The 56,014-nt window shown below is 66.1% G+C and carries 50 protein-coding genes (2 of these 50 only partly in view); 29 read left to right on the top strand and 21 right to left on the bottom strand.

Going from position 1 to position 56,014, the window contains the following annotated elements; genetic code table 11:
- Together H7F35_RS00510 and H7F35_RS00505 are read right to left on the bottom strand one after the other, a co-directional pair.
- A protein-coding gene (locus H7F35_RS00510; RefSeq protein WP_187111051.1) for a cytochrome-c peroxidase crosses the window boundary here: on the bottom strand, positions 1 to 921 show its 5' portion. Its footprint begins 507 nt before the window's first position; only the first 921 of its 1,428 coding nucleotides appear in the window; the start codon lies at positions 919 to 921; its stop codon lies off the left edge, out of view.
- Complete coding sequence (locus H7F35_RS00505; RefSeq protein WP_187111050.1) at positions 918 to 3,224, bottom strand: alkaline phosphatase family protein; 2,307 nt, start codon at positions 3,222 to 3,224, stop codon at positions 918 to 920. The genes H7F35_RS00510 and H7F35_RS00505 overlap by 4 nt, the downstream gene beginning before the upstream one ends.
- Before the next feature lie 268 nt (positions 3,225 to 3,492).
- Here H7F35_RS00505 and H7F35_RS00500 point away from each other — a divergent pair, with 268 nt between their 5' ends.
- Both H7F35_RS00500 and H7F35_RS00495 read left to right on the top strand, forming a co-directional pair.
- Complete coding sequence (locus H7F35_RS00500; protein WP_261803477.1) at positions 3,493 to 4,761, top strand: GDSL-type esterase/lipase family protein; 1,269 nt, start codon at positions 3,493 to 3,495, stop codon at positions 4,759 to 4,761.
- 77 nt (positions 4,762 to 4,838) lie between these two features.
- Positions 4,839 to 5,279: a YybH family protein gene (locus tag H7F35_RS00495; protein ID WP_261803476.1), complete on the top strand. Its 441-nt coding sequence runs from the start codon at positions 4,839 to 4,841 to the stop codon at positions 5,277 to 5,279.
- Here the strand turns inward: H7F35_RS00495 and H7F35_RS00490 are convergent.
- The 4 genes from H7F35_RS00490 to H7F35_RS00475 form a co-directional block, all read right to left on the bottom strand.
- Positions 5,254 to 6,279 carry an SLAC1 anion channel family protein gene (locus H7F35_RS00490; RefSeq protein ID WP_410010751.1) on the bottom strand — a complete coding sequence of 342 codons (1,026 nt, stop codon included), beginning with the start codon at positions 6,277 to 6,279 and terminating at the stop codon, positions 5,254 to 5,256. The genes H7F35_RS00495 and H7F35_RS00490 overlap by 26 nt on opposite strands.
- Positions 6,280 to 6,372: 93 nt before the next feature.
- Entirely contained in the window at positions 6,373 to 7,689 is a 1,317-nt protein-coding gene (locus tag H7F35_RS00485) for a sulfatase (RefSeq protein WP_187111048.1), read from the bottom strand.
- 17 nt (positions 7,690 to 7,706) lie between these two features.
- On the bottom strand, positions 7,707 to 8,690 hold the full coding sequence (locus H7F35_RS00480; RefSeq protein ID WP_187111047.1) for a Bug family tripartite tricarboxylate transporter substrate binding protein: 984 nt from the start codon (positions 8,688 to 8,690) through the stop codon (positions 7,707 to 7,709).
- Between the two features lie 18 nt (positions 8,691 to 8,708).
- Positions 8,709 to 9,707 (bottom strand): Bug family tripartite tricarboxylate transporter substrate binding protein, encoded by a 999-nt coding sequence (locus H7F35_RS00475; protein WP_187111046.1) that lies wholly within the window; start codon positions 9,705 to 9,707, stop codon positions 8,709 to 8,711.
- Positions 9,708 to 9,845: 138 nt separating this feature from the next.
- On the opposite strand from H7F35_RS00475, the gene H7F35_RS00470 reads away from it, so the two are divergent.
- The 6 genes from H7F35_RS00470 (at position 9,846) to H7F35_RS00445 (ending at position 14,960) form a co-directional block, all read left to right on the top strand.
- Positions 9,846 to 10,385 (top strand): MarR family winged helix-turn-helix transcriptional regulator, encoded by a 540-nt coding sequence (locus H7F35_RS00470; RefSeq protein WP_187111045.1) that lies wholly within the window; start codon positions 9,846 to 9,848, stop codon positions 10,383 to 10,385.
- Between the two features lie 193 nt (positions 10,386 to 10,578).
- Positions 10,579 to 10,950, top strand: a complete 372-nt coding sequence (locus H7F35_RS00465; protein ID WP_261803475.1) for a hypothetical protein — start codon at positions 10,579 to 10,581, stop codon at positions 10,948 to 10,950.
- A complete protein-coding gene (locus H7F35_RS00460) occupies positions 10,947 to 12,143 on the top strand; it encodes a PrsW family intramembrane metalloprotease (RefSeq protein WP_187111044.1) in 1,197 nt (398 codons plus the stop codon). Before H7F35_RS00465 ends, H7F35_RS00460 begins: the two co-directional genes overlap by 4 nt.
- Positions 12,144 to 12,249: 106 nt before the next feature.
- Positions 12,250 to 12,855 carry a TetR/AcrR family transcriptional regulator gene (locus H7F35_RS00455; protein ID WP_187111043.1) on the top strand — a complete coding sequence of 202 codons (606 nt, stop codon included), beginning with the start codon at positions 12,250 to 12,252 and terminating at the stop codon, positions 12,853 to 12,855.
- Entirely contained in the window at positions 12,852 to 13,712 is an 861-nt protein-coding gene (locus H7F35_RS00450; RefSeq protein WP_187111042.1) for an SDR family oxidoreductase, read from the top strand. The genes H7F35_RS00455 and H7F35_RS00450 overlap by 4 nt, the downstream gene beginning before the upstream one ends.
- A gap of 18 nt (positions 13,713 to 13,730) precedes the next feature.
- The gene (locus tag H7F35_RS00445; protein ID WP_187111041.1) at positions 13,731 to 14,960 is read left to right on the top strand and encodes a DUF418 domain-containing protein; all 1,230 of its coding nucleotides are present in this window, start codon (positions 13,731 to 13,733) and stop codon (positions 14,958 to 14,960) included.
- Positions 14,961 to 15,035: 75 nt separating this feature from the next.
- Here H7F35_RS00445 and H7F35_RS00440 read toward each other — a convergent pair whose 3' ends face one another.
- Entirely contained in the window at positions 15,036 to 16,130 is a 1,095-nt protein-coding gene (locus tag H7F35_RS00440) for a branched-chain amino acid ABC transporter permease (protein ID WP_187111040.1), read from the bottom strand.
- Positions 16,131 to 16,258: 128 nt separating this feature from the next.
- Between H7F35_RS00440 and H7F35_RS00435 the strand changes: the two genes are divergently transcribed.
- On the top strand, positions 16,259 to 17,173 hold the full coding sequence (locus H7F35_RS00435; RefSeq protein WP_187111039.1) for a LysR family transcriptional regulator: 915 nt from the start codon (positions 16,259 to 16,261) through the stop codon (positions 17,171 to 17,173).
- On the opposite strand, the gene H7F35_RS00430 is transcribed toward H7F35_RS00435, so the two are convergent.
- A complete protein-coding gene (locus H7F35_RS00430; protein WP_187111038.1) occupies positions 17,159 to 17,779 on the bottom strand; it encodes a LysE/ArgO family amino acid transporter in 621 nt (206 codons plus the stop codon). The genes H7F35_RS00435 and H7F35_RS00430 overlap by 15 nt on opposite strands.
- 136 nt (positions 17,780 to 17,915) lie before the next feature.
- Here H7F35_RS00430 and H7F35_RS00425 point away from each other — a divergent pair, with 136 nt between their 5' ends.
- Positions 17,916 to 18,407 (top strand): Lrp/AsnC family transcriptional regulator, encoded by a 492-nt coding sequence (locus H7F35_RS00425; protein ID WP_187111037.1) that lies wholly within the window; start codon positions 17,916 to 17,918, stop codon positions 18,405 to 18,407.
- Positions 18,408 to 18,420: 13 nt separating this feature from the next.
- Here the strand turns inward: H7F35_RS00425 and H7F35_RS00420 are convergent, their stop codons facing one another.
- Both H7F35_RS00420 and H7F35_RS00415 read right to left on the bottom strand, forming a co-directional pair.
- Positions 18,421 to 20,103 carry an amidohydrolase gene (locus H7F35_RS00420; protein WP_187111036.1) on the bottom strand — a complete coding sequence of 561 codons (1,683 nt, stop codon included), beginning with the start codon at positions 20,101 to 20,103 and terminating at the stop codon, positions 18,421 to 18,423.
- 39 nt (positions 20,104 to 20,142) lie between these two features.
- The gene (locus H7F35_RS00415) at positions 20,143 to 20,901 is read right to left on the bottom strand and encodes a helix-turn-helix transcriptional regulator (protein ID WP_187111035.1); all 759 of its coding nucleotides are present in this window, start codon (positions 20,899 to 20,901) and stop codon (positions 20,143 to 20,145) included.
- A 211-nt stretch (positions 20,902 to 21,112) separates the two neighbouring features.
- Between H7F35_RS00415 and H7F35_RS00410 the strand changes: the two genes are divergently transcribed.
- Positions 21,113 to 22,477 carry an amidohydrolase gene (locus tag H7F35_RS00410; protein WP_187111034.1) on the top strand — a complete coding sequence of 455 codons (1,365 nt, stop codon included), beginning with the start codon at positions 21,113 to 21,115 and terminating at the stop codon, positions 22,475 to 22,477.
- A gap of 317 nt (positions 22,478 to 22,794) precedes the next feature.
- Here H7F35_RS00410 and H7F35_RS00405 read toward each other — a convergent pair whose 3' ends face one another.
- Genes H7F35_RS00405 through H7F35_RS00395 form a run of 3 tightly spaced genes read right to left on the bottom strand, consistent with a single transcriptional unit; the run spans position 22,795 to position 27,184 of the window.
- Positions 22,795 to 23,880, bottom strand: a complete 1,086-nt coding sequence (locus H7F35_RS00405) for a mechanosensitive ion channel family protein (protein WP_187111033.1) — start codon at positions 23,878 to 23,880, stop codon at positions 22,795 to 22,797.
- Complete coding sequence (locus tag H7F35_RS00400) at positions 23,880 to 26,120, bottom strand: FUSC family membrane protein (RefSeq protein ID WP_410010750.1); 2,241 nt, start codon at positions 26,118 to 26,120, stop codon at positions 23,880 to 23,882. Before H7F35_RS00400 ends, H7F35_RS00405 begins: the two co-directional genes overlap by 1 nt.
- A complete protein-coding gene (locus H7F35_RS00395; RefSeq protein WP_187111032.1) occupies positions 26,120 to 27,184 on the bottom strand; it encodes an inositol monophosphatase family protein in 1,065 nt (354 codons plus the stop codon). Before H7F35_RS00395 ends, H7F35_RS00400 begins: the two co-directional genes overlap by 1 nt.
- A 110-nt stretch (positions 27,185 to 27,294) precedes the next feature.
- On the opposite strand from H7F35_RS00395, the gene H7F35_RS00390 reads away from it, so the two are divergent.
- Complete coding sequence (locus H7F35_RS00390; RefSeq protein WP_187111031.1) at positions 27,295 to 28,035, top strand: RNA methyltransferase; 741 nt, start codon at positions 27,295 to 27,297, stop codon at positions 28,033 to 28,035.
- A gap of 78 nt (positions 28,036 to 28,113) precedes the next feature.
- The gene (gene cysE, locus H7F35_RS00385) at positions 28,114 to 28,884 is read left to right on the top strand and encodes a serine O-acetyltransferase (protein WP_187111030.1); all 771 of its coding nucleotides are present in this window, start codon (positions 28,114 to 28,116) and stop codon (positions 28,882 to 28,884) included.
- Between the two features lie 359 nt (positions 28,885 to 29,243).
- Here the strand turns inward: cysE and cadR are convergent, their stop codons facing one another.
- Positions 29,244 to 29,717 (bottom strand): Cd(II)/Pb(II)-responsive transcriptional regulator, encoded by a 474-nt coding sequence (cadR, locus tag H7F35_RS00380; RefSeq protein WP_187111029.1) that lies wholly within the window; start codon positions 29,715 to 29,717, stop codon positions 29,244 to 29,246.
- Positions 29,718 to 29,788: 71 nt separating this feature from the next.
- Here cadR and H7F35_RS00375 point away from each other — a divergent pair, with 71 nt between their 5' ends.
- On the top strand, positions 29,789 to 32,146 hold the full coding sequence (locus H7F35_RS00375; protein WP_187111028.1) for a heavy metal translocating P-type ATPase: 2,358 nt from the start codon (positions 29,789 to 29,791) through the stop codon (positions 32,144 to 32,146).
- 83 nt (positions 32,147 to 32,229) lie between these two features.
- Here H7F35_RS00375 and H7F35_RS00370 read toward each other — a convergent pair whose 3' ends face one another.
- From H7F35_RS00370 to H7F35_RS00360, 3 genes are all read right to left on the bottom strand, one after another.
- Complete coding sequence (locus H7F35_RS00370) at positions 32,230 to 32,613, bottom strand: hypothetical protein (RefSeq protein ID WP_187111027.1); 384 nt, start codon at positions 32,611 to 32,613, stop codon at positions 32,230 to 32,232.
- 68 nt (positions 32,614 to 32,681) lie between these two features.
- Positions 32,682 to 34,055 (bottom strand): cysteine--tRNA ligase, encoded by a 1,374-nt coding sequence (cysS, locus tag H7F35_RS00365; RefSeq protein WP_187111026.1) that lies wholly within the window; start codon positions 34,053 to 34,055, stop codon positions 32,682 to 32,684.
- 310 nt (positions 34,056 to 34,365) lie between these two features.
- Positions 34,366 to 34,869 carry a carboxymuconolactone decarboxylase family protein gene (locus H7F35_RS00360; RefSeq protein ID WP_261803474.1) on the bottom strand — a complete coding sequence of 168 codons (504 nt, stop codon included), beginning with the start codon at positions 34,867 to 34,869 and terminating at the stop codon, positions 34,366 to 34,368.
- A 121-nt stretch (positions 34,870 to 34,990) separates the two neighbouring features.
- Here H7F35_RS00360 and H7F35_RS00355 point away from each other — a divergent pair, with 121 nt between their 5' ends.
- Entirely contained in the window at positions 34,991 to 35,329 is a 339-nt protein-coding gene (locus H7F35_RS00355) for a winged helix-turn-helix transcriptional regulator (protein WP_187111025.1), read from the top strand.
- Positions 35,330 to 35,365: 36 nt separating this feature from the next.
- Entirely contained in the window at positions 35,366 to 36,652 is a 1,287-nt protein-coding gene (locus H7F35_RS00350; protein WP_187111024.1) for a cation:proton antiporter, read from the top strand.
- Between the two features lie 23 nt (positions 36,653 to 36,675).
- Here the strand turns inward: H7F35_RS00350 and H7F35_RS00345 are convergent, their stop codons facing one another.
- Positions 36,676 to 37,998, bottom strand: coding sequence for a heavy metal sensor histidine kinase (locus H7F35_RS00345; protein ID WP_187111023.1), 1,323 nt, complete (start codon positions 37,996 to 37,998; stop codon positions 36,676 to 36,678).
- Positions 37,995 to 38,672 carry a heavy metal response regulator transcription factor gene (locus tag H7F35_RS00340; RefSeq protein ID WP_093239218.1) on the bottom strand — a complete coding sequence of 226 codons (678 nt, stop codon included), beginning with the start codon at positions 38,670 to 38,672 and terminating at the stop codon, positions 37,995 to 37,997. The genes H7F35_RS00345 and H7F35_RS00340 overlap by 4 nt, the downstream gene beginning before the upstream one ends.
- 160 nt (positions 38,673 to 38,832) lie before the next feature.
- On the opposite strand from H7F35_RS00340, the gene H7F35_RS00335 reads away from it, so the two are divergent.
- The 6 genes from H7F35_RS00335 (at position 38,833) to H7F35_RS00310 (ending at position 46,835) form a co-directional block, all read left to right on the top strand.
- Positions 38,833 to 39,207 (top strand): hypothetical protein, encoded by a 375-nt coding sequence (locus tag H7F35_RS00335; protein ID WP_187111022.1) that lies wholly within the window; start codon positions 38,833 to 38,835, stop codon positions 39,205 to 39,207.
- 218 nt (positions 39,208 to 39,425) lie between these two features.
- Complete coding sequence (locus tag H7F35_RS00330) at positions 39,426 to 40,781, top strand: TolC family protein (protein WP_187111021.1); 1,356 nt, start codon at positions 39,426 to 39,428, stop codon at positions 40,779 to 40,781.
- Positions 40,782 to 40,802: 21 nt separating this feature from the next.
- The gene (locus tag H7F35_RS00325) at positions 40,803 to 42,188 is read left to right on the top strand and encodes an efflux RND transporter periplasmic adaptor subunit (protein ID WP_187111020.1); all 1,386 of its coding nucleotides are present in this window, start codon (positions 40,803 to 40,805) and stop codon (positions 42,186 to 42,188) included.
- A 10-nt stretch (positions 42,189 to 42,198) separates the two neighbouring features.
- A complete protein-coding gene (locus H7F35_RS00320; RefSeq protein ID WP_187111019.1) occupies positions 42,199 to 45,411 on the top strand; it encodes a CusA/CzcA family heavy metal efflux RND transporter in 3,213 nt (1,070 codons plus the stop codon).
- Positions 45,401 to 46,312, top strand: coding sequence for a cation diffusion facilitator family transporter (locus tag H7F35_RS00315; RefSeq protein ID WP_187111018.1), 912 nt, complete (start codon positions 45,401 to 45,403; stop codon positions 46,310 to 46,312). The genes H7F35_RS00320 and H7F35_RS00315 overlap by 11 nt, the downstream gene beginning before the upstream one ends.
- A 145-nt stretch (positions 46,313 to 46,457) precedes the next feature.
- Positions 46,458 to 46,835 carry a hypothetical protein gene (locus H7F35_RS00310; RefSeq protein WP_187111017.1) on the top strand — a complete coding sequence of 126 codons (378 nt, stop codon included), beginning with the start codon at positions 46,458 to 46,460 and terminating at the stop codon, positions 46,833 to 46,835.
- Positions 46,836 to 46,883: 48 nt separating this feature from the next.
- Here H7F35_RS00310 and mog read toward each other — a convergent pair whose 3' ends face one another.
- Positions 46,884 to 47,471: a molybdopterin adenylyltransferase gene (mog, locus tag H7F35_RS00305; RefSeq protein WP_187111016.1), complete on the bottom strand. Its 588-nt coding sequence runs from the start codon at positions 47,469 to 47,471 to the stop codon at positions 46,884 to 46,886.
- 133 nt (positions 47,472 to 47,604) lie between these two features.
- Positions 47,605 to 48,261 (bottom strand): ribosome biogenesis factor YjgA, encoded by a 657-nt coding sequence (gene yjgA, locus H7F35_RS00300; protein WP_187111015.1) that lies wholly within the window; start codon positions 48,259 to 48,261, stop codon positions 47,605 to 47,607.
- A 96-nt stretch (positions 48,262 to 48,357) separates the two neighbouring features.
- Between yjgA and pmbA the strand changes: the two genes are divergently transcribed.
- The 7 genes from pmbA to H7F35_RS00265 form a co-directional block, all read left to right on the top strand.
- The gene (gene pmbA, locus H7F35_RS00295; RefSeq protein WP_187111014.1) at positions 48,358 to 49,728 is read left to right on the top strand and encodes a metalloprotease PmbA; all 1,371 of its coding nucleotides are present in this window, start codon (positions 48,358 to 48,360) and stop codon (positions 49,726 to 49,728) included.
- Positions 49,729 to 49,796: 68 nt separating this feature from the next.
- Positions 49,797 to 50,744 (top strand): helix-turn-helix domain-containing protein, encoded by a 948-nt coding sequence (locus tag H7F35_RS00290; RefSeq protein WP_187111013.1) that lies wholly within the window; start codon positions 49,797 to 49,799, stop codon positions 50,742 to 50,744.
- A gap of 175 nt (positions 50,745 to 50,919) precedes the next feature.
- Entirely contained in the window at positions 50,920 to 52,218 is a 1,299-nt protein-coding gene (locus H7F35_RS00285) for an ABC transporter substrate-binding protein (RefSeq protein WP_261803473.1), read from the top strand.
- Positions 52,218 to 53,093: a carbohydrate ABC transporter permease gene (locus H7F35_RS00280; protein WP_187111012.1), complete on the top strand. Its 876-nt coding sequence runs from the start codon at positions 52,218 to 52,220 to the stop codon at positions 53,091 to 53,093. Before H7F35_RS00285 ends, H7F35_RS00280 begins: the two co-directional genes overlap by 1 nt.
- 396 nt (positions 53,094 to 53,489) lie before the next feature.
- Positions 53,490 to 54,302 carry a carbohydrate ABC transporter permease gene (locus tag H7F35_RS00275; protein WP_187114075.1) on the top strand — a complete coding sequence of 271 codons (813 nt, stop codon included), beginning with the start codon at positions 53,490 to 53,492 and terminating at the stop codon, positions 54,300 to 54,302.
- A gap of 32 nt (positions 54,303 to 54,334) precedes the next feature.
- Entirely contained in the window at positions 54,335 to 55,438 is a 1,104-nt protein-coding gene (locus H7F35_RS00270) for an ABC transporter ATP-binding protein (protein WP_187111011.1), read from the top strand.
- A 31-nt stretch (positions 55,439 to 55,469) separates the two neighbouring features.
- Positions 55,470 to 56,014: the 5' portion of an NAD(P)-dependent alcohol dehydrogenase gene (locus tag H7F35_RS00265; RefSeq protein ID WP_187111010.1), read on the top strand. The gene runs 505 nt beyond the window's last position; the window shows 545 of its 1,050 coding nt (coding positions 1–545); it begins with the start codon at positions 55,470 to 55,472; its stop codon lies beyond the right edge, outside the window.

Here is a 56,014-nt window from a genome sequence, read left to right as displayed (position 1 = left end):
GTTGGCGGTGATGCCCGCGTTGCGCGGCACGCTGATCGCCTCGTACGAAAAGTCGGTGAACAGCGCCGAGCTGCCATTGAGGCCCGCGCCCTGGTAGTGGCACGAGGCGCAGTTGCCCGTGTTCGGATTGGTGAACACCTTCAGGCCGCGTGTTTCCGCCGGCGTGAGCGTGCCGCCGATCTTGTTGGCTGCGTAGAGGTCGTACTTGCTGCTGTACGGATGAAAGCTCTTGTCTTCGAGCTGATAGGCCTGCAGGGCTTGCAGCGCACTGGCGAAGGCTGCGTCGCTGTCGTCGAACACCTTCGCACCGAAGGCCTTGACGATGAGTGGCGCGTAGTCGGCGGCCTGCAGCTTCTTCACCACGTCTGCGCTGCTGGCGTTGGCCATCTCGATCGGATCGAGCAGCGGAATGCGCGCCTGTGCGGCCAGCGTGTCGGCGCGGCCGTCCGCAGTGAAGCCGCCGCCCGGGCCCGGCACACTGATGCCGTCCGGGTTGTCCAGCAGGTCGGCGTAGGGCGGCGTGATGTCCTTGTAGCGCAGCGAGGGCGCCGCGCGAAGGCCGGCTTGGTCCATGTGCACGCCGCCGAGCTGCACGGACAGGTCGTTGGCCGGCGCGTGCGCATGCGCAGGGTCGTGGCAACTGGCGCAGGACATGGCGCCGGAGCCCGAGAGATTCTTGTCGAAGAACATCTTCTGGCCCACCTGCGCCGAAAGACTCAGGGTGCTGGCCGACGCAGGCGCGGCCGCCGGCGGGGCCGGCGCAGCGCTCGGCAGCACTGCGGCCGATCCGTTGCCACCGCCGCCACCTCCGCACGCAACAAGCACCGCGCCTGCGATGCCCGCCACGCCCAGTGCGGCCAGCGCAAGCCAGCCCCAGCGCGTCACCGCCGGCCCCCTCGGGCCTGAACGGTGCTCTCTCATTGCTTCAGCGACCAGACATTGAGCTGGTTTGCATCCGGCCCGACCTGTGCCGTGGTCGACACGTCAGCCGACTGCTTCTGCGCGTAGCTCGCCGGAATCACGAAGGCGTGGTTGATCGGGCGCACGCTGTCGAAGTGCGTGTCGGCACTGCCCGTGTACTCCGGCAGATTCATGATGTTCGCGGCGACGAAGGCCTCGGTGTACTTCGAGCGGTTCATGTACGAAGCATCGCTGGCCGGGTCGGCCAGCTGGAACATGTCCTGCAGCGTGCGCACGAACGAGAAGTGGCTGTAGGCATCGCTGTCCGACACACCCTTGGGCGCATTGGCCTGGTTGGTCAGGATGCCGAAGATGCTCTCGCCGTGGCCGTGGTTGCCACCGTTGCCTTTACCTACGCCGCCGTAGTTGGTGATGCTGTTATCGACCGACCAGGTCCCATCGGCGTTCTGCTTGAGCGGGTTGGCGGTACCGACGTTCGTCGGCACCCAGCCGCAGCAGGAATTCATGCCGCTTTGGGCATTGCCTTCGTCGAACATCAACACGATGGCCACGCGCTTTTGCGGGTTCTGCCACAGCGGCGAGGCCTGGATGCGCTTGACCGTGTAGTCGACGTAGTTGTCGCCGCGCGTGATGATCGGCGAGACGGCGGTGGCCGACACATTGTTCGCCACGCTGCTGCAGTCGCTCGCTTTGGTGACACCGTCGGTGCCCACCACATTGATGCCGTGCATGTCGTCGCACTGGTCGGGCACCAGGAAGTTCAGGTTGCCCACATTGCCGCTGGCCAGGTCGGTGCCGAGCTGGTCGTAGTCGTAGCTTGCGGGAATGGTGTAGGTGGCGATGCCGTTCTTCAGATTGGCATCCCACTGGCCGCCGCCCATGGTGCGGTTGCTGTACTTCCACTCGGGCGCGCTGCGCACGTTCTGGTAGGCCATGCCGGGGTGGTGCTTGGTCTTGTACAGGCCGGCGGGCAGCGGCAGCGTGAGTGCGGCACTGCCAACGGCGGTGGTGTTGCCACCCAGCGTGCCGGGCGCATACACGTTGTCTTGCGCTGTGACTGCGGTATCGGCCACGCTGTCGGTGCGGAAGTCTTGCCCGGGGTTCATCGACTCGCTGTACGTGCGCCAGGTCAGGCCGGCCTTCGTGATCGCGTTGAAGAGGTTGGGCTTGCCCACGATGTTGTGGTTCACGGCGGCCGCCTGTGTGCAGGTCGCGGAGAAAGGCGACTTGGCCAGGCCCGGCTGCAAGTTGTCGGGCGTGGGAAGGTCTTGCACCGCGTTGGCGCCGGTGGCGTCACAGTTCCATTGGCTGTCGTCGGTAATGCCCCAGTCATCCGCACCACCCAGCGCCGTGTAGTTGGGCTCGCTCGGATTGCCCGTCGCGTAGTAGCTCACGAGCTGGTTGCCGGCCTTCAAGTAACCGTTGATCTTGGGCGCGTAGGCCGAGTTCAGGATCGACATCGTGGCCTTGTTTTCCAGCATCACGATGAAGATGTTGTCGTAGCGCGGAATGCCTTCTACGTTGAAGGCGGCCTGCTGCGACTGCAGGAAGGTGATGGGCTGGCGGTTGTCCACGACGGTTGCCGTGGCCGCCGTCACGCCAGCCGTGCCGCTCAGACGTGGATCGCCGCCGGGGTTGGCCAGCGCGTCGGGGAACTTGTCGCCACGGTCGAGCTTGGTGGTGGCGTAGGCAAAGCGGTTGTTCAGCGCATTGGCCTCGTTGAGCAAGGCTGTCTGCACCTTGCCGCTGGCGGTGTTGACGTCGCCGAGCAGTGAGGCAACCGGCACGCCCAGGCGCGTGGCCAGGTTCTGCTTTTCGATCGCGTAGGTCGTGCTGTTGGCTTCCATCAGGCGTGCCACTTCGGATGACAGCGGGCTGACCACCACGGCCGTGCCCTGTTCCTTCACTTGGTCGAGCGTGACACGCAGCACTTCGCGCGAGGTCACGTTGGTGCCGGCGGCGGTGTTCTTCGCTTTGGTGCCAATGTCGGCGATGAGTGCCGAGGGGCCCGACAACGACAGGCTGAACTTGCCGTTGGCATCCGTGACAGCGGATGTTTCGTCGCTGTCGCAACGGCCATTGTTGTTGGTGTCCACGCAGACAGTGGCGCCGGCGTAGTAGCCGGCACCGATCACCGGGTCGGTGCTGCTGCCGGGCTTGAAGGCGCTGGCGGCGAGCACGCCGCTGACGGTGATGTTGGAGGCGGCGGGCGGTGGGAATGCGAACGGGCCCGAGCTGTCGCCACCGCCTCCGCATGCGGCCAGCAGCGAGGCTGCGAGCACGGTCAACGTGGGGCACAACAAGCCGGATCTGATTGTTTGAATGGCTTTCAATGTCTTCTTTCAAAGGTGGGGAGGGGCGTGTAAGCAGCGGCACAACAAATGTGTTGCGCGAGTGCTGCGGACCGCGAGCTAATCTAGGTTTGCCCTGTGTCAGTCGAAAGGCAAAAGACTTAGCTGGGAATTAGCAAGCACATCGACCAGGCGAGGGCCACGCGAGCAACACGAACAGGGCTGACTTCTGCCTGACTGCGCTCGCCATGAAGAAGCCGGCTCTGCCAAGAGGCGTCGTATGCTGAAGAGCAACGCCCCCGTATCCCCGACCGAAGAAAGCCAAATGATGAACACCCGGCACCAGTGGATTGCCACGCCGATCACCCACGAATTCCTGCGCGGGGCTCTTGAGCTGGAACACACCGAGCGAGGCGTGTTGCCGCACCGTCTGCCCGCCTGGGCCCGAGCGCAGTGCGCCGATCCTCAACTGGCCATGGCCGAATCGCAACCCTCGGGCGTGCGGCTGGTGTTTCGCACGCAGGCGACCGAAGTCGAGGTCGATGTGCTGCCGACCCGGTACGTGTATGCCGGTGCTCCACGCCGGCCAGACGGCATCTACGACCTGCTCGTCGACGGTGAGCTGCTTCAACAACGCAGTGCGGATGGCGGAGACACCGTGACGATCGACATGCGCACCGGCTCGGCTTCTCGGCAATCTGGGCAGCCGGGCACGCTTCGTTTCACCGGGCTTCTCGCGCGCGACAAGACGGTGGAGGTCTGGCTGCCGCACAACGAGACGACCCGGCTTGTCGCGCTGCGAACCAATGCGCGCATCGAACCGGTTCCAGGCGGCGAGCGAAAGACCTGGCTGCACCACGGCAGCTCGATCAGCCATGGCTCCAATGGCGAAAGCCCCACCCGGATCTGGCCCGCGCTGGCCGCTTCTCTCGGCGATGTGGAGTTGCTCAACCTTGGCTTCGGCGGCAGCGCGCTGCTCGATCAATTCACCGCGCGGGTGATGCGGGACACACCGGCCGATCTGCTCAGCGTCAAGATCGGCATCAACCTCGTGAACACGGACCTGATGCGTTTGCGCGCCTTCACATCGGCCGTGCACGGTTTCCTGGACACCCTTCGCGATGGGCATCCGACCACGCCGCTGCTGGTGGTCTCTCCGCTCTACTGCGCCATTCATGAGGACACGCCGGGCCCTGGCGCATTCGACTTCGATGCCCTGGCTGCCGGCAAAGTGCGGTTCCGCGCAACGGGTGATCCCGCCGATCGCCGCTCGGGAAAGCTGACGCTGACCTCCATCCGTGAGGAGCTGGAGCGCATCACGCGGCAGCGCAAGGCCAGCGACCCGAACCTGCATTTTCTCGACGGACTCGCGCTCTATGGCCAGAGCGATTTCGCCGAGCTGCCGCTTGCCGATCAACTCCATCCCGATGGCGCCGCGCACCGCCGGATCGCCTTGCGGTTTGCCGAGCATGTGTTCCATGATGGAGGCCCGTTCCACGCCAGCGCTCGCCGGCGCGCTGTGGTCGAAGATGCTGGCAAGGGGTCATGAGCCCCCTCTGACACTCAGTGCCCCAAGCAGACCTTGGGTGCCCCGTGCAAACACTCGAGAGAATCCACATGATCCCAATGAACCGACCCGAAGATGCGCCCCACGCGTTTCAAACCGCCTGGAACAACCATGACATGGCCTCCCTGGGAACACTGTTCCACGAGGATGCGACTTTCGTGAACCGGTTCGGACACTACGTGCGTGGCACCAAGGAAATCGTCGACCTGCACGCACCCATTCACGCAACCATCTACAGCGATTCCACGCTCTCGAACGAGTTGATCAGCGTGGTTGCGATCAGCGACGACGCGGCCATCGTGCACTTCTGGAGCCGCCTCACGGCCGGCGCGGCGCATCCAGCGGGGCCGCACGCCGTCGACACGCTGATCCTTGCCGTGCTGACGCGGGCCGCTGGCGAGTGGCGAATCAAGGCGCTCGAGAACGTCACCTTGACGAACCCCCGCACCGGAGAAACCGTGTTGAGGGACGCCGTCAACTCGCCAGCAGCCGCCCGTTGAAAAGAATGCGCAGCGTGCGAACGGTCAGCACGAACAGGGCCGCTGTAAGAGCCATCAGCAAGCCGCCGGCCAGCAGCTTCAATGGCAATGTCGGATGCACAGACGCGTACTTCAACGCCGCGTTGACCATCGCTGCCAGCGGAAAGCTGATGGCCCACCAGCCCGCGCCGAACGGCACGCTTCGCCGAAACACCTTCGGCGCGAGCACGACGAAGAGAAACAGCCCGAAATAGAACAGCAGCGCCGCGAACCGATCGACCTCGCCGGTGAGGTTCGTGTACGCAGTGAACCCGACCTCGAACGGCGCGACGAGGATCATCAATGACGGCGTCATCGCGGGCGCGAGCGGCTCGTGCTGGATCAGCCGCGTGACGATCATCGTGAACATCACCAGCGCGAGTACCGAGCCCACGGCAACCGACAGCAGCAGCACTTCACCGGCCCAGGCCATGGGCATGTGATGGCCCGTGACCACGATGTCCAGCGCAGCAACGCCCGGGATGATCCACGCAGGCACGGCGTGTGCAGGGTTGCCGCTTCCGCCCAGCAGGCGCGAGACGACGACCATGCTCAGCAGCAGCGTGACGATGGTGCCGATCACCCAGAGCGCTTGGCCCAGCGCACTGTTGTAGTCGCCCAGCACGGCCGATTGCAGCAGCAGGGCAATGGCGATGGTGCCGAAGAAGTTGCCGGCGATCGGATGATTGAACTCGGCCCTGACGGCTGCCGGGTGGCGCAACAGCTTGGCGGCATACCCGACCGCGAGCACGATGAACACAAGGGTGGCAAAGAGGCCGGTCGCATCGGAAACCATCCGGTCGACACCGAATGCGGTGTGCGCAAAGCGCCAGCCCATTGAAAGGCCCGAGAGGCCCATCACGGCAGCGAACAGATTGACGGGAAGGTTCTTGATGGAGCCTCGGGCGGTGCGAGGTTCCATCGCGCCAAGGGCGGAGGAAGTGGCAGACATCATGTTCTGCGGCGTGGCTGCATTTGTCATGCGCGCCAGTCTCGCGCCACACCGGTTTGGCTGTTAGGGCCGCAAGACGATGATTTCTGCCAAATTGCCGCGTTGTCTGCCACCCGCCCGGTTTCAGCGCTGTGGCATGTCCTTGACCGAGTAACCCAGGCTCACGGTCGCATCCTCCGGAATCGCAGGCATCGTCGCATTCCAGGCCAGCCAATCGGCCCGCATCGCCATCAACCGCTGCGGCTCTTTCTTGCCAAGGTTCGCCCGCTCGCGCTCATCCGCCGGAATGTTGAACAGGTATTCGTTGCCATCGACCTGCAGGTACTTCCAGTCGCCATCGCGCAGCGCCTGCTGTCTGCGATGGTTCATGCGCCAGTGCAGCGGGCGGCGAAAGCTGTGCGTTGCATCCTTCAGCACGGGCATCAGCGACACGCCGTCGAGAGGGTAGGCCGCATCGGCCTGCACGCCGGCCGCGTCGAGCATGGTGGCGGACCAGTCCATGGTCATGCACAGTTGCCTGCTCTCGCCACCCTTGGCAATCACCGCGGGCCAGTGCGCGATCCATGGCACGCGGATGCCGCCTTCGGTCAGGTCCATCTTGCCGCCGACCAGCGGCCAGTTGTCCGAGAAGCGCTCGCCGCCGTTGTCGCTGGTGAACACCACGAGCGTGTTGTCGGCCATGCCATGCTTTTGCAGCGCGGCCATGATCCAGCCGATGCCTTCGTCCATGTGATGGATCATGCGGCGGTACACGTGGATGTTGCCGCCGGCCAGGTCGAACAGGTTGTCCTTGATGGCCGGCGCTTTCTCGGCGTCGTCGCGCGTTTCCCACGGCCAGTGCGGCGCGGTGTAGTGCAGGCTCAGGAAGAAGGGCGCCTCTTGCGTGGCCATGCGCTCCACGTAGTCGACGGCGCGCCTGGAAAGAATGTCGGTCAGGTAGCCGTCTTCCTTCTTGTCTTCTTCGCCGAACCACAGATCGTGCTGGCCGGTGGAGTCGCAGTGGGTGAAGTAGTCGACCCCGCCGGACATGGGGCCGAAGAACTCGTCGTACCCCGAGCGCAGCGGGCCGAAGTTGGGCGGGTAGCCCAGGTGCCACTTGCCGATGAGCGCGGTCTGGTAGCCGCTGGCCTTGAGCAGCGACGGCAGCGTGGGGTGGTCGGTCGGCAGGCCCAGCGTGGTGCTGCCACGGCTGCTGCTGCGGATGGGCTCTTCGGCCGCGCCGCGCAGGCGGTACTGGTAGCGCGCGGTGATCATCGCGAAGCGCGTGGGCGAGCACACCGGCGAATTCGCGTAGCCCTGCGTGAGCTTCAGGCCGTTGGCGGCCAGCCCGTCGAGCACGGGCGACACGGGGCCGAACACGGCGTCGCGGCCGCCATAGCAGCCCAGGTCGGCATAGCCGAGGTCGTCGGCCACGATGAAGATGATGTTGGGTCGGGTCATATCTCTGGCGAGGTTGTTCAGGGCTGGTAGCCGGACTTCTGCACGACGGGGCTCCACTGCGTGCGGTAGGCCTTGAGCATGGCGATGGTCTGCGCCTGTGTGCTGACCACGGGGGTCATGCCCGAGTCCTTGAACTTGCGCTGGGTGTCCGGGTCCTGCATGACTTCGCGGATGACCGTGGCCAGGCGATCGATCTTGGCCTTGGGCATGCTGGTCGGCGCGAAGAAGGTGTTCCAGCCGGTGGCCGCCAGGTCCAGGCCCGCTTCCTTGAAGGTCGGGATGTTGGGTGCGAACGGCGAGCGCTTGGCGCCCGACAGCGCCAGGATGCGCAGCTTGCCCGCGTTGTGCTGCGGCAGCACCACGTCTTCGGTGTCGACGGCAATCGGCACCTGTCCACCGATGAGGTCGTTCAGCAGCGGTGCGGAGCCGCGGTAGCCGATCACTTGCGTCTGCACATTGGCCTTCTCGCCCACCATCAGGCCGAAGAAGTGCGGCAGGCTGCCGGTGGCCGGCACGCCCACGTTGGCCTGCGTGGGGTTGGCACGCATCCATGCGAGCAGGTGGCTCAGTTCGCGCACGGGCAGGGTGGGCGACACGGCCAGCGCGAAGTCGTAGTCGTTGACGTGAGACACGGGCACGAAGTCGCGCTCGGCGTCGTAGTTGTTGTCCTTGAAGACCAGCGGCGCGACCACCATCACGGCCGGATTGGCAAGCATCAGCACGTTCTGGTTGGCGGGCGTGATCTTCACCTGCTGCGCCGCGAGGCGGCCGCCCGCACCGGGCTTGTTGTCGACGATCACCGCCACGCCCAGCTTGGTGCCGAGCTTGTCGGCCACGACACGCGCCACGCGGTCGGTGGCGCCACCGGGTGCATAACCGACGACGATGTGCAGCGGGCTGTCGAAGGCCTGGGCATGGGCAGGCATCGCAATGGATGCCATGAGGCCGGCTGCGGCAAGCAGCGTGGCAAGTCGGCGGGTGATGGGGTGTTGGGTCAGCATGTGGTGGTTCCTCCTCGTTCAGTCGTTGGCTTGAAAATTCACGGCTTTCATGATGCCGGCCCAGCGGGCAGTGTCTTCGCGCATGGTCTTGAGCAGCGCTTCGCTGCCGTCGCCCACGGGGTACATGCCGTTCTGCAGCAACTGCTGGCGCACTTCGCGCGCGTTGACGGCGCGGGTGAATTCGGTGCGCAGCCGGTCGATGGCGGCGAGCGGTGTCTTGAGCGGTGCGTAGTACGCGAACCATGCGGTCGCCACCACGTCCTTGTAGCCGCCTTCGACGAAGGTCGGCAGGTTGGGCATCAGCGGCGAACGCTTCTCGCCGCTGGTGGCCAGCACCTTCACGCGGCCCGAAGGCAGCATCTGCTGCGCACCGCCGATGGTGTCGAAGTACACGGGCACGCTGCCGCCCATCACGTCCTGCCGCGCGGGTGTGGAGCCGCGATAGGGCACGTGGACCATCTTCAGGCCGGCCGCGCGGTTGAGCATCTCGCCAAGAAAGTGCGATGGCGTGCCCGCGCCGTACGAGGCAAAGCTCAGCTTGTCGCCCTGCGCCTTGGCCCAGGCGACGAACTCGGCCAGCGTGTTGACCGGCACGTCCTTGTTGACGACCAGCGCCAGCTCGAAGCGGGCTGCATTGAGGATCGGCACGAAGTCCCTGATCGGGTCGTACGAGAGGTTGCGGTAGGCGCTCGGAAACATGGTCATCATGCTGGCCGTGCCCAGCAGCAGCGTGTGGCCGTCGGGCGGCGCCATCTTGACGGCCTCGACCGCGATGCGGCCTGCCGCGCCCGAGCGGTTGTCGATGATGAGCGGGCCCAGCGATTCACGCACCTGCTGCGCGATGGCGCGCGTCAGCACGTCCTGCGTGCCGCCTGCGGGCACGCCGATCAGCACCTTGATCGGCAGGCCGGATGCAAAGCCCTGCTCGGTGCGAGCGAGCGACGCGACGGGAGCGAGCGCGAGGCCGCCCAGCGCGGCAAGGGCGTGGCGGCGGTTCAGGTCGGGAATCAGGGGCATGGGCGATGTCTCCGGGGGGCTCGGTTTCAGTCGTGCGGCAATGCCGGGCCTCGGGGCCGCGGCTGCGGACGATTCTGTAGACGCTACAGTCAATTGATCAAATCAACCATTGCCCGGATTAACCCGGCCTCGCCCGAAATGACCGCCGCGCCACGCCCACCGCTGGACGACCTGTTGCTGTACCGGCTGTCGCGCCTGCTGGCGGTCGCGGGCAGCATGGTGATCCGGCTGTGCGAGGGGCGCTTCGGCATCACGCGGCGCGAATGGCGGCTGATTGCCACGCTGGCCAGCCGTGGCGAACTCGGTTCGTCGCAGCTCGCCGAGCATGCCCAGCTCGACCGGGCGCGCACCTCGAAGGCGGTGGGTTCGATGGTCGCCAAGCAACTGGTCACCCGCGTGGCTCGCGCAGGCGACCGCCGGCAGGTGCAACTGGGCCTGACCGACGCGGGCAGAGCGCTGTACGACGAACTCTTTCCGCTGGTCACGAAGATCAATGCCGAGCTGTTGGGAGCGCTGGACGCTGCCGATGCAGAGCGCTTCGACGATTCGCTGCACCGCCTGCAGGCGCGCGCCGAGCGCATGGTCGAAGAAGCCGTGCTGCCCAAGGCGGACCGCGGGCGCCACGCCCAGGTCTCGCCCGGACCCCGGCAAGGCGCGCGTGATCGTGTGGCACGATGAAAGGATGCTTGAGCCGTCACGCCGAATACCGTATCGCACCTGGCCCGGCGCGCTCGCCGTCCTCCTTGCCATTGCCGCCTATGTGGGCGGCCTGACATTCTGGGACCGTCACACGCCTGGCAGTCGCCCGCTGGCTGCGGGGCAGACGGTGTCCGTCGGGCAAGCGAGGTTCGTTCCCGCCGAGGGATGGGAGATGGACGTGTCCCGCTCGAAGGCCGGCAGGTCCCTGATGCTGTTCAAGGGCGCCCACAAGTTCCTGGTGACCACGAGTCCATGGATGGGTGGGCCGGACGGGCCGTTGGTGCGGCAGCAAAGACTCATGGAGCGCGGCCAGGGCCTGCAGATCGATGGCGACGTGTCCGACTTCGTCACCTCCTGGGGATTGCAGGGAAAGACCTTCGCTTACTACGGCGCGAAGCTGGCCGGCCGGTTCTGGCAGGTGGTTGACCAGCGGCGCAAGTCGCTCGTGCAGATCGACTTCTACGGTGCCAACGACGGCCTGAGCGAAGCGATGGACGACGCCCGGGGCATGCTCGACTCCATGGACCTGGAGGCGCCGCAGTGAACCTGAGCAACTTCGAACAAGACCGCACCGCGTGGCCAGTCGGCACCGATTCGTTCTTTCAGCCGCATCGCGCGGCCTTCTGGTTGCTGGCGGCGTTGATCGTCAACGGCCTGTTCTATACCGTCAACATGTTCTCCATGGGGTTCCGCGTGGTCCCCGTCACTGCACTGCTGGGGCTGTTGGTGTGGGGCGTCTACACCCTGGCCTTTCTTCTCGTCTTCCGGACGCTGGATCTGCTCGAACAGCATTCGCCAGAGGGCTTTGTGCTGGCCTTTGCCTGGGGTGGGCTGGGGGCGGTCTATCTGGCTGCGCCGGCCAACATCGCCATCCAGAGCCTGTGCGCCAAGCTGGTATCGCCGGAATTCGTGTCCGTCTGGGGGCCGGCTGTAGCGGGGCCGATCACTGAGGAGTTTCTGAAGCTCGCCGGCGTCATCCTGCTGGTGCTGGTCGCGCGCAACCAGTTTCAGACCTACCTCTCGGTGCTGATCGTCGGTGCCATGACGGGGCTGGGTTTTCAGGTGGTCGAGAACCTGAGCTACACCGTCAACGCCTCCATGCACTTTCCGCTGGAAAACCAGGTGTACCCGGTGTTTCTCAATCTGCTGACGCGCGGGCTCCTGAGCGGACTGTGGAGCCACGCGGCCTACACGACGATCGCGTCTTTCGGCGTGGCCTGGTTCCTGCTGCACCCGGAACGAAGGATGGTGACGCGGGTGGCCTATGCCTTCCTGTGCTTCGCGCTGGCGTGGGCCATGCATTTCGTCTGGAACTCACCGCTGATGGACGACCGCTTCGACGATGGGCCCGTGGGGATGGCGCTGTTCATTCTTGTCAAAGGCATCCCCGTGGTGATCGCGGCCGGGCTCTTCTGGCGCGTTGCCGCGCTGGAGAACGGTGCTTACCTGCATGCGCTTGCGGCCTACTTCGTGCCCGAGCGCGAGCTGATCCGCGACGACGAGTGGGTGCGGCTGGGTGCGCCGCTGCAGCGGTACAAGGTGCGCAGGGAAATGGGCTGGGCCTTCGGGCTGCGGGCACGGCGGCTGAAGGCGCAGATGCAGCGCGAGCAACTGCGGTTGATCCGCAAGGCGATGACCTATGGGCGCGGGGCGCAGACGCTGCCCCATGAAGTGGCGGTGAGGCGACTGCGGGCTGAGTTGGAGCCGTTGATCTCCGTCAGCAAGCCAGCCTCCTGAAGCCATGGGGAGCAGAGGTTTTCACCTCGCCTTAAGGGGTTGTTAATAATAGATCGAGTGCTTGGTCTAACAATAGGGCCCATGACACACCAGCCCAAGCAGTCCCGTGCGAAAAGTTGACCCCGAGCGCCAGCAGGCCAAGCGCCGCCAGATCATGGAAGCCGCGGGCGAGTGCTTCTCCCGTCGCGGCTTTCACGCCACGACCACCGCCGAGATCTGCGCTGCAGCCGGCATGAGTCCCGGCAATCTCTTCCACTACTTCGACAGCAAGAGCGCGATCGTCGAGGCCATCGTCGACGAGGAGCGCAGCGACACCGCCGCCTACTTCGCCGCGCTCGAAGATGCGCCGGATCATTTCGAGGCGTTGCTCGATTTTCTCGATGTGGTCATGGCCTTCGCCGCCGACAAGGCCTATGCACGCCTGGCGCTGGAGATCGCCGCCGAGGCCATGCGCAACCCGGCCATCGGCGCCCGGACGGCGGCAGGCGATGCCGAGACGCGCGCCGCCATCGCCAAGCTGCTGCGTGGTGCGATGGCACGCGGGCAGGTCGATGCCGGGCTCGATCCCGAACAGGCCGCCTCCTGGGTCGCTGCGCTGATCGACGGCGTCTTCTCGCGCCTGGCCATGGATGCCAGCTTCGATCCGCAACGCGAAGCGCCGATGCTGCGCCTCGTCGTGAGCCGCTTCCTGAAACCCGGGAGCGCCGCATGACCGCCGTGGCTTGCGCAGTGCCCGAGCGGCCGGTCTGGGACCGCGCCGGTGGCCGTGTGTTCGGCAAGGTGGCGCTGGTGACGGGCGCGGCTTCCGGCATCGGCCGCGCGACTGTGCTGCGGCTGGCGGCCGAAGGCGCGACCGTCGTTGCCACCGACATCGACACGCAGGGCGGCGAAGAAACGGCTCGCCTTGCGCGTGACACGGGCGGTCGCGCCATGTTCATTGCGCACGACGTGGCGAGCGAGGCAGACTGGCGCGACGTGATCGATACCGTCATCGCGGCGCATGGCGCGCTGCATGTGCTGGTCAACAACGCCGGCATTGCGTTGGCCGGCGACACCTTCGCGATGAGCCACGAGAACTGGCGACGCCAGCTCGCGGTCAATCTCGACGGGGTCTTTCTGGGCGTGAAGCACGGCGTGCCGCTGATGTCGCGCTCCGGTGGCGGATCGGTTGTCAACGTGTCGTCCATTGCGGGGCTCGTCGGCGATCCGGGCCTTGCGGGCTATTCGGCCAGCAAGGGCGGCGTGCGCCTGTTCTCCAAGTCGGTGGCGCTGGAGTGTGCCCGCGCGCGCAACGGTGTGCGGGTCAACTCGCTGCATCCGGGCGTCATCGACACACCGATCTGGACCACGAATGCGCGGGCGCCATCAGGTGGCGGCACTGTCATGGCCGGTCTGATGCGCCTTTGGCGCCGCGCAGTCCTCGGCGTCGCGGGGCGGGCGGGTGTGCCGCTCGGCCATGCGGGCACGGCCGCCGACGTGGCCAACGGCATTCTTTATCTGGCCAGCGACGAGTCGCGCTACGTGACGGGCAGCGAGCTTGTCATCGACAGCGGTTTGACGGCGGCCTGACATATGACCCCGAAAACCATGTCGCTTCACAACCTCCCCGCGCAACCGAAGGGCTCGTCCGCGAACGAGCGCCAGACGCTGGTCGATGCACTGCGCGGCTTCGCGCTGATGGGCATCCTCGTCGTCAACATCGCGAACTTTGCCTCGGCCTACTACGGCGTGGGCGTGCCCGACCCCATGGCGCAGTCCGTGGTCCAGCGCGCCGCGTTGTTCGTTCGCACCTTCCTGTTCGAGACCAAGTTCTACCTGCTGTTTTCCTTCCTGTTCGGCTACAGCTTCACCTTGCAGATGCAGTCGGCCGAGCGCGACGGCAAGCCGTTCGTGCCGCGCCTGCTGCGGCGGCTGCTGGGGCTGTGGACGCTCGGCCTGCTGCATGCGGTGCTGCTGTACCACGGCGACATCCTCACCACCTATGCGGTGCTGGGCGGTGTGCTGCTGGTGCTTCGGCGCCGGGGCGATGTGTTCCTGACGCGCTGCGCCATCGGCCTCGTGCTCATGACATCGCTGCTGTGGGCGGCCCTTGGCTACCTGCTGACGTTTGCCAATGTGCCGGCGGACACCGGTGGCGCGTTCACGGAGGCCGCATCGGCCATGGCCGCGTACCGTGGAACGCCGGCCACCGTGATCGCACAGCACCTGCGCGAGCTGCCGCAGGTGTTCGTGGTGGTCGCGTTGGCGCAGGCCCCCAATGCACTGGCGATGTTCTTCATGGGTTTCATCGCCGGCAGGCGACGGCTTTTCGCGAACGTCGCGGCCCATCGCGCGTTGTTCAGGCGCCTGTTGATCTGGGGCCTGGTCGTGGGCGTGCCGGGCGCCGTGTTCTATGCATTGCCTTCGGTGCGCCTGAACGATTCGGTGCGCGAGATCTATGCCCTGTCGCTCGGCCTGCTGACGGCCCCGTTCATGACTGCCGCCTACGCGGCCGGCCTGATGCTGTTGTTCCAGACCCGACGCGGCAAGGTGCTGGCGGAACTGCTGGCGCCTGCGGGACGCATGGCGCTCTCGAACTATCTGCTGCAGTCACTGGTCTGCGCCTGGATTTTCCTGGCGTACGGCCTGCGGTTGATGGGTACGGTCGGGCCGCTGGCGACGTTCGTGTTCGCCTTCGCGATCTTCGCGGCGCAGTTGGTGTTGAGCCGCTGGTGGCTGCGCCGCTTTGCCTACGGGCCGGTGGAATGGTTGCTGCGCGCCATCACCAACCTGGAGCTTCCCGCGATGCGGCGCAGGCCGAGGCACGACACGCGATGACATCCATCCTTCATCTCGCCGGGCCGGGTGGTGTCGGCAAGACTTCGGTCGGCCCGCAGCCCGAACGACACCCCATCACCTTCCATGAAGCGACCTGCCACGCTCCGGCGCAGGCCACAGCCCGTGCGGCCGCATCAACATGGTGACGATCATCGCCAGCGAGATCAGCAGAGGGCGCAGGATGCCCGCGTCGAGTCGGCCGTCGGTCATGGACTGCAATGGACCGGCCACGTACCGAAGCGCTTCCGGCAAGGCAGTCAGCAGCAGCGCTCCGAGAATCACGCCCGGGATGTGCCCGATGCCGCCGAAGACCACCATCGCAACGATGATCACCGACTCCTGCAGGCCGAATGCTTCGGGCGAAATGAAGCCCTGAAAAGCACCGAACATCGCCCCGGAAACGCCGCCGAAGCTCGCACCGATGCCGAAGGCCAGGAGCTTCATGTTCCGGGAGTTGATGCCCATCGCCTGAGCGACAACTTCATCATCGCGAATGGCCATCCAGGCCCGGCCGATTCGCGAGTGCTGCAGGCGATGGCAGATCGTCACCGTGAGCAGCACCAGCGCCAGGAACAGGTAGTAGTACAGGGTGACCGAGGCGATCTGATAGCCACCGAGGAAAAGAGGCTTGCCCAGATCCAGGCCGAAGAAGCTGATCGAATCATTCGGGCCCACGCCCTTGGCGCCGTTGGTGATGTTGACCGGATGGCTGAGGTTCGCAATCAGGAGCCGGACGATCTCGCCAAAACCCAGCGTCACGATGGCCAGGTAGTCACCGCGCAGCTTCAGCGTGGGCGCGCCGAAGAGCGTTCCCAACAACGCGGCAAGCATGGCGCCGAGCGGGATGGTGATCCACCAGGGCGTATGCAGGCCCAGCGGAAACATCGCCTCGATCCAGGCAAAGCTCTCGACCAGGTGGGGCGAGGTCAGCAGCGCGAACATGTAGGCGCCGATGGCATAGAAAGCCACGTAGCCCAGGTCCAGCAGACCGGCATAGCCCACCACGACGTTCGCGCCCAAGGCCAGCATCACGTACAGGAGGCAGGTATCGGCAATCCGGACCCAATGCGTGCCTATCGGCTGCAGCAACAGAGGCAGCACAAGGAGTGCAACGAGCGATGCATATTTCAAAGCCTGGGCATGGCGAGTGATTCGAGCTGGGTTGTTCATCTGCGCGCGTGATTGCTTTCGGGCATTGCCTGCACAGGTCGACGTTAGACTGGCGCGAATCAGCAGGGAAGAGGTGCCATGTCCGTTTGAAACGGAATGGAACGCCGCAATAGCGCAGGTATACCCGCATGGACAAACTCAGCGGCCTTCTGGCCTTCGTGAAGGCCGCCGACCTTGGCAGCTTTGTCGCGGCAGGCCGCGCGCTGGAGCTGTCGGCCTCGGCCATCGGCAAGGGCGTCGCCCGCCTTGAACAGGAGGTGGGCGTGCGCCTCCTGCAGCGCAGCACCCGACGCATCCAGTTGACCGAAGAGGGCCGGCTTTTTCATGAGCGTTGCCGCCGCATACTGGACGACCTCGATGACGCGCAGGCCATGCTGTCGCACGTGCAGGAGGTGCCGCGCGGAAGACTGCGCGTGAGCGCGCCGATCGTCGGCTATCACTTCCTCTTGCCTGTGATCCCGGATTTCGTCGCGCTCTATCCCGAGGTTGAACTCGACATCAATTTCACCGACCGCACGGTAGACCTGATCGACGAGAGTATCGACGTCGCAATCCGCAGTGGCGACTTGCCCGACTCCCGACTCGTTTCGCGGCCGCTGAATCCCTTCCGGCTGCTGCTCTGCGCATCGCCGGGCTACCTCAGGCAGCACGGCACACCGCGCGTTGCGAGCGATCTGGAGCGGCACGCCACGGTCCGTTTTCGCCACCCGAACTCCGGCAAATTGCTGGAGTGGCCGATGCTGCAATCCACCGCCGATGCCGAGACCCGGCTTCGCACGGTGCTCGCATGCAACAACATGGAAGCGGTGCTGGGCGCCACATTGCGCGGGCTCGGGATCGCGTGCATGCCCGACTTTCTGGCGCGCGAGATGCTTGCAGATGGCCGGCTTGTGACGGTGCTTGAAAAGCAGCTCAGTGCGGGTGGCCGGTTCAGGGCGCTCTGGCCGTCGAGCCGGCATCTGTCACCCAAGGTGCGGGTTTTCGTCGACCACTTGTGCAAGCACTTGTCTGCCCCCGTGGACGCGGCTTCAGGACACGAGTAGCGTCGAGAGCTGGTACACCGCAAAGCCCACCAGAATCACGCCCGACAGTCGGTTGATGGACTGCATGGCCCGGGCGCTGAGCTTGTGCCGGACCATCGACACCATGGTCGACAGTCCGAGCCACCACAGTGCCGAGCCGAGGAAGACGCCGAGCACCATCGCCGTCGCGGCACTGGCGCCGCCCACATGGCCTGTCGCCACGGTCGCGAACACCGCGATGAAGGACAGGATCGTCATCGGGTTCGCCAGCGTGAGCAAAAACACCGACAGCATCGCCTTCAGCGGCGTGGTGGCATCTTGCGCCGACCGCGCCTGTGTGGCGACCGGCGCGCGAAGAAGCTGAACGCCCATCCACGCCAGAAAGGCCGCACCACCCAGCGCGAGCGGCACGCGCGCCGCCACCATCGACGCGATGACGGCCGATACACCCAGCGCGCCGATGGCGCCATAGCACGCATCGGCCAGCGCCGCACCCAGCCCGCTCATGAAGCCGATGGTGCGGCCGTGCGCCAGCGTGCGCTGGATGCAGAGAAGGCCGATGGGGCCCACGGGCGCGGCAATCGACAGCCCGATGACAAGGGCCTTGAGGAAGAGGGCGGATTCCATGTGTGTGTGTACGCGAGGTTGGCAAGTCAGAATCGAATTGTCCCGAGCCGCCTCGTTGAAGAGAATGGCGAAGCTCAGGCAGATCGCGCTGTTTGCCTGAGATCGGAAGCCCATATCCAACCCGTGCCTTAAATCCATGGAAATCGACAGCAAGAACTGGCAGATCCTCGACGTGCTTCAGGAAGATGCGCGCACTTCATTGACCTCGCTGTCGCGGCAGGTGGGCCTGTCGGTGCCCTCGACCTCCGAGAGGGTCAAGCGGCTAGAAGAGGCCGGCGTGATCGAGGGCTATCGCGCAGTGGTGCCACCGCGCAAGGCCGGCTACTCGGTCACGGCGTTGGTCGGCATCAACACCCTGCAGCCGGACAAGGCGCGGCTGCTCAAGCTGCTCAAGGGCAAGAGCGAAGTGCTCGAATGCTTCCACGTGACGGGGCAGGATTCGTACGTGCTCAAGGTGATCGCGCGCGACATCGAGCATCTCGAGGCCTTCGTGGGCAGCATCAACCACCTGGGCGAGACGCGCACCTCGATCGTGATGTCGGTTCCGATTCCGGCGCGTGCCGTGGCGGAGCCGGAGGGGGCCTCCGCCGCCGAGGCGCGTGGCGGCGCCAGGGGGCGTCGGTCATGAGGACTTCAACCGCTCAGCGCGCCGCCTTCTGCCGATAGACCTGCTCTCCCGCCACCCACGTCTCCAGCACCTGCGTCTTCCAGATATCCCCCGGCGCGACCGTGAACGGGTCCTGATCGACAACGATGAAGTCGGCCCACTTGCCCGCCTCCAGTGAGCCGATCGATTTTTCCTGATGCTCGGCGTAAGCCGCATCAAGCGTGAACGCGCGGAATGCCTGGGGCAGCGTCATTGCTTCTTCCGGATGCCAGCCGGCGATCGGCTTGCCCTGGTGGTCGGTGCGCGTCACGGCTGCATGCAGGCCATAGAACGGGTTGGCCGATTCCACCGGGAAGTCGGAGCCGCCTGCGATCACGGTGCCTTGCTTCAGGAAGGTCTGCCACGCATAGGCGCCCTTGATGCGTTCCTTGCCCACGCGGTCTTCGGCCATGTTCATGTCGCTGGTGGCGTGGGTCGGTTGCATCGACGCGATCAGGCCCAGGGTCTTGAAGCGGGGGATGTCCTGCAGCGACACCACCTGCGCATGCTCGATGCGGTTGCGCCTGGCCATGCCACTGGGGTCTTCCTTGTAGGCGACCTCGAAGGCATCGAGGATCTGCCGGTTGGCCGCGTCGCCGATGGCGTGCACGTTGACCTGGTAGCCGGCTTTCAGCGCAGTGCGGACCTTGCTGCGCAGCACGGTGTCGTCCATGAAGAGCAGGCCCTTGTTGTTGTGGTCGTCGCTGTAAGGCTCCAGCAGGGCGGCGCCGCGGCTGCCGAGGGCGCCGTCGGCGAAGAGCTTGACGGCGCTCAGGTTGAAGCGGTCGTCCGCATAGCCCTTGACGGGGCCCTTGGGTGACAGCAGTTTGTAGTCGTCGCCGACGTCGTTGATCATGGCGTAGACGCGCGACGTGAGCTTGCCCGCATCGGCGAACTCGCGGTAGATGCGCGCTTCGTCCGCATTGGTTCCCGCATCGCCCACGCCGGTGAGGCCGAGCGAGGCGAAGTGGCGCATGGCCGAGTCCAGCGCGATGCGGCGCTCGGCATCGGTGTACGGCGGCATCACCTTGGTCAGCAGCAGTTGTGCCTTGTCGACGAGGATGCCGGTGGGCTCGCCCTTGGCGTCGCGCTCGATGCGCCCGCCCACCGGGTCGGGCGTGTCGCGCGTGATGCCGGCCATCTGCAGCGCCTTGGTGTTGGCCCAGATGGCGTGGGCGTCGACGCGACGCAGGGTCACGGGGCGGTCGGAGATGGCAGCGTCGAGTTCGGCCGCAGTGGGAAAGCGATCGAGCTTCCAGATCACCTGGTTCCAGCCCGAGCCCATGATCCATTGGCGCGCGGGGTTGGCCTGTCCGTAGGCCTTGATCTTGGCGACGGCCTCGGCCAGCGTGCGCGTCTCGGTCACCACCACTTCGCTCTGGCGAAAGCCGATGCGAAAGACATGGCCGTGGGCATCGATCAGGCCCGGCAGCATCGTGCGGCCCTGGCCGTCGACCTTGCGTGCGTCGGGGTACTGCTTGGCAATCGATGCGGCGTCGCCCACGCCCAGCACGCGGCCCTTGTCGAAGGCGAGGGCGGAGAAGGTGACGAGCTTCTCGCCCTCGAAGGTGTAGCCCTTGACGGGTGCCACGACGGTGGGCTCGGCCTGCGCTTGTCCGAGCACGAGCGCGGCGGCCATGGGCAGGGCGCCGAGCAGTTTCAGAAGAGGTTGATTCATGGATGTCTTCGTGTAGTTATTGAAAGGAAAGCGGGGAGGTCAATGTCTGGCCAGCGTCAGGAACTCGCGCAGGTTCTGCACACCCAGCTTCGCGTAGACACGTTCCTTGTAGGTGATGACGGTGGCCGGGGACAGCGAGAGCTGCCGCGCGATTTCCTTTGCGGTGCAGCCCTCGACCAGCAGCCGCGCGGTCTCGCGTTCGCGTTGCGACAGCTCGGGCCACAGGCAGGCTTCGGGCTGCCGGTGCAGCGACACCAGTTCATCGTGGCGATGCGCGAGCGCCATGAGCGTCGAGGCATGCGAGCGCATCAGCCGCGCCGTGCGGTCGCGCTGCACCTTCGTGCGCGAGAAGTACAGGTTGAGGTAGCAGGTCTGGTCGCGCCACCGGCGCAGCAGCGACACCTTGCTGGAAAAGCCGGGTCGGTCGAACAGGAGCCGGCGATATTCCGGGTCGCCGATGCTGGCGGGCGACATCCAGAGCAACTGGAGTTCGGGCCTTCCATCGGAGGCGCCATCGTGTGCGTCACTGCGCATCAGCGGGTAGTTGGGGTCGCGCTCGTAGAAGCGCTTGACGAAGATCTCGGTGGTCGATTCGATCAGGTTCTGGTCGAGCACGCTGGCGGCCGACGCCGCCTGCACGCGACCGTGCCCGTCGTAGCAGAGGTAGCTGACGTGGTCCACGCCCAGCGCGGTGTTCAGGCCTTCGAGCAGGCGCGAATGAAAGCTGGAGCTGCCCAGATGCTGGACAGCGTCTCCCAGCCATGCGTCCTGCACGGGCAGCGTCAATTCGTTGGTCATATGTGTTGTCTCCGGCGCTTGTCTTGTCGGTGTCATGGCCGCGAGCGCTCCGGCGAAATAATGCCATGGCGCGCGCTGGCGGAGTTCCCCTGTCCTCATTCGTGCGGACATACACAGCAGGTGTCGCAACCTAGAGTCCCCGGCCTTGGCCTGGCGTGTATCGCATGGTGCAGCACTGGCTCTCAATAACTATTCAACTGGAGACAAACATATGAAAAAGACTTCCCGATCCCTGTCCCGCGCTGGCCTGCTGAGCCCCGTGCTTGCCGCCGCGCTGGTGTTGTGCGCCGCCTCGGCGAGCGCGCAGGGCAGCGACGCGGCGTCGCTGCAGGCGCAGATCGATACGCGCGCCAAGGCGGTCGAGGCCCAACTGATCGCCTGGCGCCGCGACATTCACCAGCACCCCGAACTCGGCAACTACGAAACCCGCACGGCGAAGCTGGTGGCCGACCACCTGCGCAAGCTCGGCTTCGAGGTCAAGACCGGTGTGGCAAAGACGGGTGTGGTCGGTTTGCTCAAGGGCGGCAAGCCAGGCCCGGTGGTGGCACTGCGCGCCGACATGGACGCGCTGCCGGTGAAGGAGCGTGTCGACGTGCCCTTCGCATCGAAGGCCAAGGGCCAGTACCTGGGCAAAGAGGTCGACGTGATGCACGCCTGCGGCCACGACACCCACGTCGCGATCCTGATGGCCACGGCGGAGGTGTTGGCGGGCATGAAGGTCCAACTGCCGGGCTCGGTCAAGTTCATCTTTCAGCCGGCCGAAGAGAGCCCGGCCGACTTCGAGCCCAACGGCAGCAACATGTGGGGCGCCAAGCAGATGGTGGCCGAAGGTGTGCTCGACAACCCGAAGGTCGATGCGATCTTCGGCCTGCATGTGAGCAGCGGCATCGAGTCGGGCAAGCTGGCCTGGCGCAGCGGCCCGGCGATGGCGGCGGCCGACCAGTTCTGGATCGACGTCAAGGGCCGCCAGACGCACGGCGCGCGGCCCTGGGGCGGCATCGACCCGATCGTGGTGGCCTCGCAGATCGTGATGGGCCTGCAGACCATTCAGAGCCGGCAGGTCAATGCGATGCTGGAGCCATCGGTCATCACGGTGGGCACCATCCATGGCGGCAACCGCATGAACATCGTGCCCGAGAAGGTCGAGATGATGGGCACGGTGCGTACTTACGACGAAGGCATGAAGAAGGACATCCACGCGCGCATGAAGCGCACGACGGAGTCGATTGCCGCGAGTGCAGGGGCCGAGGCAACGTTCAAGGTGGTGGAGCTGTACAACGCGACAGTCAACCAGCCGGCGCTGACTGCACAGATGGCGCCTACGTTGCAGCGCGTGGCGGGTGAGGGCAACTGGATGCTCGGGCCGAAGGCCACGGCGTCGGAAGACTTTTCGTTCTACCAGGAGCGCGTGCCGGGACTGTTCTTCAACCTGGGCGTGACGCCCAAGGGTGTGGACGTGACGAAGGCTGCGTCGAACCATTCGCCGGAGTTCTATGTGGACGAGCCCGCGTTGGTCAACGGGGTGCGTGCACTGGCGAACCTGACTGTGGACTACATGATGGCTTCGGCCAAGTAGGGCTGCGCTGCTGGTTCTTTTGCGCTGTTGCTCGGGGAGGGTTCGGAGTCATTCGGGGCGGGTGCGAATGACACCAGGTGCTCCCCTCCGCGAATGTCCCCCGCTTCGCTCCTCCTTTATTTCGCTGCGGGGAGCACCTGGCGTCATTCGCACTTGGACACGCTGCTGGTGTATCGCCGATCAACGACCGCTCTGAGCGCTCACGCCGATACGGGGCTCTTTTTTGCTAAATAAAGGAGGAGCGAAGCGGGGGACATTCGCGAAAAAGAGCACCGTGTCGGCGTGTGCGACGCCCTGAACAACGGCAGCGACAACAGCTACAGCATCGGCTGCTGCTGCGGCTCCTGCCGTTTCTCGTGCATGCTGCTTTCACTCTCGATCCGCATCTTCGGCAAGAACTGCGGGTACTCGCGCTGCATGAAGTCGATCAGCCCCTCGCGCACCGTGCAGCGAAGGTCGAAAGCCAGCCCCGAGGTGGCCGCGGTGCAGAGCACGCGAACCTGCATCGTGCGCTCGGTTGCATCGGTCACGCGCAGGTTGAAGAATCGGCCATCCCACTCGGGCGCCGCCTTCACGATGCGCTCGACCTCCTCGCGCAGCGGCGCGAGTGGCATGCCGTAGTCGGCGTAGATGAAGACCGCACCCAGCAGTTGAGCTGAATGGCGCGTCCAGTTCTGGAACGGCTTTTCGATGAAGTAGGTCAGCGGCAGGATCAGGCGCCGCTCGTCCCATATCTTGATGACCACAAAGGTGCCGGTGATCTCTTCCACCCGGCCCCATTCGCCCTCGACCACCACCACGTCGTCGATGCGGATCGGCTGCGCCAGCGCAATCTGCAGGCCGGCGATGAGGTTGCTGAACACCGGCTTGGCCGCAAGACCCGCCACGATGCCGATGACACCGGCCGAGGCCAGCAGGCTGGCGCCCACCTGGCGCGCACCGGGAAAAGTCATGAGCATCATCGCGCCGCCGGCCACCAGCACCACCGTCATGGCGGTGCGCGCCAGCACGCGGGTTTGCGTCAGCACGCGGCGCGCCTGCAGGTTGTCGGCCACGTCCGAGGGGTGCTTCGCGAGCACGCCGTCGGCGAAACCGCTGATCGCCTTCACCGCGAGCCAAGTGCTTGCGCCAATCAACAGCAGGCCGTTGAGATGCCGCACGTTGCCGATGAAGCGCAGGTCGTCGGGGGCCGCCTGCCACACCAGCAGCAGCGCGATCAAAGGAAGTACCAGCCGCGCCGCCGCGTTGCAGTTGAGCACCATCGAATGGATCGCCGGCGCCGGGCGGGTGATCCGCCTCAATACAAGGCCGCCGATGCGGTGGGCCAGAAGGGCGAGGGGAACTGCGATCAGGGCGGCAACCCATGTGCCGAACCAAGGGTGGGCAAGTATCTCTTTGATCATCAAGCGGTGGTCGCGGGCGTTGTTGTCTCGTTCGGAGGTTGAAGAATGCGCGCTGCGTCGTCGCGCAGTTGCGTAGCGAGGGCCGTGGCCAGATCGAGTCGGCGCAGCAGCCAGGGGCTGATGTCGTTGTCGAACGGGTCGGGCAGGGGGATCGGGCCGCCGACGGTGGTGGAGCCGGCGCTCTCGGGGTGAGAGGGGCCGGTGGTCGGCATAGTTCCGATGGCGGCTTCGATTCGTTGTGCGGTGCGGCTGATCGGGCCTTCGACTTCGCCCGGCGTGAGGCGGTCGCGCCGCAGCACGAGCATCGATTTCACGGCGCTGAGCTGCGCGAGCAACTGGTAGCTGTGCGCCTGCAGATGCTCCAGCGGTTCGAGCGGCGGTTGCACCGCGCGCGGCTCGGACAGCGAGCGCTGCGTGGCCTGCACCAGGGCCGAGAGGCTGTCGTAGGCCTCGCGGCGTGCGAGACGCCATTCGAGTTCAGGGCTGGTGTCGATGGCCTGCAACTGGCCCAGGCCGAGCGCCAGCCGCGCATGGCGCGCCTGCGCGGTGAGCGTGCGCGCCACCAGCGCGGGGATCTGGCTGCGCTCCCACGAGGGCAGCACGTAGCAGAAGCCCCAGGCCAGCGCGGCACCGATCAACGTGTCGGCGATGCGCTCGAACAGCGCGAAGATGGGCGCCACTCCCACGTTCAACATGTGGGCCTGCACAAGGCCGAGCACCGTGGCCGCCACGGCGGTGATCAGGTAGCGCCGCACTGCGAAGCTGTGCGCGATGGCCTGCGCCACCGTCACGATCACCAGCAGCATCAGTGCCGACGGGTGCGCCGAGAGCAGCCCCACCGCGAGCACGCAGCCCAGCAGCGTGCCGGCGACCCGGGCGTTGCGCCGCTCCAGCGTTTGCGAGAGGCTGCCGCGCAGCACGACCACGATGGTCAGCAGGATCCAGTAGTCGTGCGAGCCCCAGGGCATCGACACCGCAATGGCGTAGCCGGCCGCGATGGCCAGTGCGGCGCGAATCGCGTGGCGCAGCGGCGGCGCGTCCCAGCGCCACAGCGTGAGGAAGGGGCGCCACGACCAGTCGGTCGGGCTCACGAAGAGCTGCCAGTTGGCGCGCACCACGGCCAGGTTGGGCTCGGCGTCGCCGCGCGCCATGGCCGACAGGCGCAGCACTTCGTCGTTGATGTGGCCGATGCGACTGGCCAGCCCGCGCGCGAGCATCGCGGCGGTCGGGCCGATGTGGCCGCCGCCGTTGGCGCTGTCGTCCGCCGACACATGGATGGCGGCCAGGCGCGGGCGACGGTCGGGTACGACGGGGGGCGTGCGGCGCATCAGCAGCGCATCGGCCAGCGCGATGGTTTCTTCGGCGAGTTCTTCGAGCACGCAGCGCATCTCGATGAGCGCTTCGGCATGCGCGGGGTGGGCGCGCAGCGTGTCGAGGTCAAGCTCGCTGGCGAGCAATTGGTCGCGCATTTCGAGCACGATCACCAGCATTGCGGCGAGCCGTTGCCGGCGCGGCGTGCGCGGTGATTCGAGCACGATGTCGCGCGTGGCCTGCAACTGGTCGGCCAGCGCGGCCTGCTCGCGCAGCAACTGGCCCAGCACCGGGGCGGGGGTGTCGCGCACGTCGCGGGTTTCGTCCTGCGGCAAGAACTGGCTGGCCTCGGTGCGCATCAGCGCGGCCAGCGAATACAGCACGTCGGCAATCGACTGGGTGCGAAAACGCCCGTTGAGCGCGAGGTTGGCGAGCGTGGCCCAGATCACGTAGAGGCCCGCGCCCAGGCCGAAGTGCCAGGTGCGCTCGATGGCATCGGCCATGTCGCGCGGGGTCTGCGTGGCCATGGAGAAGATCATCGAGAACATCACCGCGATCGCGATCGGGATGCCTCGCTTGCCCCACGCCATGCCCAGGAAGGCCACGAAGGTGGCCGGCACCAGCAGCAGCCCGAGGCGGATCGGCGCGGTGTGCAGCATCTGCACGGCGAAGAAGAGCGGCAGGCCGATCAGCGGCGCCGGCAGCATCTGCAGGAACTTGCCGCGGCGCGGGCCGGGCAGGTCGGGCGGTGCGGTCACGATCACGCCGGTGGCCGCTGCCGAGGCGGCCAGCGTGCCCAGCCACAGATGCATGCCGCCGGAGATGAACAGGAGCCCGAGCGCGACGGTGAGCCCGCTCGCGACGTAATGGCTCAGCGCAATGCGCAGAGCCGCGCGAACCCTGGCGGCGGCGCGGGGCCCCAGCACCATCACTTGGCGGAAGTGTCGCCCTCGGAGGCGCTGCCGGTGCCGGGTGCGGCGGGTGCGTCGCGGCGGATGCGCGTGAGCTTGCGCGGTGCGGCGGGCGCTGCCACGGCGGGCTTGTCGCCCTCGGCGGTTTCGTCCGCGAAATCGGCCACGGTGCTGCGGGCGTAGAGGTCGACCGAGGCGTCCTCGGGGCTCGACTTGGTCGAGGCCGACACGGCGCGCGCGCGGTCGCTGGCACGCAGCTTGTCGTCGACGCTGGCGAATTTCGAGTACTTGGCGAGCAGCGGCACCAGTTGGCCGTAGATGCGCGGTGCGCCGGCCAGGCATTCGCGCTGTTCGAGGAATTCGGGCTCGCCGGTGAAGTTGCCGATCAGGCCACCGGCCTCGGTCACCAGCAGCGAGCCGGCGGCCACGTCCCAGGGGTTCAGGCCGGTTTCGAAGAAGCCGTCGGTGAAGCCGGCGGCCACGTAGGCCAGGTCGAGGGCGGCGGCGCCGGGGCGGCGCAGGCCGGCCATGCGGGGCATCATGTCCGCCATGATGGCCAGGTACTGCTTGAAGTTGTCGCCAGTGCGGAACGGGAAGCCCGTGGAAATCAGGCACTCGCTGAGCTTGGTGCGCTTGGACACGCGGATGCGGCGCTCGTTCAGGTAGGCGCCGCGGCCCTTGGTGGCGGTGAACAGGTCGTTGCGGCTCGGGTCGTAAATGACGGCCTGTTCGATCTTGCCGCGCACCGACAGCGCGATCGACACGCAGTAGACCGGAAAGCCGTGAATGAAATTGGTGGTGCCGTCGAGCGGATCGATGATCCAGACGAATTCAGAGTCTCTGGCGCCGTATTCGGTGCCCGATTCTTCGGCCAGGATGCCGTGCCCCGGGTATGCGCCAAGCAGCGTTTCGATGATGACCTTCTCGCTGGCGTGATCGACTTCGGTGACGAAGTCGTTGACCTGCTTTTGCGAGATGCGCACGGCCTCGACGTCGAGGGCGGCGCGGTTGATGATCGCGCCGGCGGCGCGTGCGGCCTTGACGGCCACGTTGAGCATGGGATGCAGGTTGGGGGACGACATTGGATTGTGAGAAGAACGGTGGGGCCTGGCCCCGGAGGCGACCCGGCGATGCGGGCGGCGAGAATCGTGGCATTTTACCGGCTCCGCCCGTTTGTGTCTCCCCAACCCCCATGCGCACCCGTTTCATCCTGATCCAGACCAGCCACGCCGGCAATGTCGGCGCCGCCGCCCGCGCCATGAAAACCATGGGTTTCGACGACCTCGTGCTGGTCACGCCCCGCTGGGCCAACGTGCTGCGGCGCGAGGAAACCATCCAGCGCGCGAGCGGCGCCCTCGACGTGCTGACCAACGCCCGCATCGTCGAAACGCTCGACGAGGCGCTCGACGGCGTGACCCATCTGTGCGCCACCGCCATGATCTCGCGCGACTTCGGGCCGCCCACCCGCACGCCCCGGGAGCACCTGGAACCCCTGGCCAAGCAGGGGGATCAGCACGTCGCCTTCCTGTTCGGCTCCGAGCGTTTCGGGATGCGGAATGAGGACGTCTACCGCTGCAACGTGGCGTTGACCATCCCGACCGACCCGAAATTCGGCTCGCTCAACCTGGGTGCAGCCATCCAGGTGGTGGCCTACGAATGGCGTCTGGCGCTGGGCGGCTACGAGGTCCGCGAGGCCATCGCACCGCTGCAGGCGGCCGACGCGCAATCGGTGGCCGGCATGCTCGACCACTGGGAGCGCTCGCTCGTGGACATCGGCTTTCTCGACCCGGCGGCGCCCAAGAAGCTGATGCCAAGACTGCAGCAGCTCTTCAATCGCGCCCAGCCCACACCGGAAGAAATCCATATCCTGCGCGGCATTGCCAAGGCCATGACCGACGCAACGCGGGCGCCCCGCACGCCCAAGGATTCGTAAGACCCCATCGTCCGTACGCGATGACATGGGGCTTTAGACTGCCCGCCCTCTATCGATATAACGACAACAAAGGCAGCGATGTTCTCTCGACTGCGCGCCGACATCCGGTGCATCCTCGAACGCGACCCGGCCGCCCGCAGTGCCTGGGAAGTGATCACGGTCTACCCCGGCTTCCATGCCGTGGTGCTGCATCGCTGGGCGCACGCCTGTTGGACCCACGGCTTCAAGTGGCCGGCCCGCTTCATCGCGCACTGGGCGCGCTGGATGACAGGCATCGAGATTCACCCGGCGGCCAAGATCGGCGAGCAGGTGTTCTTCGACCACGCGATGGGCGTGGTGGTCGGCGAAACCGCCGAGATCGGCGACGGCTGCACCATCTACCAGGGCGTGACGCTGGGCGGAACCTCGCTCTACAAGGGCGCCAAGCGGCATCCGACGCTGGGGCGCAACGTGGTCGTGAGCGCGGGGGCCAAGGTGCTGGGCGGGTTTCTCGTTGGCGATGGCGCCAAGATCGGCAGCAACGCGGTGGTCATCAAGCCGGTGCCGGCGGGGGCGACCGCGGTGGGCATTCCGGCGCGCATCATCCTGTCCAAGGCGGACGAGAGCGCCGATGTGGCCTCGCCGCAGAAGTTCTCTGCCTATGGCATCACGCAGGAAGACGACCCGCTGAGCCAGGCCATGCGCGGGCTGATCGACAACGCATCGAGCCAGGAACATCAGATCGCGCTGCTGTGGCAGGCGATCGAGAAGCTGTCGGTGCATCCGGGCACCAAGGATTGCGTGCCGGGCGATGCAGCGCGTGACGAGTCGTTCGAGGCGGACAAGCTCACGCAACTGGTGGGCAAGTAGCGGGCGTCCTCGGTCGACGGGGCGTTTGTTCGTGGCGCTCTTTGTTTTTGGCGCTGCTGTTCAGGGCGTGTGCGAATGACACCGGGAGCTCCCCTCCGCGAATGTCCCCCGCTTCGCTCCTCCTTTATTTCGCTGCGGGGAGCACCCGGTGTCATTCGCACATGGGCACGCTGCTATTGATCTTGCGATCAACAAGTGCTCTGAGCGCTCACGTCGATACGGGGCTCTTTTTAGCTAAATAAAGGAGGAGCGAAGCGGGGGACATTCGCGAAAAAGAGCACCGTGTCGGCGTGAGCGACGCCCTGAACAGCGACGCTGAATCCCTTACAACGCGAAGAATCGAAAAGTCGAACCGAGCTCTAGGCAGAACGCTTGGCAGCCGTGTTGTGCAGCGAGCCATGCACGTGCCCCGCATGCTGGCCGAAGGTCTCCGGCGCGAGCGCGGCCGTGTCCAGCTCTTGCAGGATGCCGCAGTTGTGCGCCGACTCGGGCCCGCCGCATTGCAGGCGCAGCGCCTTGAGCTGCTTCTCCAGCGTCTTGAGTTCGGAGATGCGCGTGGCCACATGGCCGATGTGATCGTCCAGCAACTGGTTGACCTCGCCGCAATCGTCTTGCGGCGCATCGCGGAATTTCAGCAGGCTGCGGATTTCGTCGAGCGTCATGTCCAGCGAACGGCAGCGCCGGATGAAGCCCAGCCGCTGGGCATGTTCGTCGTCGTAGATGCGGTAGTTGCCATCGGTGCGCGCGGGCTCGGGCAGCAACTGCTCGCGCTCGTAGTACCGGATGGTTTCGACAGGCGTGCTCGCGACCTTGGCCAGTTCACCGATTTTCATGATGCGGCAAATTAAGAAAGTGGAAATCAGCGTTTGACTCTACACCTGCTTCAGGGTTTCCAATCAAAACCATGACGAACCAGAACGCTTTGACCCGGCCCGCGCCGCACACGCATTCGCACCCCCATCCGCATGGCGATGACCACGGTCATGACCATGCGCACGAGCATCCGCCCGCAAAGGCCGATGCCCACGCGCACGCCCATGCCGAGGATGCCTGCTGCGGCGGCGCCAGCCATGGCCCGATCCCGCTGGCGTCGCCCGAGCCGGCCGATGTGCCCAAGGGCGCCTTGCTCTTTCGCATTCCCACCATGGATTGCGCCGTGGAAGAGTCGGACATCCGCCGCGCGCTGGAGCCCATCGCGGGTGTCAAGGCGCTGCGCTTTCGGCTCGGCGAACGCACGATGGCCATCACGACCGATGAAGGTGTGCTGCCCGAAGCACTCGCCGCCATCCGCAAGGCCGGCTTCAAGCCCGAGCCGCTGAACGCAGCGGGTGGCCCCGCCTCCGGTTCGCAGGCCGCGCCCGCGCCCGCGCAAATTGCCGGCATGAGCGCCGGCCTCGTGCGCCTGATCGCTGCGCTGGTTTTGGCCATTGCGGCCGAGTCGATCTCGTTCCTGGCGCTCGACGGCCTCGGCTTCAAGGCGGCCGAGGTGATCCTTGCGCTGGGCGCCATCGGCCTTGCCGGCCTCGATACCTACAAGAAGGGCTTCGCCGCACTCGTGCGCGGTCGCCTGAACATCAATGCGCTGATGGCCGTGGCCGTCACGGGCGCTTTCGTCATCGGCCAGTGGCCCGAAGCCGCAATGGTGATGGCGCTCTACGCGATTGCCGAGCTGATCGAGGCCCGCGCCGTCGACCGTGCGCGCAACGCCATCCAGAGCCTGCTGGCGCTCGCGCCCGAACAGGCCGAGGTGAAGCAGGCCGACGGCACCTGGCAGACCGTGATGGCCAACGCGGTGGAGCTGAACGCCATCGCGCGCATCCGCCCCGGCGAACGCGTGCCGCTGGACGGCATCGTCACCGCCGGCATCAGTGCCATCGACCAGGCGCCGGTCACCGGCGAGAGCATTCCGGTCGACAAGACCATCGGCGACCCGGTGTTCGCGGGCACCATCAACCAGACCGCCGCGCTGGAATTCCGCGTGACGGCCGTGGCCGCCAACACCACGCTCGCACGCATCATCCACGCCGTCGAAGAAGCCCAGGGCTCGCGCGCGCCGACCCAACGCTTCGTCGACAAGTTCGCCGCCATCTACACGCCCACCGTCTTCGTGCTGGCGCTGGCGGTGGCTGTGCTCACGCCGCTGTTCATGGACTGGACGTGGATGCAGGCCATCTACAAGGCGCTGGTGCTGCTGGTCATCGCATGCCCCTGCGCGCTGGTGATCTCCACGCCCGTCACCGTGGTGAGCGCACTGGCTGCGGCCGCGCGGCGCGGCATCCTGATCAAGGGCGGCACCTACCTCGAAGAAGCGCGCAAGCTCAAGGCGGTTGCGCTCGACAAGACGGGCACCATCACCGAAGGCAAGCCCAAGCTGGTCGAGTCCGTGCTGATCGACACCTCGGGCAACGAGGCCGTGGTGTACGCCATCGCCGCCAGCATTGCGGGCCGCTCGGACCATCCGGTGTCGAAGGCCATCGTCCAGGGGCTGAAGGGCCAGCAGGAAGAGGTCGCCGATTTCACCGCGCTGCCCGGCCGCGGCGTGCAGGGCACGCTGGCGGGCCAGTCCTATGTGTTGGGCAACCACCGGCTGATCGAAGAGCGGGGCCTGTGCACGCCGGCGCTCGAAGCCGAACTCAAGCGCCATGAAGAAGCGGGCCGCACCGTCACGCTGCTGGCATCTGGCCAGGCCGTGCTTGCGCTGTTCGCCGTGGCCGACACCATCAAGGAATCGTCGCAGGCTGCGGTGGCTGAGTTGCGGGCCCTCGGCGTCGTGCCCGTGATGCTCACCGGCGACAACGCTGCGACGGCCAAGACCATCGGCGCCCACGCCGGCATCGACGACGTGCGCGGCAATCTGCTGCCCGAGGAAAAGCTGGGCGCCATCAAGGCCATGCAAGAGCGCTACGGCGCCGTTGCGATGACCGGCGACGGCATCAACGACGCACCGGCGCTGGCGCAGGCCGACATCGGTTTCGCCATGGGTGGTGCGGGCACCGACACGGCCATGGAAGCGGCCGACGTGGTCATCATGAACGACGACCTGCGCCGCATTCCAGAGACGATCCGCCTGTCGCGCCGCGCACATGCGGTGCTGTGGCAGAACATCACGCTGGCACTCGGCATCAAGGGCGTGTTCTTCGTGCTTGCGGTGTTCGGCAGCGCGACCATGTGGATGGCGGTGTTCGCTGACATGGGGGCGAGCCTGCTGGTGGTGGCGAACGGTTTGCGGTTGATGCGCGCACCCCGGCAATCAGACCGCTGAGGCCGGAGTCAAGCGCTGAGCAGCCGGGACAGCGCGCCTGCAAGTTGCGCGGCCTGCTCGTGAATGAACGGCTTCGCAGCAGATCAATTGGCGCTCCAGACGAGCTGCAGATCGCCGTCCACGAACCCGAGGGAAACGGCACGAGAGGCCTTCAGGCGCAAGGCGCCTGGGTGCGCCGAGTTCAGGTAGCGAAGAACCATCTGCGCGATGGACTGCAACCCCGCTTCCCACCCCGGCCCGACGGCCTCGCTCTCCACTTCGAAGCGTGGGTGTGGCGACATGAAAATGTCGTCACACGCCCAGTCCGGGTCTTCTGCATCGTAGGTCGGGGCGCCTATCAGCTCGATGTCGTAAGTCGTCGAGCTGTCGTAGAGATTGAAGTGAAAAGCGGCGACGCCTTCTGGCAGCGGAGCGGACAAGACGGCATCGGTCCAGGCGGCCAGATCGGCGAAGAGAGCGTCGTGCATAGAGTGAAGTGCGGTACGTTGAATGTCGATGGTTCCGGCTTTCTAGCATGGCGATGTGGCGCTTGATCTCACCAACGCGCCACTCGCTGCCCGTCCGCGCTGTCCTCGACTTGCCAGCCCTGATCGCGCAGTGCATCCCGAAGTCGATCGGCTTCCGTCCAGTTCCTGGCTGCCCGTGCCGCTTGACGTGATGCGAGCAGGGCGGCGATGTTCGCTGGCACCTCCTGTTCCTGCGCCTGCCAATCGGCCAGTCGCAGTCCCAGTACCGTGTCGAAGTGGTCAACAGTGGCCCGTCGGGTCGCTGCAGGTACATCGCTTCGGACCAGCTCCCACAACAGCGCCAGTGCGCGCGGCACATTGAGGTCCTGGTTGACCTCGGCGTTGAAGCGACTCGCAAAGTCCTCATGTGCCGTACCGCCCACAGGCCAGCTCGCATACGCCTTGCGCAGCCGGTCCAGCGCAGACTGCGCCGCATGGATCGCCTCTTCAGTGAAGCGCAGCGTGCTTCGATAGTGCGCGGTGAGGTACAGGTACCGGTAGGCCAACGGATCGATGCCTTGATCGACCAGGGTCTGCAGGCGCATGAAATCACCGTCCGCCTTGGTCATCTTCTTGTCGTCCAGCGTGAGGAAGTGGCCGTGCATCCAGAAGTTCGCGAGCCGTGTGCCGTGGCACGCCTGCGTCTGCGCAATTTCGTTGCTGTGATGCACGCCGACGTGGTCTTCGCCGCCGCAATGGATGTCGAACCACGGGCCCAGGTACTTGGCCGACATGGCCGAGCATTCGATGTGCCAGCCGGGAAAGCCCCGGCCCCAGGGGCTGTCCCATTCCATCTGTCGCTGGGAGCCGGTCGGACTGAATTTCCAGAGCGCGAAGTCGCAGGCGTCGCGCTTCTCGCCCATCGCAACACGCGTTCCGGCGCGCAGGCCCGCACGATCGAGGCGCGCCAGATGGCCGTAGTCGTCCTGCCGGGTCGTGTCGAAATACACGCCATCGGAGGTCTGGTAGGTGTAGCCGTTGCGCTGCAAGGCGGCGATGAATTCCAACTGCTCGGGGATGTGGTCGGTGGCACGCGGCCACGCTGTGGGCTCCAGCAGGTTCAGCGCCCGCCAGTCGGCCTGAAAGGCCTCGGTGTAGTGCGCGGCGATGGCCCAGGCGGATTGCCCGGTGCGCCGGCTGCCTTTCTCCATCTTGTCTTCGCCTTCGTCGGCATCCGAGACCAGGTGCCCGACGTCGGTGATGTTGACCACATGCCGCACCTGGTAGCCGTTGAGCATCAGCACGCGGCGCAGCACGTCCTCGAACACGTAGGTTCGCAGGTTGCCGATGTGCGCGTAGTCGTACACCGTCGGTCCGCAGCAGTACAGGCCCACGTGCTCGGGCTGCAAAGGGGCGAAGGGGCGTACGGAGCGCGACCAGGTGTCGTACAGGGCCAAGGGCATGCGGGCTTCTTTCTTGTGAGGATGAGGCGTCGAGGCAAAGAAAAAGCCACCGGTCTTTCAACGGGTGGCCATGAGGGATGCGGATGTGATGCAGGCGCTAGCCGCAGGCTCCCCCAGGCCGGCCATGACAGCATGCGCGGGCAAGCAGGGAAAGCAAGGAAGAGCGGGTGAGCATGGAATCGATGCTAGCGCCGGCCCTGTGATCGGTCAAACGCGAGACCCTGCAGTCACCAGCGCGCCGCCCACTTCTCCAGCGGCACGCGCGCCGCGTTGCACACATAGCTGACCGAGTGATACCAGCCGGCGAGCATCACAGCTCGATCAACTGCGCGTGGCTCCAGTGCCCGCTCAGTGCTTCCCACAGGGCATCGTCCACATCGCTCGTGTCGTGCAACTGATCGACCATCGACACCAGCAGCCGGTCGCGCGGCGTCAGCAACGAGAGGTCGCCGTCGGCCGAGGCCATCACTCGCCGGTCGGTCTCGTTGAAGCCGGCAGCGTCGGCAAAGCCGGTCCAGTGCACACCCCATTCGTACTCCGCGCCGCAGCGGGCGCAGACCCGCAGGATGACGATCTCGCGTTCGCGCAGGTTGATGGCCGCCTTGCGGCCCAGCAGGTAGCGGCCCAGGTCGAGCGTGCGTTCGGCGAGCGCCGGGTTCACGGCCATCACGCGGAACAGCGCCAGGATCTCGGGCGCCTGCGGCGGCGTCATGCGCGTCAGCAGTTCGCCGATGGGCTCGGGGTAGGGCGGTGCGAGCGGTGGGATTCGTGGTGCGCGGTTCGGGTCCAGGCTTTTCGGGGCGGTGTGGATCACAGGCTGTTCCTTTCATAGAATGCGTCGGAAATCGCTACGAATTACGTAGCGATCAATGCAGTCTATCGCTACGAAATGCGTAGCGCAAGGCGCACCAACGAACCTTCATCGAAAGACCGTCATGGAAGACGAAGAAATTGCCGCCCCGCAGGCCGCGCCCGTGGCGTCGCGGCGCCCTGTCATGCGGCTGCTGGAGCAACTGGGCCGCAAGGGCACCCTGCGCATCCTGTGGGAGCTGCGCGACGGCCTGCCGCAGAGCTTCAGGGCGCTGCGTGTCAGCACCGACGACATGTCGCCTTCGGTGCTGAACGACCGGCTCAAGGAACTGCGCGCGGCAGGTGTCGTCGCGTTGGCCGACGCGGGCTACCAGCTCACCGAGTCTGGCGCCGAGCTGGTCAAGCGCCTGACGCCGCTGAACCAGTGGGCCAACCGATGGCTGCAGGAAGCCGGGCCGAACTAACATCGCCGCCACACTTTTGTCACCGCGATCCAGTCCATGTCCGCCACGTCCCTGCTGCTTCAACTGATCGTCATTCTCACGACCGCGCGCGTCTGCGGCTGGGTCCTGCGCCATGTGGGGCAGCCCTCGGTGGTGGGTGAAATGGCGGCGGGCCTGATGCTGGGGCCGGTGGTCATGGGGGCGCTGTTTCCCTCGCTGCATGCGCAGCTGTTCTCGAAGGAATCGCTGCAGGGGCTGTCCTCGCTCTCGACGCTGGGACTGGTGCTGTTCATGTTCGTGGTCGGGCTGGAGTTGCGTTCCACGAAAAGCATGCGCGAGCAGTTGCGCTCCGCCGGCTATGTGGGCGTGCTGAGCGTGGTCGTGCCGCTGGCGCTGGGCATCGCGATCTCGCCGGCGCTGTACCCGGCGCTCGCGCCCAAGGGCGTCGGTTTCTGGCCGTTCGCGCTGTTCATGGCGGCCGCGTTGTCGATCACGGCCTTTCCGGTGATGGCGCGCATCCTGAAAGACCGCGGCATGACGCGCACGCCCTTCGGCCAGTTGTCGCTCGGCGCGGCAGCGGTGGTCGACGTGTTCGCCTGGATCCTGCTGGCCTTCGTGGTCGCATTGGTCGGTGCGGGCGAGGGCTACAGCGGCCTGCTCAAGACCACGGTGGGCATGGCGGTGGTGCTGTGCGCACTGTTCTTCGGGCTCAAGCCGGCCTTCGCCTGGCTGCTGCGCGTGAAGGCGCCCGATGGCGAGCCTTCGACCACGGTGATGGCGTCGCTGATGATCGGCCTGCTGCTGTGCGCGCTGGTCACCGAATGGCTGCACCTGCATGCGGTGTTCGGTGCCTTCCTGTTCGGTGCCTGCCTGCCGCGCGACGACCGGCTGCTGAAGTCGCTGACCGAGCGCATCGAGCCTATTTCCATCGTCGTGCTGATGCCGTTGTTCTTCGCGCTGGCGGGGCTGGGCACCACGTCCAATGCTTTCACGGGCGCGAGCATGGGGGCGATGCTGCTGATCGTGGGTGTTGCCTCGGTCGGCAAGATCGTCGGGGGCGCGGTCGGCGCCCGCATGGCGGGCTATGGCTGGCGCGACAGCCTGGCCACCGGCTCACTGATGAATGCGCGCGGCCTCATGGAACTCATCGTGATGAAGATCGGGCTCGATGCCGGCCTGATCGGCCCCGAGCTGTTCACGATGCTGCTGGTGATGGCGCTGGTGACCACCGCGATGACGGGACCGCTGATCAACCTGTTCATCGGCCGCAAGGCGCCGATGGCCGATGCAGCCGATGCCGCCGCCGGCATCGCGGGCGAAGCCCGCACCCCCGCCAAGCCGTGAACAGGCGGATGGGCGCGGCCCTGTCAGTCGCCGCGCCGCACCGTGAACCCGATGCGCGTTTCGCCGTCGTGGCTGGCCGCGAATACGCGCCCGCCATGCATGCGCGCGATGGCCTCCACGATCGACAGCCCCAGGCCATGGTGCCGGGTCGAACCGTCCCGGGCCTGCGCGGCGCGGTAGAAGCGCTCGAACAGGCGTGGCAGCGCAGCGGGGTCGATTGGCTCGCCACGGTTGATGACGGCGATGGTGAATTCTTCGCCGTCCTGGGCAATCTCGATGCGGATGGCCGAGGCCGGCGTCGCAAAGCGGATCGCATTGCCCAGCAGGTTGAAGAGGGCGCGCCGTATCAGCGCGGCATCCACATCGGCCATGGCATCGCCTGTCACCTCGGCGCGCAGGCCGGCTTCTTCGAGCATGGCGTCGTAGAAGTCGATCACGTCGCTGGCCTGCACGGCCAGGCTCGCCGCCGCCCGCGTGCGCATCGGTGCGCCGCGCTCGGCCTGCGACAGGAACAGCATGTCGGTGACGATGCCCGAGAGCCGGCCGACCTCTTCGAGGTTCGAGGCCAGCACGGTCTGCAGCTCCTCGTTGCTGCGCGGGCGCGTGAGCGCGAGTTCGGTGGAGCCCAGCAGATTGGCCAGCGGCGTGCGCAGCTCGTGCGCCACGTCGGCGTTGAAGGATTCGAGCTGCACGTAAGCACGCTGCACGCGCAGCAGCAGCGCGTTGAACTGCGTGATCCAGGGGCGAAGTTCTTCCGCAAAAGCCATCGCATCGATGGGCCGGTTGGCCTTGTCGGGTGCCATCGCCGCAGTGCGTTCGGCCAGCGCCTTCAGCGGGCGCAGGCCACGCCGCACCAGCCACATGCCCGTGAGCGAGACCAGCGCCGTGCCCAGCACGACGGCGCCCAGCAGCGTCCACGCCAGGCGTTCGAGCAACCGCGCCTCTTGCGCCATGTTCACGCCGATCTGCACTGACAACTGCGTGGTCTTGTCGCCCTGGTGCCAGGGCACTTGCAGGTCGCGCCGCATCCAGCGGCCACCGGGGGCGGGTGTCGATTGAAAAAGCTCCCGGCCCGCATGCGAGATCGACAGCGACACATCGTCCTGCATCGAGAAGAAGTCGTTCAGCTTGTGCCGCAGGAAGACGAGGTCGCCGCCTTTTTCTGCCTCTTGCAGCAGGTGCTGCACCAGCAGCGCCTTGTGGTCGAGTTCGTCTTCCTGCTTCTGGCCGAAGTTCCAGGCCGTGACGAGGTAGATCGCCAGGCAGATCACGCTCAGCCCGAACAGGGTCTGCGCGGCGAACCAGAGCGAGAGGCGGCTCTGTATTGAATGCGGCCGCGGGCTCATGCCCAGGATCGGTCTTCCAGCACGTAGCCCATGCCGCGCACGGTGTGCAGCAGCTTGACCTCGAACGGGTCGTCGAGCTTGCTGCGCAGACGGCGGATGGCCACTTCGACCACGTTGGTGTCGCTGTCGAAGTTCATGTCCCACACCTGCTCGGCCAGCGTGGTACGCGACAGGATCTGGCCGCGCCGGCGCAACAGCACCACCAGCAGCGTGAATTCCTTGGCCGTGAGGTCCAGCCGCACGCGGTTGCGAAAGCACTTGCGGCTGGCAAGGTCCAGCTCCAGGTCGGCCAGCCGCAGCACGGTGGATTCCTGCGGCTTGCCGCGCCGAAGCAGCGCCTGCACGCGGGCCAGCAGTTCGGAAAAGGAGAAGGGTTTGACGAGGTAGTCGTCGGCGCCTTGCTGCAGCCCCTGCACGCGGTCTTCGACCTTGTCGCGAGCGGTGAGAACCAGAACCGGCACGTTCTTCGTGCGCCGTATGGCCTGCAGGACGGCAAAGCCGTCGATGCCTGGAAGCATCACATCGAGCAGAACGAGTGCGTAGTCGCCTTCGGTGGCGAGGTATCTCCCCTCGATGCCGTCGCGGGCTATATCGACCACGTAACCGTTCTCTTCGAGCCCCTTTTTCAGGTAATCGCCCAGTTTGGGCTCGTCTTCGATGACAAGAATTCGCATCACCGGATGGTATCGAATCGCTCTCGGTATGGAGGTTACGATTTAGTAATCCTATTGACAGACAAGGCCCCGGGTGCGTGTCATACATTGTGCTGGGCCCTCACATCGCAGGGCCTTTGCCAAGGGCCGTGTCACAGGCGGCCGATATACTTTTTGACTCATGCGCCGCTGGCTTCTGATCTTTCTGCTGTTCCTGCTCCCGTTCCAGCTCAGCTGGGCGGCGTCGGCTGCGTACTGCCAGCATGAGCGCGACACGCAGCCCCAGCACTGGGGCCACCACGAAGACGAGCCTCGCGGCACCGATCGCACCCACATCGGCGACGGCGCCAAGAAAAACACCAGCACGCAGCCCAGCGCTGCAGTCGGCCATTGCGTGGTCAGCCACTTCGGTCATGCCCAGCATGCGGACCTGACCGCAGGCGAGCTGCCTGTGCTGGCGGTGCTCTTGCAGGCTCCGCGTGCCACGGCCGCCCAGGCTTTCGTCTCGCACATCTCCGACGTTCCGGTCCGTCCCGACTGGTCTCTTGCCGCCTGATTCGGCGAGAGAACACAACCCCACTGATCGTCCCCCTCATCAGCTGGCAAGCTGCGAATAAACCTGCTGCGCGCCCCGATCTCGCACCTGCGGTCCTCACCGTACAAAGTACGGCTGCGGTCCTCGATGCAAGCTCGGAGCGCTCGCTACGGTTTCTTCACGCCTTGTGACTCTCGCCGAATTCGTCCGTCCGTTGTTTCGCAACCCAGGAGAATTCGATGCGCACGCTCTTCGTGCCGCTGGCCGTTTTGGTCATGGCGGTACCCCCGGCCTATTCACAGTCACAGCCCCCGACTGCTGTCGGCTCCCAGTCTTACTCGTCATCATCATCCCGCCCGGCCGCCAGAACACTGGAGCCCGCGGGCCCGCTGAACCTGCACAGCGCCGTTTCGATGGTGCTGCAGTCCAACCCCAGCCTGTCGGCCGCCGTGCGCGAGCAGGAAGCCACCGAGGGCGCCATCGTCCAGGCCGGCGCATGGCCCAACCCGGTGCTGGGCGTCCAGCTGGAAGACCTGCGCCGAGACAGCCGCACCACCACTGTGCAGTTGGGCCAGCCCATCGAGCTGGGCGGCAAGCGGGCGGCCCGAGTGACGGCGGCGGAACGCGCACGCGACCAGGCCGCATCGGCGCTGGTCGCGCGCCGCTCCGAGCTGCGCGCCTCGACGGTCACCGCCTTCTTTGAAGTGCTCACGGCGCAAGAGCGCCTGCGGCTGGCGCAGGACTCCTTGGGCCTTGCGCAAACCGCCACCCGCGCCGCCGCCAACCGCGTGGCGGCCGGCAAGGTGTCGCCGCTGGAAGAAACCAAGGCGCGCGTGGCCGAGGCCGGCACGCGCGTCGAGCTGCTGCAGGCCGAAGGCACGCTGCGCTCGTCGCGCCAACTGCTGGCCGCGCTGTGGGGCAACCCCCATCCGCGCTTCACGCAGGTGGACGGCACGGTCGATCAACTGCCGGTGGTCGCCAGTTCGCGGGACGTGGAAGGCCGCTTCTTCGCCGCGCCCGTGCTGCGGCAGGCGCGGCTCGAAGTCGAGCGGCGCGAGGCGCTGTCGAGCCTGGAGCGTGCCAAGCGCGTGCCTGACGTCACCGTGTCGCTGGGCGTCAAGCGCGTGCCGGCCTCCACCGAAAGCGAAGGCGCCAGCGCCAGCAGCAGCCGCCGCAACCAGGTGGTCGTGGGCGTGTCGATTCCGCTGCCGATCTTCGACACCAACCGGGGCAACCTGGCCGAGGCCCTGAGCCGCGAGGAAAAGGCGCGCGACGACCTTGCCGCCGCCGAGCTGCAACTGGGCGCCGACGTGGCACAGGCCATCGAGCGCCTGCGCTCCGCCCGCGCCACCGCCGAGACCCTGCAGCGCGACGCGCTGCCCGGTGCCGAGACCGCCTACAAGGCGGCCACCAAGGGTTTCGAGCTGGGCAAGTTCAGCTTTCTCGAAGCGCTGGATGCGCAACGCACGCTGTTCCAGGTGCGCGCGCAGTACCTGGTCGCACTGGCCGACGCGTACCGCGCGTCCGGCGATCTCGACCGGCTGCTGGGCACCGAAGGCGACGAAACATCGAACGCGACGCCACCCGCGCGCTGACCGACAAGGAATCAACAGATCATGAACACAGAAGAACGTAAATCGCTCGCCGGGCGCGTCGGCAAGAAGCAGTGGATCGCCATCCTGGCGGTGCTTGTCGTGGGGCTCGGCGTCGGCGCATTGATCCTGCGCACCGCGCCCTCCAAGCCCGAGGCGACAGGCCATTCGGAAGCGGCCGGACACGGTGACGGCGAGCATCACGAAGAAGGCGGGAAGGAAGGCAAGGAAGAAGGCAAGGACCACGACCACAGCCACGGCGAGGCCAAGGGCCACGACGACAAGGAACACCACGAAGAGGCGCCTGCCGGAAAAGGCGCAGCAGCCGACGCACCGAAGGCCGCAGAGGCCGCGAAGGAATCCGCCGGGCACAAGGAAGACGAGGAAACGATCGCCTTCACCGACGCGCAGATCAAGGCGGCCGACATGACGATCGAGAGCGCCGGCCCCGCGCGCATCAAGTCGTCGCTGCAACTGCCCGGCGAGATCAAGTTCAACGAAGACCGTACGGCCCATGTGGTGCCGCGCGTGGCGGGTGTGGTCGACAGCGTGTCGGCCAACCTGGGGCAAGAGGTCAAGCGCGGCCAGGTGCTGGCCGTGCTGTCGAGCCCCGCGTTGTCGGAGCAACGCAGCGCACTGCAGTCGGCGCAGCGCCGGCTGGAACTGGCACGCACCACCTACGAACGCGAGAAGAAGCTGTGGGAAGAAAAAATCTCGCCGCAGCAGGACTACCTGCAGGCGCAGCAGGTCATGCAGGAATCGCAGATCGCCGTGGCCAATGCCAACCAGAAGCTGCTGGCACTGGGCGCTACGCCCGGCTCTTCGGCTCTCGGCCGCTACGAGCTGCGTGCACCCTTTGACGGCATGGTGGTCGAAAAGCACATCTCGCTTGGCGAATCGGTGGGCGAGGCCGTCAACGTTTTCACCATCTCCGACCTGTCGACCGTGTGGGCCGAGATCAGCGTGGCCGCCAGCAACCTGAACCTGGTGCGCATCGGCGAGCCGGTGAGCATCCGTTCCAGCGCCTTCGACCAGACGGCCAACGGCACGGTGTCGTACGTGGGCTCGCTGATCGGCGCGCAGACGCGCACCGCCACCGCGCGCGTCACGCTGACCAACCCGCAGGGCATCTGGCGCCCGGGCCTGTTCGTGAATGTCGAACTCGTGGCTTCTGAAGCGCAGGCGCCCGTCACCGTGACGGCGGATGCCGTGCAGACGGTGGAAGAAAAGCCCACGGTCTTCGTCAAGGTGCCCGGTGGCTTTTTGCCGCAGCACGTGCAGACCGGTCGCAGCGATGGCAAGCGCATCGAGATCGTGAGCGGCCTGAAGCCCGGCACGGCCTACGCAGCCAGCGGCAGCTTCGTCGTGAAGTCGCAGCAGGGCAAGAGCTCTGCCACGCACACCCACTGAGGACGCCCGCATGTTCGAACGAATCATCCGCTTCTCGATAGAGCAGCGCTGGCTGATCCTGCTGGCCGTGCTCGGCATGGCCGCGCTCGGTGTCTTCAGCTACCAGAAGCTGCCGATCGATGCCGTGCCCGACATCACCAACGTGCAGGTGCAGATCAACACCGCCGCGCCCGGCTACTCGCCGCTGGAGGCGGAGCAGCGCGTGACCTATCCCATCGAAACCGTCATGGCGGGCCTGCCCGGCCTGCAGCAGACGCGTTCGCTGTCGCGCTACGGCCTGTCGCAAGTGACCGTGATCTTCGCGGACGGCACCGACATCTACTTCGCGCGGCAGCTCGTCAACGAGCGCATCCAGTCGGCGCGCGAGAAGATGCCCAAGGGCGTGTCGCCGGTGATCGGGCCCATCTCCACCGGCCTGGGCGAGATCTACCTCTGGACCGTCGAGGCCGAGGAGGGCGCGAAGAAGGCCGACGGCAAGGCTTACACCTCGACCGACCTGCGCGAGATCCAGGACTGGATCATCAAGCCGCAACTGCGCAACGTGACGGGCGTGACCGAGATCAACTCCATCGGCGGCTATGCCAAGGAATTCCAGATCGCACCCGACCCCGCGAAGCTGCTGGCTCACGGCCTCACCATGACCGATCTGGTGACCGCGCTGGAGCGCAACAACGCCAACGTGGGCGCGGGCTACATCGAAAAGCGCGGCGAGCAGTACCTGATCCGCGCGCCGGGGCAGGTCAAGTCGGTGGAAGACATCGGCAACGTGATCCTGGGCAACGCGGGCGGCGTGCCGCTGCGCGTGCAGGACGTGGCCGAGGTCGGCATCGGCAAGGAGCTGCGCACCGGCGCCGCCACCGACAACGGCCGCGAAGTGGTGCTGGGCACCGTGTTCATGCTGATCGGCGAGAACAGCCGCACCGTGTCGCAGGCGGTCGACAAGAAGATGCAGGAGATCAACCGCACGCTGCCTGCCGGCGTGAAGGCCGTGACGGTGTACGACCGCACGGTGCTGGTCGACAAGGCCATCGCCACGGTGAAGAAGAACCTGTTCGAGGGCGCGGTGCTGGTCATCGCAATCCTGTTCCTGTTCCTCGGCAATATCCGCGCCGCGCTGATCACCGCGCTGGTGATTCCGCTGTCGATGCTCTTCACCTTCACCGGCATGGTGAACCAGAAGATCAGCGCCAACCTCATGAGCCTGGGCGCGCTGGACTTCGGCATCATCATCGACGGGGCGGTGGTGATCGTGGAGAACTGCGTGCGACGGCTGGCCCATGCGCAGGCCAAGCACGGCAGGCCGCTCACGCGCAGCGAGCGCTTTCATGAAGTGTTCGCGGCCTCGCAGGAGGCGCGGCGTCCGCTGCTGTTCGGCCAGTTGATCATCATGATCGTGTACCTGCCGATCTTTGCGCTCACCGGTGTGGAGGGCAAGCTGTTCCACCCGATGGCCTTCACCGTGGTGATTGCGCTGCTGGGCGCGATGATCCTGTCGATCACCTTCATTCCCGCGGCCGTGGCGCTGTTCATCGGCAACAAGGTCGACGAGAAAGAAAACCGCCTGATGCAGTGGGCCAAGCGTGGCTACGAGCCGCTGCTGGCGCGTGTGATGAATGCCAAGCCGCTGGTCATCACCACGGCCGTGGTGGCGGTGCTGCTGTCGGGTCTGCTGGCCACGCGCCTGGGCACGGAGTTCGTGCCCAGCCTGAGCGAGGGCGACTTCGCCATTCAGGCGCTGCGCATTCCGGGCACCAGCCTCACGCAGTCGGTCGAGATGCAAAAGCAGCTCGAACGCACGCTGAAAGAAAAGTTTCCGGAGATCGAACGCGTGTTCGCGCGCACCGGCACGGCAGAGATTGCGTCGGACCCGATGCCGCCGAATATCTCCGACGGCTACATCATGCTCAAGCCCGAGAGCGAATGGCCCAAGCCGCGCCGCACGCGCGCCGAGATCCTGGCTGCGGTGCAGGAAGAAGTAGAGAAGCTGCCGGGCAACAACTACGAGTTCTCGCAGCCCATTCAACTGCGCTTCAACGAACTGATCTCGGGCGTGCGCAGCGACGTGGCCGTGAAGATCTTCGGCGACGACATGGACGTGCTCAACAAGACCGCAGCCGAGGTGTCGGGCGTGCTGGGCAAGATCGCCGGCGCGGCCGAAGTGAAGGTCGAGCAGACCACCGGGCTGCCGATGCTCACCGTGAACATCGACCGCAGCAAGACCGCGCGCTACGGCCTCAATGTGGGCGACGTGCAGGACGCCATCTCCATCGCGGTCGGTGGGCGCGAGTCCGGCACGCTGTTCGACGGCGACCGGCGCTTCGACATCATCGTGCGCCTGCCCGAGAACCTGCGCACCGACCTGGAGGCCATCAAGCGCCTGCCGGTGGCCTTGCCCAAGGGGGCGGGCGCGGAAGGGCTGCGCACCAGCTTCATTCCGCTGGGCGAGGTCGCCACGCTGGAGCTGGCACCAGGTCCCAACCAGGTGAGCCGCGAGAACGGCAAGCGCCGCATCGTGGTGAGCGCGAACGTGCGCGGCCGCGACCTCGGCTCCTTCGTGGCCGAGGCCGAAGAGGCGATGCGCAAGGTGACCATTCCCACCGGCTACTGGACCGTGTGGGGCGGCCAGTACGAAAACCTGGCTTCGGCCACGCAGCGCCTGCAGGTGGTGGTGCCGGTGTCGCTGCTGCTGGTGTTCACGCTGCTGTTCGCGATGTTCGGCAACCTGAAGGATGGCCTCCTGGTGTTCACCGGCATTCCGTTCGCGCTCACCGGCGGCATCGTGGCGCTGTGGCTGCGCGACATTCCGCTGTCGATCTCGGCGGCGGTGGGCTTCATCGCGCTTTCGGGCGTGGCCGTGCTCAACGGGTTGGTGATGATCTCGTTCATCCGCAACCTGCGCGAAGGCGGGCTGCCGCTCGACGAAGCCATCCGCGAAGGCGCGCTCACTCGCCTGCGGCCCGTGCTGATGACTGCGCTGGTTGCATCGCTGGGCTTCGTGCCGATGGCCATTGCCACCGGCACGGGCGCCGAAGTGCAGCGGCCGCTGGCCACGGTGGTGATCGGCGGTATCCTCTCGTCGACCGCGCTGACGCTGCTGGTGCTTCCATTGCTCTACCGCATTGCGCACCGGCGCGACGAAGACGAAGTGGAGGAGCAAGCAGGGCAAGAGCAGAGCCACGGCGCGCCACTCGATCCTTCACTGCGAGGTTCCCATGGCACATGAGCATTCACACGCCGTCGGTGGCAATGAAAAGGCGCTGCGCTGGGCGCTGCTGCTGACCTCGATCTACCTCGTGGCGGAGGTGGTCGGCGGGGTGGTCTCGGGCAGCCTGGCGCTGCTGTCCGACGCGGCCCACATGTTCACCGACACCGTGGCGCTGGCGATCTCGCTGGCGGCCATCTGGATCGGCAAGCGGCCGGCCGACAAGCGGCGCACCTTCGGCTACTACCGCTTCGAGATCCTTGCTGCCGTGCTCAATGCAGTGCTGCTGTTTTTCGTGGCGATCTACGTGCTGTACGAGGCCTACCGGCGCATCTCGGCGCCGGCGGAAATCCAGTCGACCATGATGCTGCTGGTGGCCACCGGCGGGCTCGTCGTCAACCTCATCGGCATGCGGCTGCTGGCGTCCGGCAAGGACAAGAGCCTCAACGTGAAGGGCGCCTACCTCGAGGTGTGGGCCGACATGCTGGGCTCGGTCGGCGTGATCGTCGGCGCGCTGGTGATCCGCTTCACAGGCTGGGCCTGGGTCGATTCGGTGATCGCCGTGGCCATCGGCCTGTGGGTGTTGCCGCGCACGTGGCGGCTGCTGCGCGAAAGCCTGAACGTGCTGCTCGAAGGCGTGCCCGACGATGTGGACCTGCCCGAGGTCGAACGCGCATTGGCTGGCAGTGCGGGCGTGGCGAGCCTGCATGACCTGCACGTGTGGGCGCTGTCCAGCGGCAAGGTGAGCCTGAGCGTGCATGTGGTGTGCACGCCCGAAGTGGGCGACATGGCGCAGCTCATGCTGCAACTGCGCGCTCTGCTGGCCGAGAAGTTCGACATCCACCATTCGACCGTGCAGGTCGAGCGTGTGCCTTGCGAGCAGGCGGTGGACAGCCACGGCTTCGGGCCGGCGCTGGCCTGAGTGAGCGCCTGACTGCATCCATCACTTGCTTCTGCGGCGAGAATCCGGTGGGCCGCGATCTTCCGCAAGACGCATGAATCTGCGTTTGAAGAGGGCATGCCTCGCTATGCAACTGGCTGGCGGCCCGATTCACAACGACAGATCGATGGGCAACTACAACAAATCGTCAACCGGGGCGCGCAGGACGGAGGCGCCGACTCAACAGCGCCGAAGGGTCCATGGCGGCTCGGCTTCGCAGCCGCCGATGGCCTTGTTCGATGCAGCAGATGCCGCGCCCGCGCCTCGTGCTCCCCGCACCCGAACCTGGCGATCGACGCTGGTCGGCGCGGCCATCGGCCTGGGCATCGTCCTGGCATTCGCCATGAAGTGGCTCATGAACTACCAGATCGACAGTGCGGAAGCGCGCCGCGTGCAGCAGAAGGCTGTGCGGGTGGCCGCCGCGCATTGCTATGAGCAGACATCGAACGCGGCAATCAATGCCTGCCTGAAGGATGTCGAGGCCAGGAGCGCTTCAGCGCCATGAAGAAATGAGGAAGGGGGCGTTGCCCCGTCTTCGTCGGGAAAGCCAGTTTCAGCGTGGGCGAATGGCCGACTTGGGCCTGAAGGCCTTGCAGACCGAATCGTCGGTCTCCAGGTACGGCCCGCCGATCAGGTCGATGCAATAGGGCACCGCCGCGAAGATGCCCGGCACGAGCTGCGTGCCATCCGCATCCTTCAGCCCTTCGAGTGTTTCCGCAATCGACTTCGGCTGCCCCGGCAGGTTGATGATGAGGCTCTTGCCGCGGATCACCGCCACTTGGCGCGACAGGATCGCGGTCGGCACGAAGCGCAGGCTGATCTGGCGCATCTGCTCGCCGAAACCCGGCATTTCCTTGTGGGCGACGGCCAGCGTGGCTTCGGGCGTCACGTCACGCAGGGCCGGGCCGGTGCCGCCGGTGGTGAGCACCAGCGAGCAGCCGGCGTCGACCAGCTCGATCAGCGCGGCACTGATGCCGGCGGCCTCGTCGGGAATCAGGCGGGGCTCGAATTCGATCGGATTCTTCAGCGCCCGGCCCAGCCATTCCTTCAGCGCGGGCAGGCCCTTGTCTTCGTAGGTGCCGCTCGATGCGCGGTCGCTGATGGAGACGATGCCGATGCGGACAAGGTCAGGAGTGCTCATGGTCTTGCTCCTTCCCCTTCCGGGGGAAGGTTGGGATGGGGGCAGGCCTTCGATGAAGCGCCGTGCATGACCGGAGGCCGCCGTGCCCCCACCCCGGCCCTCCCCCGGGAGGGGAGGGAGAAAAACAGGGGGGTCATGCGTCTTCTTCGCGATCTTGCGCCGCCGCCGCTGCCGCATGGTCGGCACCGCCATGCACCGCCAGTTGCGCACGCACCAGCTGGAAGATCTCGCGGTAGGCCTTGCCCTGGCGCGGTGCTTCACCGGCCGGGCCGGTCTTCATGTCCTTGCGGGCCTGGCGCACCAGCGCGCGCAGTTGCTGGGAATCGGTGGCCGGGTGGGTCTCGATCCAGCCGCCGAGCGCGTCGTCGTCGGCAATCAGCCGGTCGCGCCAGCGTTCGGCCTCGTGCAGCGCGGCGGCTTCGGCGGCCGGCACGGTGTTCTGCTCGGTCAGGGCGAGCTTGACGGCCTCGAGCGTGGGCTCGTCGAGCTTGCGCATCAGCTTGCCGATGAACTGCATCTGGCGGCGCTTGCCCTCGAAATTGGTGATGCGCTTGGCCTCGGCGACGGCGTCGACCAGTTTTTCGCCCAGCGGGAGGGCGTCGAACAGGGCGGCGCGCAGGCCGAGCAGTTCCTCGCCGAGCTTTTGCAGTTCGTCGCTTTCGCGCTTGAGGTCGGTGCGGCTGGATTCGTCGGTGCCCTTGAGCTCACGCTTGAGTTCAAGGTCGAGCTCGCTGCCTTCGGCAACGAACTGGCCACGGACGAAATAGCCTTTTTTGGGTTTGCGGGACATGGAGTTGGATTCTGGGCCGCACCGTGCGGCGTTGCAATGTGCGCAACAGACAGTGGGAAAACGAGAAATAGGGGGCGCAAGTATCATAGCCACCACATGACGACATCCTCCTCGCGCGCCGATTCCGGCTTCGCCTACAGCCGCTCCTTCTTCGAAAACCTGGTCGACACGGCCTTGGCGCATGCCAAGAAGCTGGGCGCGACCGACGCCGGGGCCGAGGCCTCCGAGGGCTGCGGCCTGAGCGTCTCGGTCCGCAAGGGCGAACTCGAGAACGTCGAGCGCAACCGCGACAAATCGCTGGGCATCACGGTCTATGTGGGCCACCGCCGCGGCAACGCCAGCACCTCCGACTTTTCCGAGGCCGCCATCAAGCAGACCGTGGCAGCGGCCTACGACATCGCCCGCTTCACGGCCGAAGACCCGGTGAGCGGCCTGCCGGACGAGGCGGACATCGCCAAGGAGCACCCCGAACTCGACTTGTTCCACCCCTGGGACGTGACGAGCGAGCAGGCCGCCGAACTGGCATTGGAGTGCGAAGAGGCCGCCCTGTCGACCGACAAGCGCATCACCAACAGCGAAGGCGCTGGCGTCTCGGCCCAGCAAAGCCATTTCTTCAGCGCCCATACGCACGGCTTTCGCGGTGGCTATGCCAGTTCGCGGCACTCGATTTCGGTGGCACCCATCGCCGGCAAGGGCGACGGCATGCAGCGCGACGCCTGGTACAGCTCGATGCGCGCCGCCGACGAACTGGCCAGCCCGCAGGCCGTGGGCCGCTACGCCGCCGAACGGGCGCTGAGCCGCCTGAAGTCGCGCAAGATCAAGACCACCGAATGCCCGGTGCTGTTCGAGTCGCCGCTGGCCGTGGGCCTGCTGGGCGGGCTGGTGCAGGCCGTGAGCGGCGGAGCGCTCTACCGCAAGAGCACCTTTCTGCTCGATTCGCTGGGCAAGCCCGTGCTGCCCAAGCACCTCGACATTGCCGAAGACCCGCACATCATGCGCGGCAAGGGCAGCTCGCCCTTCGACGACGAAGGCGTGATCACCCGGGCGCGCAAGGTGGTCGATGCCGGCCGTCTCGAAGGCTACTTTCTCTCCACGTATTCGGCCCGCAAGCTGGGCATGAAGACCACCGGCAATGCCGGCGGCTCGCACAACCTGACGCTCAGCTCGCGCCTGACGAAGCACACCGACGACCTCGACGCCATGCTTGCCAAGCTCGGCACGGGTCTTTTCGTGATCGAACTGATGGGGCAGGGCGTGAACTACGTGACCGGCGACTACTCGCGCGGCGCCAGCGGTTTCTGGGTCGAGAAGGGCCGAATCGCCTTCCCGGTGCAGGAGATCACCATCGCCGGCAACCTCAAGGACATGCTGATGGGCATTGAAGCCGTCGGCGCGGATGCCTACACTTTCGGCGCCAAGACCACGGGGTCGGTGCTGGTGAACCGCATGAAGGTGGCTGGCGCCTGAGCCGGCGCCTCCCATCGCGGCGCTGACCAGAAAGAACCCCGGCTTCATTCAAGGCAGGGACATTCAGGATGAGCAGACAGCACGCCGCACGAAAACCCGAGCTCGAACACGAGCTGCTGCGCGACCCGAGGCTGGGTTTCGAGCCGGCGGGCGGCGGCTCCGTGCGCTGCCTGCAGCACGGCGCGCCCTGGCCCTTCGATTGCTGGCACTACCACGACGAGTACGAGCTGCAGTGCATCAACCGCAGCAGCGGCGATGCCTTCGTCGGCAACCATATCGGCCGCTTCGAGCCCGGCTACGTGGCGTTGGTGGGCGCACGGCTGCCGCACACCTGGATCTCGCACGACGTGCCGCCCGAAGGCATTGCCGAGCGCAGCATGGTCATCCACTTTCGCGACGAGCCGCTGCGCAAGGGCGTGGGCCTGTTCTCCGAACTGGACGCGGTGGTGCCGCTGCTCGACCGGGCCCGGCTGGGCGTCGAGTTCTTCGGCATCGGCGACCTGGTGCGCGAGCGCTTTCGCCGCGTGCAGGCACAAGACGGCATGGCCCGGCTCGCGGAGTTCATCAGCCTGTTGCACGAGCTGGCCAACTGGCCCGACTGGCGCCAGATCTCCAGCTCCGCCGAGCCAGCGGGCGAGGACCCGAGCGCCAACACGCGCATGCGCCGCGTGCTCGACTACCTCGACCAGCACCTGACGGAAGAACTCTCGCTGCCGGCCGTGTGCGCGGTGGCCAACATGGCCGAAAGCAGCTTCTCGCGCTACTTCCACAAGCACATGGGCGCCACCTTCACCGACTTCGTCACGCGCCTGCGCATCGCCAAGGCCTGCGAGATGTTGCAGGTGTCCGACCGGCTGGTGAGCGACATCTGCTACGAGGTGGGCTTCTCGAACCTGGCCAATTTCAACCGGCGCTTTCTGCAGCTCAAGGGCATGACACCCTCGGCCTACCGGCATCAGGCGCAGGACCGCTTTGGCCTGCGCTCGCGGCAGCACACGCCGCTTGCCACGGCCTGAGCCCGGCCTGATACGGATCTGACCCCCGGCAAAACCCCGAGCCGGCTGGTCATGAAAATACCAGTGCGCCAGCCCGCTCGTACGCGGTGCCGGCGCCGCGCTGCCTACGCTTCATCCCTCCTGCTTCTGCCGCGATTTGCCGGCATTCCACAGCAGGTTCAAAGGAGACGAAGCGATGCCGAAGAACCTAATCACAAAGCACCGGATCACGGGGAGCGCGCTGTTGCTGGCGATGCTGGCCGCATGGAGCGCCCAGGCTCAGGCCCAGGCGCCAGCCCAGGTCTGCAAGGAGGACGTGCGCGTCCTGTCGCAGCCCCGTGACGGGCTGACCCTGCTCGAGAAGTACAAGGACGAGTTCAAGACCTTGAGTGGCGTCTCGTTCAACATCGACAACCTCAACGAGAACGACCGCCGCACCAAGACCCGCGCCGACGCCTCGACCGTCGGCAAGTACAACGTGTACTACGTCGACGAGGCCAACGTGCCGCTGTTCGCGCAGTCCAAGTGGATCGTGCCGCTCGCCAAGTACTACCCGGCCGACTACGACTACGCCGACTTCGACCCCGGCCGCCAGAAGGTCGCGACCTTCGCGGGGCAGGTATGGTTCGCGCCGCTCACCGGCGGTGGCGACCTGCTGGTCTATCGCAAGGACCTGCTGGAGAAGGCCGGCGTCAAGCCGCCGACCACGCTCGATGAATTCGTCGCCGCTGCGAAGAAGCTCAACGACCCGGCCAACGGTGTCTACGGCGTGGCGTTGCGCGGCCAGCGTGGCTCGGGCGCCAACGTGTGGCGCTGGATGCCGTTCTTCCGCGGCTATGGCGGCCAGTGGTTCGAGGGCGACAAGCCGGTCTTCAACTCGCCCGCCGCGTTGAAGGCCACCCAGACCTACCTCGAGCTGTTCAAGTATTCGGCGCCGGGCACCAAGACCGGCAGCTGGGACGAATCCACCGGTGCCTTCCTCGCGGGCAAGGTCGCGATGCTGGTCGAGTCGACACCGCTTGCCGGCAACGCGCTCGATCCAAAGACCTCGACCGTGATCGGCAAGGTCGCCTACCTGCCGCCGCCCGCGCCGCTGACCGGCGGCGGCTACGGCCATGGCCTCGCGATCGGCGCCAAGGCCAACAAGACCGAAGAGGCGAAGCAGTGCGCGGGCCTCTTCGTCGCCTGGGCCACCTCGAAGAAGCAGGAGCAGCGCCGTTTGGCCGAAGGCCAGTTCAGCGAGCTCAACCGCACCAGCGTGCTGGGCAGCCCCGAGTTCGCCAAGCGCTACGGCGCCGACCTGGGCAAGGCGCTGGCCGACACCGGCAAGGTCACGGCCGTGAACTTCTGGCAAGACGCGTTGTGGCCCGATCTGGGCGACCGCTGGGGGATCATTCTGGAAGAGCTGATCACCGGTTCGCGCACCGATGTCCAGGGCGGGCTCGATGAACTCGACGCGTACGCCAAGCAACTGATCGCACGGCGCAAGAAGTGATGGCTGCAAGGGAGAGAAGAAAAAAGACAAGGCTGCCGGTCGTCTTCATCGGGCCGGGCCTGCTGGTGCTGGCGGTTCTGGCGCTGGTGCCGACACTGTTCGCGATCGGCATCTCGCTGCAGGACCGCGAGCTGGGCCAGGCCGATTCGGGCTGGGTCTGGTTCGCCAACTACATCCAGTTGTTTTCCGACCGGCGTTTCATCAACTCGGTGGGCGTGTCGCTCACCTGGGAGGTGGTGACGGTGAGCGCGACGATGGTGCTGGCGGTGCTGCTGGGCGTGCTGCTGTTCCAGTGCACCACGGCGCGCTGGCGCAATGTGTTGTGCATGCTGTTCATCGTGCCGGTGCTACTGCCGCGCGTGTCGGCCGCCTTCGTGTGGAAGTTTGCCTTTCATCCGCTGTTCGGCCTGCTGACGTATCCGTACAAGGCCATCACGGGCGAGCCGCTCGACCTGTTGGCCAACCCGCACACGGCGCTGCTGACGGTGGCGTTCGTGGACGTGTGGCAGTGGGGGCTGTTCTTCGCGGTCATCGTGCTGAAGCTGCTGGAGACATTGCCGCCGCAGCCCTTCGAGGCCGCGCGCATGGACCACGCGAAGACCTGGGAGGTCTACACCTATGTCGCGCTGCCGATGCTGAAGGCCCCCCTCATCAGCCTGACCTTCGTGAAGATGGTCGAGTCGCTGCGTGCCTTCGACCTGATCTATGTGATGACGCGCGGAGGGCCGGGCATCTCGACCGAGACGCTGGACATGTACGCCTTCTCACAGGGCTTCATCGAATCGGGTCGTATCTCGTATGCGTCGAGCATGGCGGTGCTGATGATGGTCGCATCGACTGTGGCGTTCACCTACATCTGGAAGTGGACGCGATGAATCCCCGCCTTTCTGTTTGTCGCGTTGTGCGGTTGGGGGGCTGCTGCTGTTCAGGGCGCGCCCACGCCGACGGCGTGCTCTGCTCCGCGAATGTCCCCCGGGGCGCTGCGCGCCCCTCCTCCTTTATTTCGCTGCGCAGAGCACACCGCCGACGTGAGCGTTATGAGGAGCGATCGTTGATCGCTGGATCAATAGCGGCGTGCCCCGTGCGAATGACGCCAGGTGCTCCCCGCAGCGAAATAAAGGAGGAGCGAAGCGGGGGACATTCGCGGAGGGGAGCACCTGGTGTCATTCGCACAAGCCCCGAACAAAACCCCCTCAAACAGCACCGCGCAGCAAACACCGCCAAGGTGGAGAACTGAATTGACGACATCCCAAAAGAAGAAACCGTTCCCCCTGGGCACGCTGCTCGCGCGGCTGGTGCTCATCGGCGCCGGGCTCTCCGCGCTGATACCCTTGCTCTGGACCTTTCTCAACTCGTTCAAGAACCGGGTCGACATCGTCTCCGCCGTGCCGAAGTTCATCTTCACGCCGACGTTGGAGAACTACATCTACGTGCTGAGCCGCGAGGCGGTGGCACAAGGGCTGCTCAACTCGATCATCGTGGTCGGCTCGGCCGTCATCATCGGCGCGTTGCTCGGGTTGCCCGCCGCCTATGCGCTCGCACGCTACCCGCTGCGCTGGGCCAACGACATCCAGTTCTTCGTGCTGTCGATGCGCTTCCTGCCACCCGTGGCGGTGGCGATTCCGCTCATGGTCATCTGGCTGCAACTGGAGCTGTACGACACGCGCTTTGCGCTGATCGTCACCTACACGCTGCTCACGCTCTCGACCGTGATCTGGCTCGCCATTCCCGCCTTCAAGGCCGTACCCAAGGAAGTCGAAGAAGCGGGCCGGGTCGACGGCTACGGGCCCTACGCGATCTTCTTCAAGGTGGCGCTGCCGATTGCCGCGCGCTCGCTGCTTGGTGCCATCGCATTCGGCTTCGTGCTGGTGTGGAACGAGTTCCTCATCGCGCTGATGCTCACGACGTCAGACGCCAAGACGCTGCCCATCGTGGCCTCGGAGCTGAGCCAGCTCGGGCGCGACGTGCCCTGGGGCATCTTGAATGCCTCGGTCATCCTGCTGTCGCTGCCACCGCTCCTGATGGTCGGCGTGCTCAGCGGCTTCCTCAATGCGGCCTTCAAGCGCAAGCGCGACGCCGCATGAGCCAGACCACCTCTTTTCCCATAAAGAACAACATGTCCGCAATCAGCTGTCACAACATCATCAAGCGCTATGGCGACACGCAGGTCGTCCATCCCTTCGACCTCGATGTGGCCGACAACGAGTTCGTCGTGTTCCTCGGCCCCTCGGGCTGCGGCAAGTCGACCATCCTGCGCATGCTCGCGGGACTGGAAGACATCTCCGGTGGCGACCTGCTGATCGGAGGCCAACGGGTGAACGACCTGCCGCCGCAAGAGCGCGGCATTGCCATGGTGTTCCAGAACTACGCGCTCTACCCGCACATGAGCGTGCGCGACAACATCGCCTTCGGGCTCAAGCGCCTGAAGGTGCCCAAGCCCGAGATCGACCTGCGCATCAAGGAGGTGTCGGACACGCTGGGCCTGGAGCGCTACCTGCAGCGCAAGCCCACCGAGCTGTCGGGCGGCCAGCAGCAGCGCGTGGCCATTGCGCGCGCCATGATCAAGACGCCGAAGGTGTTTCTGTTCGACGAACCCTTGTCGAACCTCGACACCAAGCTGCGCAACCACATGCGCATCGAGATCGCCAAGCTGCACCAGTCGCTGAAGACCACCACCGTGTACGTGACGCACGACCAGCATGAGGCAATGACGCTGGCCGACCGCATCGTGCTGCTGCGCGACGGGCGCATCGAGCAGGTCGGCTCGCCGCGCGAAATCTACGAGCGGCCGTGCTCGGCCTTCGTGGCCGGCTTCATCGGCACGCCGCCGATGAACCTGGTCGAGATGTCGGTGCGCGACGCCGGCAGCCATTTCGAGCTGACGGGGCGCGAGGGCTCGGTGCATGTGGACGCGCGCCGCTTCTCGCTCGAAGGCCGCCAGCGCGTGACCTTGGGCGTGCGCCCCGCGCACCTGCTGGTCGACAACGAAGGGGGCAGGGGCGGTGGTTTCTCCGGCGAGGTGCAGCTCGTCGAATACCTGGGCAACGAAGTGCTGGTGAGCTTTGGCCAGGGCGACGGCGAAATCGCCGCGCTGATGCCGTCCGCGCAATGCCCGCGCCTGCGGGAGCGCGTGAGCTTCGTGGCCGACCCTGCGCAGGTGCACCTGTTCGACGTCGACACCGGAGCCTCGCTGCTGCGCATCGACATCCCTTTGCACTGACACATCACACGTTCCTACAGGAAGATAAGAAATGAAAGCACTGGTTCTGGAAAAGGCGCACGAGCTTGCGCTGCGCGACATCGACGTTCCCCTTCACATGGGCCCGCGCGACGTGAAGATCCGCATGCACACCGTGGGCGTGTGCGGCAGCGACGTTCACTACTACCAGCACGGCGGCATCGGCCCGTACATCGTGGATGCGCCGATGATCCTGGGCCACGAGGCTTCGGGCGTGGTGACGGAAGTGGGCGCCGAGGTCACGCACCTGAAGGCCGGCGACCGCGTGTGCATGGAGCCCGGCATTCCGCAGATGGATTCGCGAGCGACGCTCGAAGGCCTCTACAACCTCGACCCTGCCGTGCGCTTCTGGGCCACGCCGCCCATCCATGGTTGTCTCACGCCCTTCGTGGTGCATCCGGCGGCCTTCACCTTCCGCATGCCTGACAACGTGAGCTTTGGCGAAGGCGCCATCGTCGAGCCGCTGGCCATCGGCCTGCAGGCTGCGAAGAAGGCGGCGCTGAAGCCGGGCGATGTGGCGGTCGTGATCGGCGCCGGCACCATCGGCGCGATGACCGC

Source organism: Variovorax sp. PAMC26660 (assembly GCF_014302995.1).
In the GTDB taxonomy this organism is placed as follows: Bacteria; Pseudomonadota; Gammaproteobacteria; order Burkholderiales; family Burkholderiaceae_C; genus Variovorax.
Note: the sequence above shows the minus strand (reverse complement) of the source record. Positions and strands in the feature narration are given on the sequence as shown.

Coding starts and splice junctions, on each gene's coding strand:
- H7F35_RS00280 (WP_187111012.1), top strand. CDS start 52,218: ATGGCTGCAAGGGAGAGAAGAAAAAAGACAAGGCTGCCGGTCGTCTTC.
- cadR (WP_187111029.1), bottom strand. CDS start 29,717: ATGAAAATCGGTGAACTGGCCAAGGTCGCGAGCACGCCTGTCGAAACC.
- H7F35_RS00285 (WP_261803473.1), top strand. CDS start 50,920: ATGCCGAAGAACCTAATCACAAAGCACCGGATCACGGGGAGCGCGCTG.
- H7F35_RS00390 (WP_187111031.1), top strand. CDS start 27,295: ATGCGCACCCGTTTCATCCTGATCCAGACCAGCCACGCCGGCAATGTC.
- H7F35_RS00340 (WP_093239218.1), bottom strand. CDS start 38,672: ATGCGAATTCTTGTCATCGAAGACGAGCCCAAACTGGGCGATTACCTG.
- H7F35_RS00270 (WP_187111011.1), top strand. CDS start 54,335: ATGTCCGCAATCAGCTGTCACAACATCATCAAGCGCTATGGCGACACG.
- H7F35_RS00425 (WP_187111037.1), top strand. CDS start 17,916: ATGGAAATCGACAGCAAGAACTGGCAGATCCTCGACGTGCTTCAGGAA.
- mog (WP_187111016.1), bottom strand. CDS start 47,471: ATGAGCACTCCTGACCTTGTCCGCATCGGCATCGTCTCCATCAGCGAC.
- H7F35_RS00310 (WP_187111017.1), top strand. CDS start 46,458: ATGGGCAACTACAACAAATCGTCAACCGGGGCGCGCAGGACGGAGGCG.
- H7F35_RS00445 (WP_187111041.1), top strand. CDS start 13,731: ATGTCGCTTCACAACCTCCCCGCGCAACCGAAGGGCTCGTCCGCGAAC.
- pmbA (WP_187111014.1), top strand. CDS start 48,358: ATGACGACATCCTCCTCGCGCGCCGATTCCGGCTTCGCCTACAGCCGC.
- H7F35_RS00440 (WP_187111040.1), bottom strand. CDS start 16,130: ATGAACAACCCAGCTCGAATCACTCGCCATGCCCAGGCTTTGAAATAT.
- H7F35_RS00410 (WP_187111034.1), top strand. CDS start 21,113: ATGAAAAAGACTTCCCGATCCCTGTCCCGCGCTGGCCTGCTGAGCCCC.
- H7F35_RS00485 (WP_187111048.1), bottom strand. CDS start 7,689: ATGACCCGACCCAACATCATCTTCATCGTGGCCGACGACCTCGGCTAT.
- yjgA (WP_187111015.1), bottom strand. CDS start 48,261: ATGTCCCGCAAACCCAAAAAAGGCTATTTCGTCCGTGGCCAGTTCGTT.
- H7F35_RS00465 (WP_261803475.1), top strand. CDS start 10,579: ATGGACGTGTCCCGCTCGAAGGCCGGCAGGTCCCTGATGCTGTTCAAG.
- H7F35_RS00325 (WP_187111020.1), top strand. CDS start 40,803: ATGAACACAGAAGAACGTAAATCGCTCGCCGGGCGCGTCGGCAAGAAG.
- H7F35_RS00415 (WP_187111035.1), bottom strand. CDS start 20,901: ATGACCAACGAATTGACGCTGCCCGTGCAGGACGCATGGCTGGGAGAC.
- H7F35_RS00470 (WP_187111045.1), top strand. CDS start 9,846: ATGACCGCCGCGCCACGCCCACCGCTGGACGACCTGTTGCTGTACCGG.
- H7F35_RS00400 (WP_410010750.1), bottom strand. CDS start 26,120: ATGGTGCTGGGGCCCCGCGCCGCCGCCAGGGTTCGCGCGGCTCTGCGC.
- H7F35_RS00500 (WP_261803477.1), top strand. CDS start 3,493: ATGCTGAAGAGCAACGCCCCCGTATCCCCGACCGAAGAAAGCCAAATG.
- H7F35_RS00375 (WP_187111028.1), top strand. CDS start 29,789: ATGACGAACCAGAACGCTTTGACCCGGCCCGCGCCGCACACGCATTCG.
- cysS (WP_187111026.1), bottom strand. CDS start 34,055: ATGCCCTTGGCCCTGTACGACACCTGGTCGCGCTCCGTACGCCCCTTC.
- H7F35_RS00435 (WP_187111039.1), top strand. CDS start 16,259: ATGGACAAACTCAGCGGCCTTCTGGCCTTCGTGAAGGCCGCCGACCTT.
- H7F35_RS00430 (WP_187111038.1), bottom strand. CDS start 17,779: ATGGAATCCGCCCTCTTCCTCAAGGCCCTTGTCATCGGGCTGTCGATT.
- H7F35_RS00345 (WP_187111023.1), bottom strand. CDS start 37,998: ATGAGCCCGCGGCCGCATTCAATACAGAGCCGCCTCTCGCTCTGGTTC.
- H7F35_RS00330 (WP_187111021.1), top strand. CDS start 39,426: ATGCGCACGCTCTTCGTGCCGCTGGCCGTTTTGGTCATGGCGGTACCC.
- H7F35_RS00405 (WP_187111033.1), bottom strand. CDS start 23,880: ATGATCAAAGAGATACTTGCCCACCCTTGGTTCGGCACATGGGTTGCC.
- H7F35_RS00335 (WP_187111022.1), top strand. CDS start 38,833: ATGCGCCGCTGGCTTCTGATCTTTCTGCTGTTCCTGCTCCCGTTCCAG.
- H7F35_RS00420 (WP_187111036.1), bottom strand. CDS start 20,103: ATGAATCAACCTCTTCTGAAACTGCTCGGCGCCCTGCCCATGGCCGCC.
- H7F35_RS00495 (WP_261803476.1), top strand. CDS start 4,839: ATGAACCGACCCGAAGATGCGCCCCACGCGTTTCAAACCGCCTGGAAC.
- H7F35_RS00320 (WP_187111019.1), top strand. CDS start 42,199: ATGTTCGAACGAATCATCCGCTTCTCGATAGAGCAGCGCTGGCTGATC.
- H7F35_RS00315 (WP_187111018.1), top strand. CDS start 45,401: ATGGCACATGAGCATTCACACGCCGTCGGTGGCAATGAAAAGGCGCTG.
- H7F35_RS00480 (WP_187111047.1), bottom strand. CDS start 8,690: ATGCTGACCCAACACCCCATCACCCGCCGACTTGCCACGCTGCTTGCC.
- cysE (WP_187111030.1), top strand. CDS start 28,114: ATGTTCTCTCGACTGCGCGCCGACATCCGGTGCATCCTCGAACGCGAC.
- H7F35_RS00370 (WP_187111027.1), bottom strand. CDS start 32,613: ATGCACGACGCTCTCTTCGCCGATCTGGCCGCCTGGACCGATGCCGTC.
- H7F35_RS00355 (WP_187111025.1), top strand. CDS start 34,991: ATGGAAGACGAAGAAATTGCCGCCCCGCAGGCCGCGCCCGTGGCGTCG.
- H7F35_RS00475 (WP_187111046.1), bottom strand. CDS start 9,707: ATGCCCCTGATTCCCGACCTGAACCGCCGCCACGCCCTTGCCGCGCTG.
- H7F35_RS00395 (WP_187111032.1), bottom strand. CDS start 27,184: ATGTCGTCCCCCAACCTGCATCCCATGCTCAACGTGGCCGTCAAGGCC.
- H7F35_RS00290 (WP_187111013.1), top strand. CDS start 49,797: ATGAGCAGACAGCACGCCGCACGAAAACCCGAGCTCGAACACGAGCTG.
- H7F35_RS00450 (WP_187111042.1), top strand. CDS start 12,852: ATGACCGCCGTGGCTTGCGCAGTGCCCGAGCGGCCGGTCTGGGACCGC.
- H7F35_RS00490 (WP_410010751.1), bottom strand. CDS start 6,279: ATGACAAATGCAGCCACGCCGCAGAACATGATGTCTGCCACTTCCTCC.
- H7F35_RS00350 (WP_187111024.1), top strand. CDS start 35,366: ATGTCCGCCACGTCCCTGCTGCTTCAACTGATCGTCATTCTCACGACC.